This is a genomic window from Pseudovibrio axinellae (assembly GCF_900110875.1).
GTDB classification, from domain to species: domain Bacteria; phylum Pseudomonadota; class Alphaproteobacteria; order Rhizobiales; family Stappiaceae; genus Pseudovibrio; species Pseudovibrio axinellae.
The window spans coordinates 1-45,209 of record NZ_FOFM01000018.1; the positions used below are offsets into that span (position 1 = coordinate 1).

General features: G+C 50.4%; 43 protein-coding genes and 2 pseudogenes. 26 read left to right on the forward strand and 19 right to left on the reverse strand.

Features of this window, described 5'->3' with window-relative positions:
- Nucleotides 1–195 precede the first annotated feature (195 nt).
- Nucleotides 196–864: an alanine:cation symporter family protein gene (locus tag BMZ51_RS21215; protein WP_425287461.1), complete on the forward strand. Its 669-nt coding sequence runs from the start codon at nt 196–198 to the stop codon at nt 862–864.
- A gap of 156 nt (nt 865–1,020) precedes the next feature.
- Here the strand turns inward: BMZ51_RS21215 and BMZ51_RS21220 are convergent, their stop codons facing one another.
- Both BMZ51_RS21220 and BMZ51_RS21225 read right to left on the reverse strand, forming a co-directional pair.
- Nucleotides 1,021–2,217: a Gfo/Idh/MocA family protein gene (locus BMZ51_RS21220; protein ID WP_068006544.1), complete on the reverse strand. Its 1,197-nt coding sequence runs from the start codon at nt 2,215–2,217 to the stop codon at nt 1,021–1,023.
- Nucleotides 2,214–3,050 (reverse strand): annotated as a pseudogene (locus tag BMZ51_RS21225) (sugar phosphate isomerase/epimerase family protein); the annotation flags it as partial. The pseudogene BMZ51_RS21225 and the gene BMZ51_RS21220, both read right to left, overlap by 4 nt.
- Here BMZ51_RS21225 and BMZ51_RS24580 point away from each other — a divergent pair.
- Nucleotides 3,045–3,365 (forward strand): hypothetical protein, encoded by a 321-nt coding sequence (locus BMZ51_RS24580; protein ID WP_244271390.1) that lies wholly within the window; start codon nt 3,045–3,047, stop codon nt 3,363–3,365. The pseudogene BMZ51_RS21225 and the gene BMZ51_RS24580 sit on opposite strands and share 6 nt — an antisense overlap.
- A gap of 99 nt (nt 3,366–3,464) precedes the next feature.
- On the opposite strand, the gene BMZ51_RS21235 is transcribed toward BMZ51_RS24580, so the two are convergent.
- Nucleotides 3,465–3,821 (reverse strand): cupin domain-containing protein, encoded by a 357-nt coding sequence (locus tag BMZ51_RS21235; RefSeq protein WP_068006549.1) that lies wholly within the window; start codon nt 3,819–3,821, stop codon nt 3,465–3,467.
- Nucleotides 3,822–3,922: 101 nt separating this feature from the next.
- On the opposite strand from BMZ51_RS21235, the gene BMZ51_RS21240 reads away from it, so the two are divergent.
- Both BMZ51_RS21240 and BMZ51_RS21245 read left to right on the forward strand, forming a co-directional pair.
- On the forward strand, nt 3,923–4,801 hold the full coding sequence (locus BMZ51_RS21240) for an AraC family transcriptional regulator (protein ID WP_074882315.1): 879 nt from the start codon (nt 3,923–3,925) through the stop codon (nt 4,799–4,801).
- Nucleotides 4,802–4,945: 144 nt separating this feature from the next.
- A pseudogene (locus BMZ51_RS21245) lies at nt 4,946–5,236 on the forward strand (integrase core domain-containing protein); the annotation flags it as partial.
- A gap of 440 nt (nt 5,237–5,676) precedes the next feature.
- Here the strand turns inward: BMZ51_RS21245 and BMZ51_RS21250 are convergent.
- On the reverse strand, nt 5,677–6,384 hold the full coding sequence (locus tag BMZ51_RS21250; RefSeq protein WP_208979617.1) for a GntR family transcriptional regulator: 708 nt from the start codon (nt 6,382–6,384) through the stop codon (nt 5,677–5,679).
- A gap of 836 nt (nt 6,385–7,220) precedes the next feature.
- Here BMZ51_RS21250 and repA point away from each other — a divergent pair.
- The 4 genes from repA (at nt 7,221) to BMZ51_RS21270 (ending at nt 11,884) form a co-directional block, all read left to right on the forward strand.
- Nucleotides 7,221–8,441, forward strand: a complete 1,221-nt coding sequence (repA, locus tag BMZ51_RS21255; protein WP_068006551.1) for a plasmid partitioning protein RepA — start codon at nt 7,221–7,223, stop codon at nt 8,439–8,441.
- Entirely contained in the window at nt 8,438–9,511 is a 1,074-nt protein-coding gene (gene repB, locus BMZ51_RS21260) for a plasmid partitioning protein RepB (protein WP_068006553.1), read from the forward strand. The genes repA and repB overlap by 4 nt, the downstream gene beginning before the upstream one ends.
- 254 nt (nt 9,512–9,765) lie before the next feature.
- Nucleotides 9,766–11,067 carry a plasmid replication protein RepC gene (gene repC, locus BMZ51_RS21265; protein WP_068006555.1) on the forward strand — a complete coding sequence of 434 codons (1,302 nt, stop codon included), beginning with the start codon at nt 9,766–9,768 and terminating at the stop codon, nt 11,065–11,067.
- Nucleotides 11,068–11,323: 256 nt separating this feature from the next.
- On the forward strand, nt 11,324–11,884 hold the full coding sequence (locus BMZ51_RS21270; RefSeq protein WP_068006557.1) for a GrpB family protein: 561 nt from the start codon (nt 11,324–11,326) through the stop codon (nt 11,882–11,884).
- Between the two features lie 90 nt (nt 11,885–11,974).
- Here the strand turns inward: BMZ51_RS21270 and BMZ51_RS21275 are convergent, their stop codons facing one another.
- The 5 genes from BMZ51_RS21275 to BMZ51_RS21295 all read right to left on the reverse strand — a co-directional run bounded on the left by BMZ51_RS21275 (nt 11,975) and on the right by BMZ51_RS21295 (nt 15,407).
- Nucleotides 11,975–12,580 carry a histidine phosphatase family protein gene (locus tag BMZ51_RS21275; protein WP_338061186.1) on the reverse strand — a complete coding sequence of 202 codons (606 nt, stop codon included), beginning with the start codon at nt 12,578–12,580 and terminating at the stop codon, nt 11,975–11,977.
- A 59-nt stretch (nt 12,581–12,639) separates the two neighbouring features.
- Entirely contained in the window at nt 12,640–13,149 is a 510-nt protein-coding gene (locus BMZ51_RS21280; protein WP_068006566.1) for an NUDIX hydrolase, read from the reverse strand.
- Nucleotides 13,150–13,253: 104 nt separating this feature from the next.
- On the reverse strand, nt 13,254–14,303 hold the full coding sequence (gene arsB / locus BMZ51_RS21285) for an ACR3 family arsenite efflux transporter (protein ID WP_068006567.1): 1,050 nt from the start codon (nt 14,301–14,303) through the stop codon (nt 13,254–13,256).
- A gap of 45 nt (nt 14,304–14,348) precedes the next feature.
- The gene (locus BMZ51_RS21290) at nt 14,349–14,675 is read right to left on the reverse strand and encodes an ArsR/SmtB family transcription factor (protein ID WP_068006568.1); all 327 of its coding nucleotides are present in this window, start codon (nt 14,673–14,675) and stop codon (nt 14,349–14,351) included.
- A 129-nt stretch (nt 14,676–14,804) separates the two neighbouring features.
- A complete protein-coding gene (locus BMZ51_RS21295; protein ID WP_068006570.1) occupies nt 14,805–15,407 on the reverse strand; it encodes a peroxidase-related enzyme in 603 nt (200 codons plus the stop codon).
- Between the two features lie 371 nt (nt 15,408–15,778).
- Between BMZ51_RS21295 and BMZ51_RS21300 the strand changes: the two genes are divergently transcribed.
- Nucleotides 15,779–16,144 carry a SpoIIAA family protein gene (locus BMZ51_RS21300; protein WP_068006572.1) on the forward strand — a complete coding sequence of 122 codons (366 nt, stop codon included), beginning with the start codon at nt 15,779–15,781 and terminating at the stop codon, nt 16,142–16,144.
- Between the two features lie 619 nt (nt 16,145–16,763).
- Here the strand turns inward: BMZ51_RS21300 and BMZ51_RS21305 are convergent.
- Complete coding sequence (locus tag BMZ51_RS21305; RefSeq protein WP_068006573.1) at nt 16,764–19,160, reverse strand: plasma-membrane proton-efflux P-type ATPase; 2,397 nt, start codon at nt 19,158–19,160, stop codon at nt 16,764–16,766.
- Between the two features lie 231 nt (nt 19,161–19,391).
- Here BMZ51_RS21305 and BMZ51_RS21310 point away from each other — a divergent pair, with 231 nt between their 5' ends.
- Nucleotides 19,392–20,378, forward strand: a complete 987-nt coding sequence (locus BMZ51_RS21310; RefSeq protein ID WP_068006575.1) for an NADPH:quinone oxidoreductase family protein — start codon at nt 19,392–19,394, stop codon at nt 20,376–20,378.
- Between the two features lie 2 nt (nt 20,379–20,380).
- Nucleotides 20,381–21,172: an SDR family NAD(P)-dependent oxidoreductase gene (locus BMZ51_RS21315; RefSeq protein ID WP_068006577.1), complete on the forward strand. Its 792-nt coding sequence runs from the start codon at nt 20,381–20,383 to the stop codon at nt 21,170–21,172.
- 156 nt (nt 21,173–21,328) lie between these two features.
- On the opposite strand, the gene BMZ51_RS21320 is transcribed toward BMZ51_RS21315, so the two are convergent.
- Genes BMZ51_RS21320 through BMZ51_RS21330 form a run of 3 tightly spaced genes read right to left on the reverse strand, consistent with a single transcriptional unit; the run spans nt 21,329 to nt 24,962 of the window.
- Complete coding sequence (locus BMZ51_RS21320) at nt 21,329–22,444, reverse strand: acyl-CoA dehydrogenase family protein (protein ID WP_068006579.1); 1,116 nt, start codon at nt 22,442–22,444, stop codon at nt 21,329–21,331.
- A 10-nt stretch (nt 22,445–22,454) separates the two neighbouring features.
- Nucleotides 22,455–23,645 carry an acyl-CoA dehydrogenase family protein gene (locus BMZ51_RS21325; RefSeq protein WP_068006582.1) on the reverse strand — a complete coding sequence of 397 codons (1,191 nt, stop codon included), beginning with the start codon at nt 23,643–23,645 and terminating at the stop codon, nt 22,455–22,457.
- Nucleotides 23,646–23,702: 57 nt separating this feature from the next.
- Nucleotides 23,703–24,962: an acyl-CoA dehydrogenase family protein gene (locus BMZ51_RS21330; protein WP_244271388.1), complete on the reverse strand. Its 1,260-nt coding sequence runs from the start codon at nt 24,960–24,962 to the stop codon at nt 23,703–23,705.
- Between the two features lie 290 nt (nt 24,963–25,252).
- On the opposite strand from BMZ51_RS21330, the gene BMZ51_RS21335 reads away from it, so the two are divergent.
- From BMZ51_RS21335 to BMZ51_RS21355, 5 genes are all read left to right on the forward strand, one after another.
- Nucleotides 25,253–26,083: an SDR family oxidoreductase gene (locus tag BMZ51_RS21335; RefSeq protein ID WP_068006584.1), complete on the forward strand. Its 831-nt coding sequence runs from the start codon at nt 25,253–25,255 to the stop codon at nt 26,081–26,083.
- 12 nt (nt 26,084–26,095) lie between these two features.
- On the forward strand, nt 26,096–26,566 hold the full coding sequence (locus BMZ51_RS21340; RefSeq protein ID WP_068006585.1) for a MaoC family dehydratase: 471 nt from the start codon (nt 26,096–26,098) through the stop codon (nt 26,564–26,566).
- Nucleotides 26,563–27,474, forward strand: coding sequence for an SDR family NAD(P)-dependent oxidoreductase (locus tag BMZ51_RS21345; RefSeq protein WP_068006587.1), 912 nt, complete (start codon nt 26,563–26,565; stop codon nt 27,472–27,474). Before BMZ51_RS21340 ends, BMZ51_RS21345 begins: the two co-directional genes overlap by 4 nt.
- A gap of 82 nt (nt 27,475–27,556) precedes the next feature.
- Nucleotides 27,557–28,594 carry a phosphotransferase gene (locus tag BMZ51_RS21350; RefSeq protein WP_068006590.1) on the forward strand — a complete coding sequence of 346 codons (1,038 nt, stop codon included), beginning with the start codon at nt 27,557–27,559 and terminating at the stop codon, nt 28,592–28,594.
- A 73-nt stretch (nt 28,595–28,667) separates the two neighbouring features.
- Entirely contained in the window at nt 28,668–29,306 is a 639-nt protein-coding gene (locus tag BMZ51_RS21355) for a LysE family translocator (RefSeq protein WP_068006592.1), read from the forward strand.
- Here the strand turns inward: BMZ51_RS21355 and BMZ51_RS21360 are convergent.
- Nucleotides 29,301–29,996, reverse strand: a complete 696-nt coding sequence (locus tag BMZ51_RS21360; protein ID WP_068006594.1) for a putative metalloprotease CJM1_0395 family protein — start codon at nt 29,994–29,996, stop codon at nt 29,301–29,303. The genes BMZ51_RS21355 and BMZ51_RS21360 overlap by 6 nt on opposite strands.
- 150 nt (nt 29,997–30,146) lie before the next feature.
- Here BMZ51_RS21360 and BMZ51_RS21365 point away from each other — a divergent pair, with 150 nt between their 5' ends.
- A complete protein-coding gene (locus BMZ51_RS21365; RefSeq protein WP_068006596.1) occupies nt 30,147–30,782 on the forward strand; it encodes a TetR/AcrR family transcriptional regulator in 636 nt (211 codons plus the stop codon).
- A gap of 280 nt (nt 30,783–31,062) precedes the next feature.
- Complete coding sequence (locus BMZ51_RS21370; RefSeq protein WP_068006598.1) at nt 31,063–32,139, forward strand: alpha/beta hydrolase; 1,077 nt, start codon at nt 31,063–31,065, stop codon at nt 32,137–32,139.
- A 33-nt stretch (nt 32,140–32,172) separates the two neighbouring features.
- Here BMZ51_RS21370 and BMZ51_RS21375 read toward each other — a convergent pair whose 3' ends face one another.
- A complete protein-coding gene (locus BMZ51_RS21375) occupies nt 32,173–33,075 on the reverse strand; it encodes a DMT family transporter (RefSeq protein ID WP_068006600.1) in 903 nt (300 codons plus the stop codon).
- Nucleotides 33,076–33,417: 342 nt separating this feature from the next.
- Nucleotides 33,418–34,440 (reverse strand): GSU2403 family nucleotidyltransferase fold protein, encoded by a 1,023-nt coding sequence (locus BMZ51_RS21380; protein WP_068006602.1) that lies wholly within the window; start codon nt 34,438–34,440, stop codon nt 33,418–33,420.
- 149 nt (nt 34,441–34,589) lie between these two features.
- Here BMZ51_RS21380 and BMZ51_RS21385 point away from each other — a divergent pair, with 149 nt between their 5' ends.
- The 6 genes from BMZ51_RS21385 to BMZ51_RS21410 all read left to right on the forward strand — a co-directional run bounded on the left by BMZ51_RS21385 (nt 34,590) and on the right by BMZ51_RS21410 (nt 41,161).
- On the forward strand, nt 34,590–35,363 hold the full coding sequence (locus BMZ51_RS21385; RefSeq protein ID WP_068006619.1) for a crotonase/enoyl-CoA hydratase family protein: 774 nt from the start codon (nt 34,590–34,592) through the stop codon (nt 35,361–35,363).
- Between the two features lie 269 nt (nt 35,364–35,632).
- Nucleotides 35,633–36,307: a Crp/Fnr family transcriptional regulator gene (locus BMZ51_RS21390; RefSeq protein WP_068006604.1), complete on the forward strand. Its 675-nt coding sequence runs from the start codon at nt 35,633–35,635 to the stop codon at nt 36,305–36,307.
- A gap of 112 nt (nt 36,308–36,419) precedes the next feature.
- A complete protein-coding gene (locus tag BMZ51_RS21395) occupies nt 36,420–36,632 on the forward strand; it encodes a YgaP family membrane protein (RefSeq protein ID WP_068006621.1) in 213 nt (70 codons plus the stop codon).
- Between the two features lie 105 nt (nt 36,633–36,737).
- Nucleotides 36,738–37,622, forward strand: coding sequence for an MBL fold metallo-hydrolase (locus BMZ51_RS21400; RefSeq protein ID WP_074882320.1), 885 nt, complete (start codon nt 36,738–36,740; stop codon nt 37,620–37,622).
- A gap of 28 nt (nt 37,623–37,650) precedes the next feature.
- Nucleotides 37,651–39,324 (forward strand): bifunctional protein tyrosine phosphatase family protein/NAD(P)/FAD-dependent oxidoreductase, encoded by a 1,674-nt coding sequence (locus tag BMZ51_RS21405; protein ID WP_068006606.1) that lies wholly within the window; start codon nt 37,651–37,653, stop codon nt 39,322–39,324.
- A gap of 88 nt (nt 39,325–39,412) precedes the next feature.
- Complete coding sequence (locus BMZ51_RS21410; RefSeq protein ID WP_068006608.1) at nt 39,413–41,161, forward strand: SulP family inorganic anion transporter; 1,749 nt, start codon at nt 39,413–39,415, stop codon at nt 41,159–41,161.
- A gap of 125 nt (nt 41,162–41,286) precedes the next feature.
- Here the strand turns inward: BMZ51_RS21410 and BMZ51_RS21415 are convergent, their stop codons facing one another.
- Nucleotides 41,287–41,733: a PaaI family thioesterase gene (locus BMZ51_RS21415; protein ID WP_068006610.1), complete on the reverse strand. Its 447-nt coding sequence runs from the start codon at nt 41,731–41,733 to the stop codon at nt 41,287–41,289.
- A gap of 249 nt (nt 41,734–41,982) precedes the next feature.
- On the opposite strand from BMZ51_RS21415, the gene BMZ51_RS21420 reads away from it, so the two are divergent.
- Both BMZ51_RS21420 and BMZ51_RS21425 read left to right on the forward strand, forming a co-directional pair.
- Nucleotides 41,983–42,333 (forward strand): hypothetical protein, encoded by a 351-nt coding sequence (locus BMZ51_RS21420; protein WP_208979618.1) that lies wholly within the window; start codon nt 41,983–41,985, stop codon nt 42,331–42,333.
- A 52-nt stretch (nt 42,334–42,385) separates the two neighbouring features.
- Nucleotides 42,386–42,859, forward strand: a complete 474-nt coding sequence (locus BMZ51_RS21425; RefSeq protein ID WP_244271389.1) for a DUF411 domain-containing protein — start codon at nt 42,386–42,388, stop codon at nt 42,857–42,859.
- An 84-nt stretch (nt 42,860–42,943) separates the two neighbouring features.
- Here BMZ51_RS21425 and BMZ51_RS21430 read toward each other — a convergent pair whose 3' ends face one another.
- Both BMZ51_RS21430 and BMZ51_RS21435 read right to left on the reverse strand, forming a co-directional pair.
- Complete coding sequence (locus tag BMZ51_RS21430; RefSeq protein WP_068006612.1) at nt 42,944–43,426, reverse strand: MarR family winged helix-turn-helix transcriptional regulator; 483 nt, start codon at nt 43,424–43,426, stop codon at nt 42,944–42,946.
- A 178-nt stretch (nt 43,427–43,604) separates the two neighbouring features.
- Nucleotides 43,605–44,828 carry a hypothetical protein gene (locus tag BMZ51_RS21435; protein ID WP_068006614.1) on the reverse strand — a complete coding sequence of 408 codons (1,224 nt, stop codon included), beginning with the start codon at nt 44,826–44,828 and terminating at the stop codon, nt 43,605–43,607.
- Between the last annotated feature and the right edge of the window lie 381 nt (nt 44,829–45,209).

Here is a 45,209-nt window from a genome sequence, read left to right on the forward strand (position 1 = left end):
CTCTCCGCGAATAGCAGCAAGCGCGACTTTTGCATTAAAGGCCGGACTATGGTTTCGACGAGCACGTCTGGTCATGGTGGTCTCCTGTTCTTGGCTGCATGCCAGTTTCAGAAGCTAAATCCACTTAGACAACCTGTCCGATTTTCCCAAGCCAGCTCTTCTTTGGTAGGTAGCCTCAATCGCAACGGCCTGCTGGTGTTGCTTCTTAATATTGGTTCAATTGGCTCAGCTTTGCAGCTCGTGTTTACTCAGGCATTTACAGCAACAGCGGCTGAAGGTGGTTTTGCCGGCGCTGCTGTTTGGGCTGTAATTCGCTTTGGTGTGGCACGCGGTGTGTTCTCCAATGAAGCAGGTCTTGGTTCTGCGCCAATCGCTCATGCAGTTGCTGCAACCAACAGCCCGGTTGATCAAGGCCTGATCGCGATGCTGGGCACATTCATTGATACAATCATTGTTTGTAGTATCACGGGCCTTGCTATTGTTGCTTCTGGAGCTGCTTTGACATCTTTGGCGTTTGAGTCAGCATTGCCGGGCATCGGTGGACCGCTTATTGCCATTTCTCTTTCGGTTGTCGCATTCACGACCATTCTCGGTTGGAGCTTTTATGGTGAAAAGTGTATCGGTTTCTTCTTGGGAAGCCGTGCGTTAAAGCCTTACCGCGTTCTTTGGGTTGCCGCGATCTACTTTGGCGCAACTGCGGACCTAGGCTTCATTTGGCTGCTTGCTGATACGATGAATGCGATGATGGCTATTCCGAATCTCATAGCCCTATTGCTGCTGAGCCCGGTTGTCTTTCGGTTAACCCGGGAGTTCTTTGCTTCGAAAGGAAGTGGCGAAGAGGTCGAAAACGCTCCGGCTGAGTAAGAGAAAAGATCGTTCTTGGAACTGGGCTGGGTTGGTGTGAAATAACCTTGTGTTCGCACTCAAGACGGCGCGACTAAGAGTGATGAGATAGCTTCGATACAAATGAAGACGATTATGAAAACCCGCCCGCTTAACTGTACAGCGGGCGGGTTTCTGTTAAAGCTTTTGCCACACTCCACCTTGGCTTGAACTGTTAACCGCTGTCTCGATAAAACGAAGGCCGTCCAGTCCGTCTTCTACACCAGGTAATAGTGCGGTAATATCGGGTTCTGGAAGGCCAAGTAGGTGCGCGCTTAGGGCCTCTGCAAAGTCATTGTAAAGAGTTGCAAATGCTTCCAAGTAACCTTCCGGGTGCCCTCCTGGTATGCGTGAAATAGCGTTGGCTAACGAGCTTGCGCCTGCGCCATTTCGCGTAATGAGACGCGTAGTTTGTCCAAATGGGGTGAACTTCATGAAGTTTGGATCTTCCTGTGCCCACTCCAATCCTCCTTTGTCGCCGTAAACGCGCAATCGCAAACCATTCTCATTACCGGGCGCAATCTGAGATGCCCACAATGTGCCTTTTGCCCCGTTTTCGTAACGCAACAAGATTTGTACGTCATCATCCAGAGCTCGGCCCTCAACAAAACTCGTTAGTTCGCCAAGCACTTCGGTCGCCTTTAACCCGGATACAAATGTTGCCAGGTTGTAGGCATGTGTCCCGATGTCGCCGATACACCCTCCAACACCGGCTCGATTTGGGTCGGTTCGCCAGCTGGCTTGTTTTTGACCAGTTGCCTCCAAGCGCTCGGTCAGCCAATCCTGCGGGTATTCTACTTGGATAATCCGGATGTTACCCAAGGTTCCTTGAGCGACCATTTCCCGAGCTTGTCGGACCATGGGATATCCAGTGTAGTTGTGGGTCAGCAGGAATAGCTTGCCTGTGTCCTGCACCACCTGCAAAAGACGTGCGCTGTCTTCCACGCTTGTGGTCATTGGTTTATCGCAGATAACGTGAAAACCAGCCTCTAGCATGGTGCGGGCAACGCGGTAGTGAACATGGTTGGGGGTGACAATTGCCACTACATCAACCGGATCAGAACGTTGTTGCTCCTTCTGCGCCATTTCCTCAAAGGAGGGGTAGACCCGCTCCGGGGCAATATGAAGTTTTGCTCCAGAGGACCTTGCCCGCTCAGGGTCTGAAGACAGTGCACCAGCGACCAGTTCGTAGCGATCGTCGATCCTGGATGCGATGCGGTGGACACCGCCGATGAATGCCCCCTCCCCGCCTCCAACCATTCCGAGGCGAAGGCGGCGGCTAAGTGTTGCTGGTGCTCGAACTTCGATTGTATTTTTTGCAGTTTGAATAGTCATATCGCATGCTCCATCACGAGTAGGCCGAGGATATTGCGGTTGATGGCATCATCGGTGTCCGCGCCAGCGAAGTCATCGAATGCGTGATCTGTTACACGAATAATGCGATCGGCAATGAAACCTGCTCCTTCGGCGGCACCTTGTTCTGGGTGTTTAAGAGCACATTCCCACTCCATAACTGCCCTGCCATCAGAGTTCATCGCGGTAAGTTTAGAGAATATAGCCTCAAAGTCCACTTGTCCGTCTCCAAGGAAGCGGAACCGGCCAGCACGATTAACCCAGCTTTGATAACCAGAATACACGCCCTGCTTTGGAGAGGCATTGAACTCTGCGTCTTTAACATGGAACATTTTTATGCGGTCAGCATAAACATCAAGGAAGCCATGATAGTCCAGCTGCTGCATAAGGAAATGGGTTGGATCGTACAGAATGTTTGCCCGAGGATGGTTGTTAACGCGCTCAAGGAACATTTCAAAAGTGTTTCCGTCATGCAGGTCTTCGCCGGGGTGGATCTTATAGCACACATTCACGCCGGCTTCGTCAAAGGCGCTGAGGATTGGGGTCCAACGCCGGGCGAGCTCGTGAAATGCTTCCTCTACCAATCCGGCAGGTCGTTGCGGCCTTGGGTATATGTAGGGCCATGCAAGAGCGCCGGAAAATCTCACATGGTCGCTTATTCCAAAGTTCTGTGATGCCTGAGCTGCATAGAGCATCTGTTGAACTGCCCATTGTTGGCGCGCTTTTGGTTTGCTGCGTACGTGCTGTGCTGCAAAGCCATCAAACATTTGGTCATACGCAGGATGAACAGCAATCAGCTGAACCTGTAAATGGGTAAAGCAACAGCCACAGACAAAAGTAAGCCTCTGAAATTTAGGGTTACTTTTTGGGTCGAGCGCAATAGCAAGCACGTTCGCGGGAAAAAACGCTCCTATGAAAATATCAAGATGTTGGTGCTCGCCAGTTATGAAATGGTGCGCCATAGCCAAGGTGAGTACACGATCATTGTGTCTTATCGCGATGAGCAGGGTCTTGAAGAGATAATCCAAAACATCATTGGCGAAATCCACGAGCAGGCCGATTGGAACAACTGCTTGGCCGAGGACGTTTGTCTTGCAGTATTGGATGGGTCTGAACGAATGTGGAACTGATTTACACTGCTGTGGTAACAAAGGCGACTGCAAGCTCGCCTCTACAATGAAGGATGCTGCGGCAAAGACCGATGTCTACTTCAGTGCCGCAGCAAACTATTAGATGCTCGGCTTAGAAGCTGGTTTGCGATCTGAATTACCAGAGTTTGGCTCACCTTTCGGCTCGATCAAGAGAACTTTGACTTCTTTCGCGGCCCGTGGGCGATGCACAACGCCTCTGGGAACGATAAATAACTCACCAGCTTTGACAGTCCGGGAGGGCTCCCCTTCAATATCCATCTCCATTTCACCTTCTAAGACATAAAAGAAATCATCCGTCTTATCATGCTTGTGGAATGGGTATTCGCCAGAGAACTTTACAACCATCACATCGTTTTCATTGTAGTCCGCAATCACATGCGGGTCCCAGTGGCTTGAGAATTGGGTCAGTTTTTCATTAACATTAACTGTCTTCATCTCTATAGTCCTGTATTCATTCTTAATTGTCTAACTGTCTTCGAAGGAGAAAACAGATTTCAAGCGGTCCAAATAATGGAGGTGTTAAAACACAAGATCTCATGCCAGGTCTTGAACGATCGTGCACGCACGATTGGGTCCAGACAGCGCCTTGGCAAGCTGGTATCCAACGCATTGAAGCCTTTTTTTCTGGCGAAGCTTACGCACCACATCGTCACGACACGTATTCCATCGGCTACACAATTAAAGGCGTTCAGAGCTTTGACTATCGTGGAGTGCGTGCAGATAGCACCTCAGGGCAGGTGATTGTCCTACACCCCGATGAACTTCATGACGGAGAAGCTGGTACAGATGAGGGCTTTCATTATCGGATGCTATACATAGAACCAGCGATGGTTAGAGAAGCTCTTGGCCAATCTGCAAATGCACTTCCATTTGTAAAAGAAGCTGTTTTTAGCGACCAAAGATTATATTGGGCGATACTCGCAGCCTTTTCCGATATGCATCTTACACTGGACCCGGTTGCACTCGATGAAATCATCACACTTTTGGCAGATGGTTTACTAACAAAAGACTCCTCAGCCAATAAAGCTGTAGGTTCCTTCATTGATGTCAGGGCAACTCGTCTTGCACGGGACTATCTTGATGCAAATATCGATCAGAAGGTTGTCTCAGAGGAGCTTGAGACCGTTACCGGGCAAGATCGCTATTCGCTAGCTCGCCAGTTCCGCAAGGCCTATGGCACAAGCCCTTATCGCTATTTGATGATGCGCCGCCTTGATAAAGTTCGTGCTCAAATCACGACAGGAATGAGTTTGGCAAATGCAGCACTCAACGCTGGGTTCAGCGATCAAGCTCATATGACACGCCGGTTTAAAGCAAACTACGGCATCTCTCCAGGGCACTGGCAGCGTCTCGCTCGAAGAATGAAAACGCCATCTGACATGGATAATATCACTCAATTTCCCCGAAAGTCATAGACGCAATTGCAATGAACGGCAGTCTTGTGCGCCGAGCAATGGTTAAAGTGTCATACACATATAGTGCGCTAGGGGGCAATAGACGCCTGTCAGGTTTGAGGCTTAATGACTTAGCCAAACCCTTGGAATTTTTTACATGTATCCTCAATATACCCCGACAACGGTCCTGAAAACATCAGTGAAACCTTGCTGTTATTTGCCAAAGCATGTGGGATCGAGATCCGACATATCCAACTTGGAAAGCCTGCCCAGAATGCGTATGTGGAACGCTACAACAGAACGGTCAGGCAAGAATGGCTGGATCAAAACTGCTTTGAGAGCGTTGAACAAGCCCAGTGGGAAGCTACAAAATGGCTCTGGACTTACAACAACGAACGTCCCAACATGGCCATCGGCGGCATCACTCCCGCTACAAAACTAAAACGGGCAGCATAGCTCTATTACCAAACTCCTCAATAAATGGGGGATTACCCCCCCAGATCAAGCCCTAGATACATTTCGGCGCTCCCTTCTTAACCGAATAGGCTACCCTTTGTATTTAACGCTATTAATTTTCGGTATCAAAATAAATAATTGTAAAAACTTATACCCTAGCGGCAGTAGAGGCGTCAGTTTGAAGAAATACTGCCGTATTTGGATGTGTTTTATTGTTGTTTATTTGCTGGATATATGCGCTGTTAAAATCCAGGTGAAGGAGCAGATTGTTTGTTACCAAAGTCTCCTGTCAGGAAGGCTCTAGAGCGTCACTTAAGCGGAATAACTACATAATTTATAGCTGAATTGGTGCGATGTCGGCTGGTTTGCCACCTATACGTGAGGAATTGCTGGTGGGAGATTAAGTCTCCCACCAGCAACGGATTATAAGTCACAGTCACTTACGCTCGCATATAAAGCGCAGGCAAGCGGTCTAGATGTGTCCTAATTGTCTGTTCTGCCAAAGCCCCATCCCCAGTGCGTACGGCAGTCATCAGTTGGTTATGGTCTTCCTGCATCCCTTCACAAACAAAACCAACACGGCGCATTGCGGCGCGGTAGCGAGCACACTGATCGTGAAGCATGTGAAGGAAACGCAATGCCCAACTGGACCCTGCGCCTTCAATGAGAGTTATATGGAAGCTGCGATTGGCTTCTTCCCATTCATCCCAAAAATCGCGTTGGGAGGCTTGCCAAGTGCGCTCAATTTGCTGCAGGACATGGTGAGCATCCAACACGCGTTCCCGCCATTGGGTGTCCCCCTTCTCAACTGCAGTGCGCACGGTCGCTCCCTCTATAAGGCGGCGTTGTTCAACAATATCCAGAAACTCAGTTTGAGATAATTCGGGAATATAAAATCCTTTATGGGATTGGGTTGCAACCAGTCCTTGAGAAACCAAGCGAGAAAGTGCTTCTCGTACAGGTGTTGGTCCAATATCAAAAGAGCTACACATTTCACGAATGCGCAATTTGCTACCTGGCTCTAACTGACCAGACAAAATTGCCGTACGAAGGTGCGCGTATGCCCTGTCGATAAGTGAAGCCGATGATGGAGCATTTTGTGCGGTGACCGGTGCGGCGGCTCTTTCTAAGGTATCCTCTATTTTCAAAATAATCTGCCTTACAATTATAATCTATGCAATTTGGCGTTTCTCTTTTTAGATATGGAAACTAGATCTTTAGCTCTGTTGCCTGGCCAATTTAATGTTTGAACGTGCTTTGGCACAAATTGTGCGCACAATTGTAAAACAATATATAACCTATAAAAGCAATGAAATTGCGTAAATTTGACGTAACTTTCCAATAAAACGAGTGTGTTTTATGGAAAAATATTCTACATTATCGATTATTTTAGGGGAAACGGGCAATTTCAATCTCAATCCCCGAACAGTTGAAACTAGTTTACTTAGAGTTAGTTGGTTTCGTGTGTAATTCAATCTATATTTTAATAAAATACTTATAGCCGTACTATTTTAGAGGCAATTTTCTGTGGTTGGGGTCGCTTTACTTCAGTAGTCAAGGTTTGAAGGGACCAAATCATTAAGCAACGATTTGCCATTTATTGAACCACGCTTGTGTGAGCAGAAACGATTGTGCATTGATCCCGGCCCACGCGTGGCGTGTCCCCCTCAGATACGCTGAAAGAATCGATATGCAAATCATTGAGTCGGCTCAATCTGCGTGATGAATACGTTTCTACCGAAATAGACTGGTTGCTTTGAAGTCGTTATGCACGCATCGTTTCAAAAGACCAAAATAGCATTAACTCATTGAAATCATTATATTTAAAATGAGATATTACGTGAATGTTAAGAAGTGTTAACGCGGGTTAACTAAAAAGGGATTGAACTGAACTGCAGGTCCGCTACCCTTTCGACGCAAACACGGGCCATATGGGCGCACTTTCCGTTTGTAGATGACTAGAACCGTTTGAGGGCTAAGCGAAGTGGAATACGGCAACAACACTCTTTTGCGTGAGGAAACTCCGTCTGAGAAGATCTCCCGTTATTCGCAGCTCCTTTCTGGCCAGCTGCACCGGTTAAGACAAGAACTTTATCCGCCTGAAGCGCATAAATTGCTGCGCTCGTTCTCTTCTGTCGATGTTGCCCGTCTTATCGGTGTTTCTGAAAGCACCATTCGCCAGCTGGATCTGGACGGAGAAGGCCCGACGCCAACCCGTCTTGCCAATGGCCGCCGCAGTTACACGCTGCAGCAGATCAACGCGATCCGTGAGGTGCTTGCCGCCCGTAAAAAGGGCGATGAAGCCGTTAACATCCTGCCGCGCCGTCGCGACGGTGAAAAGCTGCAGGTGATTGCCTGCGCCAACTTTAAAGGCGGCTCCGCAAAAACCACCACAAGCACGCATCTTGCCCATTATCTGGCCTTGCGCGGCTACCGTGTGCTCGCGATTGATCTTGATCCGCAAGCCTCGCTTTCCGCGATGTTTGGTGTGCAGCCTGAGTTTGATGTTGAGCCAAACTGCACCTTGTTTGGAGCCCTTCGTTATGATGATGGCCGCCGGACATTGGGTGACGTGATCCGCCCGACCTATTTTGACAATCTGGATCTGGTTCCGGCCAACCTTGAGCTGGCCGAGTTTGAGCACATCGTGCCGACAGCGATCGCTTCTGGTGCGTCTACCGGCGAAAACATCTTCTTCCGCCGCATCCGCAACGTTCTGAACGAAGTTGATGATCGCTACGATGTTGTTGTGATCGATTGTCCGCCACAGCTTGGCTTCCTCACTCTGGGCGCGCTGTTTGCATCCACCGGATTGCTCATCACGCTGCACCCGCAAATGCTGGACCTTGCAAGCTGTAACCAGTTCCTCGGCATGAGTTCTGACCTGATGGCCGTGATTGAGAACAATGGCGGCGAAATGAATCTGGATTGGATGCGGTTCCTCGTGACCCGTCACAATCCAAATGACAGCCCGCAAACCCGTGTGGTTGGTTTGTTGCGTGCCCTTTTTGGCGAGGATGTGCTGACATCGCCAGCTTTGGAATCCACCGCGGTTGCCAATGCGGGCCTTGAAAAGAAATCGCTTTATGAACTGGAACCAGGAGCCATTGGCCGCGAAACGCTTAAGCGTGCGCTTGAATCTATGGATTCGGTAAACCGTGAAATTGAAGATCTTCTCCGCAGCTCTTGGGGTCGAGCACTATGAACAAAGCTAAGGACCGGAAAAACGCATTAGACACGCTGTTTTCAGGCGGCGGTATGGCCGGCATGGTTGCGGATGCAACAGCGCCGCGCCCCCGCTTGTCTTCCGGTGCTATTGGCGCAGCCGAGATCAACCTGATCAAGGACGAACGCGATAAGCTGCGTGAAGAATTGAAAACGCTGAACACGCAAATGGCGACCTCCGATAACGTGGTGGAACTGAACACTGAACAGGTTCAACCGTCCTTTGTTGCGGACCGTATGGAAGTTGCGTTTGATCCGGCCTTTGAGGCGCTTAAAGAGTCTATTGCGGAGACCGGACAGCAAGTGCCAATTCTGGTGCGTCCTGCGCCAGATGAAGACGGCATCTACCAGATTGCTTATGGCCACCGTCGTTGGAAAGCCTGCCGCGCATTGGGCAAGCCTGTCCGCGGTGTAATCAAACCGCTGTCTGATGAAGAATTGCTGGTGGCTCAAGGCCAGGAAAACCATGAGCGGAAAGACCTGAGTTTCATTGAAACCTGTCTCTTCGTCTTCCGCCTTGCTCAAGATTATCCGCAGACACTCATTGTCAAAGCCATTGGCAAAGATAAGTCTCTCGTTTCTAAACTCCGCAAGCTGGCGGCAACCATGCCTGAGGAGTTTTTACGCGTGATTGGGCCTGCCCCCAAAATCGGGCGGCCACGTTGGGAAGAGATGGCCAGTTTCTTCCACGATGGAGCATTGGCCAAGAACCACGCGAAAGCGCTTTCCTCTTTGTTTGCATTGGATTCCTTCAACGAGCTTCACAGCGATGAGCGTTTTGGTGAAGTTTTACAGGTTCTGCAGGAAACTCCCGCCGAATTGGAGACGACATCCGATGCGGATTCAGGTGAGATTGCAGTTTCGGCTCATACTCGCAAAGCGAGATATTCTGAATGGCTTGGCAACAAACACGTGCTTGTGAAGCATACTGGTAAAGCGACGGTCTTCTCCGTTGATAGCAAAACGCAGAGCGAATTTAGTGCGTTTTTGTTAAAGGAGCTGCCAGCGCTCATTAGCAAATTTGAAGACACGAAGGGGGAGGATGCCTGATGGTATGACCCTTTAAGGACGAAAGGCCCTGCTGACGGCAATCAGCAAGGCCCTAAAATCGTCGCCCAAGAGAGTGAAGAGCACTCGTCAAGGACCATCTTACGCGAGACCATCCTACGACGAACGCAGCCTGCGAATCAAGTCAGCATTGCTTTCTTGAATCGCTTTGTGGCGCATTTTTGCTGTTTCGGGCGCTCAATCCCCAATCTTACTTGGATAACACCGTAGGTCTTCCTTCGGTGAATGGGTTAGCTATGCAAAGCACCGGTGTTGCGTCCTTTCGCAAAATGACACCCGGCATGTTGGAAAGCCAGCGACTGGCAATGGCGAATGACATCGTCAAAACAACAAAGGCCGAGGTGGCAATCACATTGAAAAAGGCGGCCCCTGCTCTGGGGATTGATGGTACCGCCTACCATATTCTCGATATTCTGATCGGTCTGACACGGGCTGACGACTGGAGACAGGACCGCCGTCCGCTGGTCGCGATTTCCAATGACAAGTTGGCTGAATACGTGTGCCGCTCCACGCGCACCGTTATCCGTGCACTCAAGCGACTGGTTGAGGTGGGCATACTGGCTTACCGCGACAGCTCAACTGGCCGTCGTTTTATCTACCGCAATGGTGCAAGTGGTGAGATTGACCGTGGATATGGTTTTGACTTTTCGCCGGCGCGCCAGCGGATTGATGAGATCAAACGGATCGGGGAAGAGTTTCAGGCACGGGTGCGGGCAGAGCAGGAGGCAAAGCGGACTGTTAATCGGCTGTCTCGCGCAATCGTTGACGCTTGCCGCACCGGGCAAAGTGAGGGCGTGGATTGTACCGTGTTTCTAGAAGAACTCTCTGCCATTATGGAAACGCCAATGTTGCTTCTTGAGCGGGCAGACATGGTCTCAAAACTCTATGAACTGGTTGTGGAAGAGCTGGCAGAAGACAAAACCGGGGACGAGCAAACCGCTTCAGATTTCAAGGAAGACAACCAAATGTCAGGCGACCATGACATTGGTGTCACCCCATATAATATTACAACCCATCAAACTCCAATAAAGAGTAATAAACGGCAGCCATCTAACGATAGCTACTCTAAGACTAACTCCGCTTCTCACGAAGCTCCGAAGATTGCTCCTGAAAAAGACCAATCAAGCAAATTCTCTGCCAAATCCAACACTCCAGCTCAATTGCAATCTCCGCAATCTGGTCAATTAGATAACGGTTTAAGTGAGCATTTATCTGCTATTTCCATTGGTTTGATTGATAGTGCAACAACAGAAACCCAGGAGATGCTCGGTATGCGGTTCTCAAGTTGGGTTGATCTTTCCCAGTCCGGTGAACAACTTCGCTTGGCGATTGGTCTTTCCGAAGATGGCTGGAAACAAGCGATCATGGCGCTGGGTGAAAAAATGGCGGCGGCGGTTCTGGTCGTGACGGTTGAAAAGACCCTGCGCGATCCTGAGGGAATTTCGCGACCGGCGGGTTACTTCCGCGCCTGTGTTGACCGCGCCAAGGACGGAAAACTCGCCCTGCACAAGTCGCTTTATGGACTGGCTCTTGGGTAAGGGTCTGCAATGCCGGTTCTTTGTGGATGGCGTAGATGGATCCGCAAGTGTGGTGTTGATGAGTTTGTCTTTGATGTTTTCATTCCGCTAGATGGCTTAGGCGTGAGAGAGTGACATATTCTTATACTGATAGGCTTCTCAGGGAGCCCAGTTCAACCGGTTCTGCGCGATTTTCGACGGATTGCGTTCAATACGTTAACCATCAGCTCTATTGCTAGCGCTTCCGCTGATCGAAGGTATTTGCAAGGATATATAGATGCAGATTGAAATTCAGCCCTTTAATCCGGTATGGCTCAATCAGTTCATCGAGATCAAGCGGTCTCTTGAAATGTATTTACCTGAGAGTGCAATCATTCATCACGTTGGCTCAACTGCTGTTCCTGGACTGGTTGCCAAAGACATTATTGATATTCAGATCACACTTCAGTCGCTTGATGATATTTGCGAAGAAACGATGACTTCCGCTGGTTTCTTGCGCGGGAAACCTGTGTGGGACTACAGTCCATCGGGAATGCGCTTACCTCCGGAGGAACTCGCTAAACGTTTCTATCGTCAAAAAACGCCAATCGCTGCTAATATCCATGTGAGGGAAGTGGGACGTTTTAACCAACGATACGCGCTGCTCTGTCGTGACTATTTGCGCACGCATGCCAAAGTGGCGGCTGCATATGGCAAGATCAAATTAGAACTAGCCAAACGATTTCCAGATGATGTGGACGCTTATCACGACATTAAAGACCCGGTTTTTGATCTCATTATGGCTGGCGCAGAAATTTGGGCATCAACCACAAAGTGGCGCATCCCTTCAGGGGATTAGCATGAGTGGCTAGAGCAGACATTAGCAGCTTGGTTTGCACGAAAGTCATTCAGCGCACTGATCTGAAGGTGAACTTAGGGGCAAAGAGCTTCATCCCGCGAGATGGCTGATGTCATTTAGTTTTACAACTCTGGAAGAACCATCATTCTCTCGTTTCAAATACGTGAGACTGCAGGGTCTGATGTCGTACATAATGTTTTTAAGGTGAGTATCGCTTGAAAGGCCAAGCCACCAGTTGATGATACAGATGATGGCGTTTGCGTGACTAATGGTTATGAGCCTCTCTATATTGGTACTCGCCAAGAATTCCATGTAGGTCGCAATTCGAGAATACAACATCCGCCAGCTTTCACCCTGATCGTAAGGAATCCAATCAAGAACGGGTTCGGTTGGAGAGACCCAGATTTTCTGGGCTTCTGCTTTTGAGAGGCCGTTTGACACGCCGTTGTTCAACTCACGCAACTGCTGGGCTTTGGTGAACGCATTTCCGGTTTTCTCAGTTATCCATTCCGCGGTTTGCACTGCGCGCGTCAGGTCACTGGTAAAAATTTGGAAGGCATGAGTTGGAACAGACTTTGCCAAGTATTCAGCAGTTTGCTTTGCTTGAGTGATGCCGAGAGGTGTAAGTGTTGAATTTGTCCAACCGCCCACAACACCTTCCAGCATGTGCCCACTTTCACCATGTCTCAGAAGAATGAATTAATACCACCGGAGTCCTGTTGCTCTACCTACATATGAATAAACGATGTGGAGTGTCAGGAGCTCATAGCGTCGCTGGCTTCTTCATTTTGCTCGGTTGGCAATTCTATCCGAAGATGCGGGCTTGCCTTGCGTGTGACGAACTCGGCATGGAGATATTCAAGAACGCGTCGTTGGCCGGGAAAACTGAACAGCTCCATAGCATCATCAAATGAGAACCATTGATAAGCGTCGTGCTCTTCGTTGATGGTGATTGGCGTATCGCTGGAGACAAAGCTCACGAACACTGGAAGTTTCTGGATGATGTTCTTTTCCGGAACATAGAACTCTTCGCAAAGATCAGCGGACCAGAGTTCGGTGAGAACCAAACCGGTTTCCTCTTTCACCTCTCGTAATGCTGCTTCCCAACCAGTCTCATTTGGTTCAACCTTGCCGGCGACCTGACACCAGGCTCCAAGCAGAGTGTTAGCGCGGCGCATGAGCAAGACCTGCGGCTCCTCTGCATTCAAGTCGAGCAGAAAAACAGAGACAGCATTGCTAAGGACGGGAATATTATTGGGGCGCATGAGTAACTCATAAAATATAGATCCAAGAGACCATGAGCATACTCATAGAAAATTCAAAAACCAAGAGGGACGAAGGGCAGGAGATAACTCCCCTGCCCTCATTATTAAGTTTTGGATTGGGCCGCTGGACCTGGAACCTGGCTGTCGTCATAAAACTGACCTCGCGTGCGGTTGGCATATGAAACCAGGGCCAACATCACAGGCACTTCAACCAAGACACCAACGACTGTTGCTAAGGCTGCACCAGAGGTGACTCCGAACAAACTGATTGCGACAGCAACGGCCAATTCAAAGAAGTTTGAAGCGCCGATCATTGCACCGGGTGCGGCCACATTGTGTGGCTGACGCCATTTCCTCATCCAGAAGTACGTCACGAAGAAAATCAGGATAGTTTGAATGAGCAGCGGGATTGCGATCAGGACAATGTCCCCTGGTGATGAGATGATGTTGTCGGCCTGAAGTCCGAACAACAAGAACACTGTGCCCACCAGACCGGCGATCGAAAACGGTTTCATCCCTGCGCTGAAGGAGGAAAGATGCTCTTCATCTTTAAGTGCCATGCGGGTTAACCACCCTGCCCCCAAAGGCAGCGCGACAAACAGCGCGGTTGAAACCAACAAGACATCCCATGGGACGATGATGTTAGAGACATCCAAAAGAAACGCAGCGATTGGCGCGAAGGCGAAAATCATGATTAAGTCATTGGTTGCAACCTGCGCAACGGTGTAACTTGCATTCCCCTTTGTCAGATAGGACCAGACAAACACCATAGCGGTACATGGGGCAACACCAAGCAAGATCATGCCCGCGACGTATTGGTCAGCTAAATCGGCTGGAATAAACGGCGCGAATAGATGACGCATGAATAGCACCGCGAGCGCAGCCATCGTGAAAGGTTTGACCAGCCAGTTCATGGCAAGCGTTACGATGAGGCCCTTTGGTTTGACGAAGCAGTTTCGAACCTCGGTAAATTCGACCTGTACCATCATAGGGTAAATCATCAACCAGATCAGAACTGCAATAACCAGGTTGATCCCGCCAACCTGTAGGTCTCCGACTAATTGAAAGAGGCCTGGTTGAAGGAAGCCTGTTCCCACTCCCAGTGCCATTGCTAGCCCCACCCATACTGAGAGATAGCGTTCGAAATTGCCCATGACTTCTCCTGCCTATCGTCGATAGACGATTTAATTTGACAAATACTAGAGTTTAAAGCTGCTTTCAAAGAGGAAGCTAAAGCTCTTTAATTCTGATCGATTGACGGAATAACATATGCGCGGACGTTGAACTTCAGCCAGTATGAAGCCTGCATCCTTCAAGATACGGAGGTGTTCGGACACGGTGGATTGAGCCAGGCCGATCGAGTTCACCAGGTCGCCACCGACGCAGCCGGGTTGAGCCGCCATTATTTTGAGAAGGCGAACACGCGCTGGATGTGCCAAGGCTTTCGCCTGGACTGCAAGTTTTTCTTCCTCCTCCTCATTGAGAGAAGCAGGCTCGAATTCTGTTACGCAGGTGTTTTCTGTCATCGGTATTTCCGTATATCGTCGATACACGATATAATCTCATAAGGGGGCATTAGCAAGGCCTTTCAGCGTTGACAGCTGTCAACTTTCTCAAACTTAAGTTGACAGCTATACCGACCTACCCTCTAAAACCTATCGTGCAGCGGAGTGATATTCTGGATTCGGCCGCATGCCTGTTGCTGAAGCCATGCGGTTTGACATGGAAAAGAATGCAGCAACTTCGCAAATGTCCCAAATATCTTCTTCACAAAAGCCAACATTTCGAAGACCTTGCCGGTCACCCTCAACGACCTCAGAGGAGGCTTTAGCAACTTTCCTAGCGAAGTCGAGCATGACCCGCTGTTTCTCAGTCAACTCTGCAAAGCGATAGTTCATGAGCATTGCTTCACCCAGCGCTGGCGTTTTGGAATACCCCCTGACGGCCGCGCCATGCGCGACTTGGCAGTACCAACACGAGTTGATTGATGAGACCACAACGGCGATCATCTCTCGTTCCAACTTTGATATACCGGAGTCTCCCAGCATCAGTTCGTTGTACATTTGAGAAAATGCTCTGAGTTTTGCAGGACGGTGGGCGAATGCGACGAGCACGTTTGGGATTAGGCCCAGCTTACTCTGACATTTTGAAAACAGTTCTTGAATGTCTTCCGGTAAGGGCTCCGGAAGACCAAGTTTGAGGTTGGTTGGATGGTCGAGTTTGGTGAAATCTAACTTTGGAAATGCCTTGGTGTTCACGTGCGTTCTCCTCAAAAGATTGAACTTAGCGCTGTTTGCTTGGGTTGTCTTTTCGACGAAAGGAGACCTGCAATAGGGGCACACTGCTGTCCTCTGGGTGTTGGAATATGCAGGAGCGCAGCAGTGTGCGGTTGATTGCAAGGGTAAGTTTCATACTCAACCGTAACTCCAGATTGGTAGATTGTCTGTGAGAGTGCAACAATTCAAGTGTAACAAAGTGTCGTCGTATTAGCGGGGAAACGTGAGCTTCAAGTGGACAGCTGTCAACTTTTTCCGCTGTTGCGAGAAATCTATTTCGAAATATCTTGATCGTCGCAATGAGTTAGTAGACCAAATTAGGCTAGTCTCGCCGCAGAGAAAGAGGTCTTAAAATGATAAGAAAGTTGCCTGAAAGTACCGAAAATGTTCTCGGGTTTGAAGTCGATGGTAAGGTCACCCTTGAGCAAGAACTGGAATTGATTGCGATGGTCGAAGCTGCTCTTGATACTCATGGGAAGGTTAGCGTCTTGGTTATTTTAGACGAAAAGGCTAGCTGGGGTATCGAGGCGGGATATAAGGACCTTAAGTGGGCAATGAAGCACGTGAAGAGCTTTCATAGGATCGCAGTTGTCTCCGACCGGAAGATCTGGGAATGGTTTGTCGCGATCGATAGCCCATTTGCAAAGATGCTTGGCATCGGTGAAAAACACTTCGATATGGCAAACCTAAACAAGGCATGGGAATGGGTCCGCGAGTAGCTTTCAGCGCTCCGTCTCCGCTCCCTAGCGCGAATTGCATCCATTCTGACAACCAGGAACACCAATCCATAAGCTCAAAGACAACGGTACAATGCTATCAGAACGGGCGTTGAAATTCCTTATTGTATGTCTCGGCTATGCTTGGATCTAACTCAAAATCCAAGCGCCTTGCGACTCTTCAACTGTCCATTTCCATGATGGGATATGTTCGGGATGGACCTTGTTTCGCTCAGTAACACCCGATCAAAATCGGTGTGGATGATGCGACTCAACAAATGATTGATGACCTCCAGGTAATTGTACGCTGCCTCTATCCTCATGAGATGGTAGTGCACACGCGCGCGAAATCAATTCGGCAGGTAGACGCGGCGGGGTGTTAGAGAGGCCGTTAATGTTAATCCTCAGATTATCTAGATCGAGGATTTCTGCACGCTCCACGCGTGCCATGGCCTTCAAAGTTGACAACTGTCCACTTAACCTGCGCGATGGTTTTGGGGTGATAAACGTGCAAGAACGCGCAATGCCGTAAGCTTCCTTGGTTCGTTAGGCCTCCATCTAATGAGATTTGTCCAAGCGTTATCGATCAACGCACCAGTCCAAAGCGCCTTGGGGTTCCCGATTATCGGCTAAGCTTGCGGGCTATGTTGAGTAGGAACATCCAGAGGATAGCCTGTAACCAAACGAACCCAATCATGTCCCAGCTGATGGCGGGCACTAAATAACCACTTCGACAGATGACAACTGCAAAGAGTTGCGTCGCAATAACCGCCATCAGCAATTTGGGTGACGGCAAAGGCGCTTCCCAAAACCAGTGGTCGTGCCTACACACAAATAACAGGAGGTGTCCTGCCAGAACCAACTGGAGGAACATGACGCTTTGTAGCTCGTCCGACGGTACATTTAGCCAATGACGGGCTACTAACATGAGAATAAAGTTCTGTAGTACCGAGATGAGACCGAGCAGTGTGGAGGTGCGTAACATGCTTCCCAATTGCCACTCCATAGGCTTTGGCGCGGCTTCGGTGTTGTCATAGGCGATGGTGATGATTGGGATATCATCAAGCAGTGCCAACATTACAATCATGATTGCGGTTAGAGGGATTTCGTCAAGTATCAATACGCTGAGGGAGACGAACACCATCAGGTTAATTGTCATTGCTACGCGGTAATCTACATAACTGATCATGCGGGCAAATATCTTGCGCGCCTCAATCACGGCATCCGTAATCACCGAAAGACCGGGCAAAGTTAGTATCAAGTCTGCAGCCGAACGTGCTGCGTCCGTTGCTCCGGAAACGGCTATGCCCACATCAGCCTGCTTCAATGCTGGCGCATCATTTACGCCATCTCCTGTCATTGCCACGTCATAGCCAGACTGCTGGAGTGCTTTGACAATCCCATATTTGTGATCGGGAAAGACGCGCGCAAATCCGTCTGCATTGACTATTTCGTTGCGAATGGAAGTTGGCAGATGATCCATGTCGGTGGTCTTAGAGAAGACCTGGGCCGCGCTCTTCAATGATGTGCCAAGACCGAGCTGCCCTGCAATCTCGCTGCCTATCGCGAGGTCGTCGCCGGTAACCATCTTTACGATGATGCCCGCGTCTTGTGTTTCTTTAACCACTGCTTTGGAATCATCTCGTGGCGGATCATATAATGAGAGGATTCCCAATAGCTGCATTTCTTGGCTTTTGCCGCTTTTAGCGATTGCAAGTGCTCGTAATCCTTTGAGCGCAAATTGGTGTACGGCTGTCCTGGCTTTGGTTTTGTCTGCCTCGGAATTATTACAAAGGTCAATCACCACCTGTGGTGCGCCTTTGGTCACTTTGAAGCTGCCCTCTGGCCCGGTGACAGTTGCTTCGGTTCGTTTGCTCACAGGATCAAAAGGCGTGAAAGTGTTCTGCTTATAAAGGTCAAGCATCTGATTATCAGCCTGGCTGACAATTAGATGGTCGATGACATCCTTCTCAATTGCACTTGAGGCAAGGGCTGCCATTACGACAAGCTCCTTTTCACTCGTCGCGCCGAAAAGAAGTGATTTACCAAGTGCCAGTTCGTTCTTTGTTAGTGTCCCTGTTTTGTCAGAGCAAAGTACGGTGACACCTGCTAATTCTTCGATAGCTTCAAGGTTGGAGACTATGGCCTTCTTTTTGGAAAGCATGAGCGCGCCTAAAGCCATAGTCACAGAGAGTACTGCTGGCATCGCGACAGGGATGGAGGCGATCACCAGAACCAGCACCAACTCAATGATGTCCAAAATGCTCTGCTCCAAATACACTTGCTTTATGATAATGAGCGTTGCCAGCAGTGCCGTTCCCATGATGAGAAATTTGCCAATACCCAAGACACTCTTTTGGAAATGCGAAGGGTTGCCAGCTGATTGTACGAGTTTGGCAGTGTTACCGAAAAAAGTTCCGGCCCCGGTTGCGGTCACGAGTGCTTGTACGGTTCCCTGTTTGATGATCGAACCTGAGTAGGCGACGTCGCCCACTTGTTTATCTACGGGCAATGATTCACCGGTGAGGGCAGCCTGATCGACAGAGATATACAGGCCACTTGCTAGAATACAGTCCGCTGGAATGATGTCACCGTTTTCTAGGTTGATGATGTCACCCGGAACGATTTCACTCGCTGGCAGGTCCACCCAAACTCCATTTCGTTTGACACGTGCTTTCAACGCCATTGATGATTTGAGAGCTGCAAGTGCGTCCGCTGCTTTGCTACTTTGAGAAAACTCAATCCCGGCATTCAAGACCAGCATAAAAACGATAATCGTGAAATCTGCCCAGTGCTCTATCAATGCTGAAAGAATAGCTGCGATTTCTATCAACCACGGTATCGGCCCCCAAAATGTTGCAAGGAGTTGCAGAAGCTTATTCGGCTGCTTTTCTTCTAGTGCGTTAGGCCCGTATTTCTTCAGCCGGTTCACTGCTGTGGATTGCGTCAGTCCGAGCTCGGAACTCTTCAGGCGTTTGAACTCCAAGGCAAGGTTGGGTGTCGTCTCCTGTTCAGCCATCAGGTCTTTCCACGGTTTGCACGCACTCCACTAAGCTATCTTCGCGGGACTGCGTAAACGGTTGGTGAGAGGGGATGGAGCTTCCGTCTGCTTTGGTTTGTTAGTTGCTAAACGAGACGCTCAAATTGAATGTGCTTTGTTCGAGACCAAATCTATATCTTGAGTTGTAGTTGCGCCGATTTCATTTCCGTAACATACTCATGGGTATGTTTTAAACTGGGAGGGAAAATCATGCGCGCTGTTGTCTGTTCAGAGTTCGGACCGCCAGAAGCTTTGAGTGTGCAGGAAGTTGAACGCAAAGAGCCGAAAAAGGGTCAAGTACGAATTTCCGTAGAAGCCGCCGGGGTCAATTTTCCGGATACATTGGTGATCGCGGGTAAGTACCAGATCAAACCACCGATGCCTTTTGTTCCGGGCGGTGAGGTCGCCGGTCGAATTGATGCGGTCGGGGAGGGGGTAACACAGTTTGCTCCAGGTGATGCTGTGATGGCGCTTCTCTTGCAGCAGGGCGGGTTTGCAGAAGAGGTTGTGGTTGAGGCTTCAGCAGTTATGAAGCGGCCTGAGACTATGTCTGCGCAGGCTGCTGCTGGTTTCACGATGACCTATGGAACTTCCATGCATGCATTAAAGCAGCGGGCAGATCTAAAAGCAGGTGAAACCTTGCTCGTGCTTGGTGCTGGTGGCGGTGTTGGCCTCACAGCCGTTGAGATTGGTAAAGCGATGGGGGCTAAAGTGATTGCTGCCGCCAGCTCGGCGGAAAAGCTGGAGGCAGCACGAAAAGCCGGCGCAGACGAGCTCATCAACTACTCGACACAAGACCTTAGGGAGCGGCTTAAGGAAATTACCGGTAAAGCAGGTGTTGATGTGGTATACGATCCTGTGGGCGGGGAGCTTTTTGAACAAGCACTACGCTCAACCGCATGGAATGGGCGTGCGTTGGTCATAGGCTTTGCATCAGGTGATATTCCAACTATCCCGGTCAATTTGCCTTTGCTTAAAGGGTGTGCGGTCATCGGTGTGTTTTGGGGAGCTTTCCGCATGAGAGAGCCTCTGGAAGATAAAAAGAACCTTTCAGAGCTGTTTGAATGGATACAGGAAGGCAAAATCAATCCAGTGGTCAGTAAGAGCTATTCACTTGATGAAGCCTCTCAAGCCCTCCGAGATCTGATGGAAAGACGTGTTATTGGCAAGGTTGTCCTGGAAACAGGGAAGGCATAAGCATGGAACCCAGATTTGCAAATATGACTGCCCTCATTACTGGGGCTGGTAGCGGAATTGGCCGGGCGACTGCAATCCGGTTGGCTGACGAAGGCGCGGCTCTCGCGCTCGTGGACCTCAATGAAACTGGGCTGGAAGAAACGGCCTCTATGCTTCCTGAGGGATGCCGCGCACGCATCTATGTTGTTGATGTAGCAGACGAAAAGGCCGTAGAAACCTGTGCGGTAGACGTTGAGAATACGTTTGGCGGTATCAGCGTACTTTGCAACAATGCTGGTATGATCTGCGAAGGGTCTTGGGGCAGAAGCCAGGAAGACTTTGCGGATTGGCGCAAAGTTTACGAGGTTAATGTGCTTGGGGCCATGCTTTTCACTAAGTACACCCGTGAGCAACTCAAGGCGTCTGGTGTAGGCTCCATTGTGAACACAGCTTCTGTTGCAGGAATCAGGGCAGGGGCAGGCGGAAATGCCTACAGCGCTTCAAAGGCTGCGCTCATAAACTTTACGAAGACTTCGGCCTGTGACTTTGGTGAGCATGGGGTACGCGTGAATGCTGTATGTCCTGGCCTTATCGAAACCGGCATGACAAAGCCTGTGTTTGATTATGCTCGTCATGCAGGAAAAGAAGAAAAGCTGGGCTCAAGGGCGGAGCTTCGCCGTCATGGTGATCCTACTGAAGTTGCAGCAACTATCGCGTTTCTCGCCAGTAAGGATGCAAGCTTTATCACCGGTCAGGCGCTCGCAGTGGATGGCGGCAATACATCCTCTCTCAACATGCCTGGAATGAAAGCCTAAGCGCTGAGAGGTCTGTAAGACAATAAAAAAGCCAGTCTGCAACACCGGGCAATGCTGTTGCGGACTGGCTTTTTCTAACCCACAGGGGTGGATCAGATATTTCAGATTATGAAATTATTTTGTAAACAATCTCAAGTAGAAATATCTGAAATATAACTATAACCCCCGCTTTCTTAGCAAAAAGTCTATGTGATGAGCACTGTCACCGAGCATCTCGGTCAATACACGGTCGCGTTTCATAAATAACCCGATGTCAACTTCATCTGTCATGCCGATTCCACCGTGCATTTGCACCGCTTCTTCTGTCGCAACGCGAGTAACTTTTGCGGCCTTAGCTTTTGCTGCACGCGTAAGCTCCTCTGCGTTATCAGCGGTTGCATCAATTGCTTTGAGAGCTGTGGAAATGAGGGAAGCTGTCTCTTCAATACGGCAATAAAGGTCTGCAAGCCGATGTTGAAGTGCCTGAAACATCCCAATTTGAATCCCAAACTGCTTTCTTTCCATCAGGTATTGGGTGGTTCTTTCAGTCACCTCACGTGCAACTCCAAGTTGCTCAGAGGCTGCAATGGCACGACCAGAACGCAGTGTTGCCTCCAACACTTCCGCACCTTTTTCGAGCGGGCAAAGCATGTCTTTGCCATCAAGGTGCAAATTAGTGATCTGAATGTTGGCAGCGTTTCGGCTATCCAGCATTGCATTGCGCTCTATCTCGATTTCAGCAGCATTGGGGTCAACAAAGAACAGACCAGTGTTTTCGCCAGACTTAGCAACGACAATCAGTCTGTCAGCGTTGAAGCCATCAAAGACCGCACGCTTTTTGGCGTTGAGTATAAAGCCGTTTCCTTCAGGCTCAGCAGTTGCCTTGATACGGCTTGGGCTGTGCTTTGCACCTTCATCAATGGCAAACGCGATCACTGCATCACCCGCAGCGATTTTCGGGCCCCATTCAGCAAGTTGATCGCCGCCTGATTGACGCAGAGCGATTGAGCTCAAAACAGCCGTGGAGAGAAAAGGGGAGGCTGTCAGGTTGCGGCCCATTTCTTCGGCGACTAAGCCAGCTGCGCGGTGTCCAAAGTCATACCCGCCTGCCTCTTCGGGCAACAGCATGGCGAACCAGCCCATATCGGCCAGGGTCTTGTGAAGTTCTTTGTTGAAGCCAAGCTCTTGCTTCTGATCCCGAATGTCGCGCAGTGCTTGAACTGGTGCGTTTTCAGACATAAAGCCAGCAGCGGATTCTTTTAGAAGAGTTTCTTCAGAGTTGAGTAGTTCCATGTTTCTCTCCTTAACCCAGTGATGGCAAGCGCAGGACTGCCTTTGAAATGATGGACAGCATGATTTCGGAGGTTCCACCTTCAATGGTGTTACCTTTGGAACGAAGCCACAGAGCGGTCTCGCTTCCGATACCATTCTTTTCTTCTGGGCCGGATAGAGCCTCTAGCCCGCCAGACTGAACAACCAGACTTTGGCGGCGTTTGTTGAGTTCGGTTCCAAGGTATTTGAGTTCGGCAGAACGTGCGCCTAGTTGGTTGCCAGCGCGGCTGTATGTATTTGCAACAGCGAGGTGAGCGGTTAATGCCATTTCATCTACAAGGAAGTCGCCAATGTCAGCGCGCAACAGCGGATCATCCAGACGGCCTGTTTCATCAAGTCCAACAGCATCGGCAGCGGTTTTATATAGCCCATTTGCCCGGCCAAAAATGCCGTCGAGGCTGCTTACTGTTTCACGCTCGTGGGTCAGCAAGTATTTGGCGATTGTCCAACCATTACCGCGCGTATCAACAATGTTCTCCATAGGAACCTTAACTTCATCAAAGAAGGTTTCGCAGAACGGGGAATTACCTGAAATGAGGGGAATTGGCTTGGTTGTGACGCCTTCGCTGTTCATGTCAAATAGCAGGAAGGAGATGCCCTTGTGTTTACTTGCCTCTGGTTCTGTACGCACCAGAGCGAAGATCCAGTCAGACTGATCAGCGTAAGAAGTCCAGATTTTCTGGCCAGAGACAAGGAAGTGGTCGCCCATGTCCACGCCCTTGGTCTGCAATGAGGCAAGATCAGACCCGGAACCAGGCTCTGAGTAGCCCTGACACCAGCGAATCTCTCCGCGTGCAATCTTAGGCAGGTGCTCCAGCTTCTGTTCGTGAGTACCGTACTTGAGAAGCGCTGGCCCGAGCATCCACATGCCTAGGCTTTCGAGAGGAGAAATAGCGTTTATGCGCTTCATTTCTTCTTTAAGAACTTTGGCTTCATCGCCATTAAGGCCAGCGCCGCCGTATTCTTTCGGCCAGCTTGGTACAGTCCAACCGCGCGCAGCCATGCGTTCGAGCCACTGTTTTTGAGCCTCGGATTTGAAGGTCCAATTGCGGCCACCCCAACAGATATCATCTTCTGTTGTAAAGCTCCGTCGCAGCTCTTGCGGACAATTTTCTTCCAACCATGCCCGTGTTTCCATACGGAATTCATCGAGTGATGTCATTGCGTTCTCCCTGTCTTGGGGGCAGAAATAATGGAGAGCCTTGGCTCTCCCTCCCTGCTAGATCTTTGCTTGAGTGTGTTTGCGCAGCTCTGAGCGACCAATAAAGTTACGATGCACAGCGTCCGGGCCATCCGCGAAACGCAATGTACGCAAATTCATCCAATTGGTTGCCAGTGGAGTATCTTGAGAGATGCCCTGACCCCCGAACATTTGCATAGCTTCGTCGGTGATTTTCAGCGACATGCGTGGTGCAACGACTTTGATCTGGCTAATCCAAAACGCAGCTTCACGCCCTGAAGCGTTGTCCATCATCCAAGCGGCCTTGAGGCAGAGCAGGCGGGCTTGTTCAATTTCCATGCGGCACTCGGCAATGATGTCGAAATTTGCGCCAAGTTTGTAAAGTTGCTTGCCGAATGCTTCACGGTTGATTGACCGTTTACACATAAGTTCCAGCGCTTGTTCTGCCAGCCCGATTGCCCGCATGCAGTGGTGAATACGGCCAGGGCCTAAGCGGCCTTGTGCAACTTCAAAACCGCGGCCTTCAGCTAATAGCAGGTTTTCGACAGGCACTCGTACGTCTTCAAAGCGAAGGTGCAAGTGGCCGTGGGGAGCGTGATCATGGCCAAACACTTGCATCGGGCGAAGCTTGGTGATGCCCGGCGTATCAGCAGGTACAACGATCATGGAGTGCTGTTGGTGTTTCGTGCCTTCGGTCGGCGTGTGAACCATGGTGATGTACACTGCACAGCGTGGGTCACCAGCACCTGAAGACCACCACTTTTCTCCATTAAGAACGTAATGATCTCCGTCCCTGACACAGGACATACGAATATTGGTGGCATCTGACGAGCCATGGTCAGGTTCAGTCATCAGATAAGCAGAGCGAACTTTGCCTTCCAGCATCGGTTTCAGCCATGTTTCCTTCATCTTGGCCGAACCGTAACGTTCAAACACTTCCATATTGCCAGTGTCAGGAGCGCTGCAGTTAAACACCTCAGGGGCGAGTGGAGATTTGCCCATCTCCTCAGCGAGGTAAGCATACTCGACGGTGCTAAGGCCATAACCCCGCTCTGAGTCGGTGAGCCAGAAGTTCCAAAGACCCTTCGCACGCGCGCTGGCCTTGAGGCCTTCCAATATCTCGGTTTGTCGTGGGGTATATTCCCAGCGATCTCCCACAGGAACTTCACTATGGAACTCAGCGTCGAGGGGTGCGATCTCGTCGCTGACCATGGCGCGAACCTGCTCAATGAGCGGGGCTACTCGTGCACTCACTCCCAGGTCCATAGCTGGACGTTCGGCTAATATACTGTCGCTCATGAATGACCCTCCCAAGACATATAAGCTCCTTTGTCGCGGCGTATATGTGAAAATAAACACTTAATATCAATTGGATAGGTGAATATGAGACACCGCGCACAATCACATTCCAACGCTGAAGAGACCAAAAGTGTTATGTAAATATTTCTCTTTACAACCGTTGATATACCGAAACATACTACTGAGTATGTTGTCAACTGTGCCCAGAGGGGGACTCGCTGGACCATTGGTTTAGGTTGAGCGAGATCCGGTTTGCAGCTTGGAGAATATTAGTGGAGGTAAAGTTTCTTATGGGATATCTTGAGGGACTTTTTGGGGTTTCTGGTAAAACAGCACTCGTTACGGGTGGTGGAACCGGAATTGGTCGTATGGTCGCGACAGCACTCGCTGAAGGCGGTGCCCGGGTTTTTATTTGCTCTCGTAAGCTGGACGTGGTTGAAAAAACAGCAAATGAGATTAACACAAACCTAATGGCCAACAACCCAAAGGCTGCCGGGTCTGTCGAGGCCTTTGTAGGTGATGTGGGGACCGAGGAAGGTGTTGTTGCGCTTGCAGACGCAATACGTGAGCAGAGCCCAAACCTGGATATTCTGGTTAATAATGCCGGTATCACTTGGGGCGAGCCACTAGGGTCATTCCCGCACTTTGCATGGAAACGTATTCTAGACGTGAACGTGACAGGTTTGTTTCACCTTACACAAACATTGCTACCAGAGTTGAAAGAAAGTGGTCGCTTGGAGGACCCAGCGCGTGTCATTAACCTTGGCTCGGTGATGGGATCAACGCCCATTGGCGACGGTGCGTATTCTTATTCTGCTTCAAAAGCAGCAGTGCACCATTTAACTCGGATTCTCGCGAAGGAACTTGCAAAAGAGCACATCACCTTCAATGGCTTTGCGCCGGGTCCATTCCAGTCCAATATGACGGCTTTTGCGACGGATACAGATGAAAAGGCAGCGTTTGTGGGCAAGGGCGTACCTCTCGGTCGCATCGGTCATCCAGACGATATTGCCGCTGCAACACTCTTTCTATGTGGCAAGGGTGGTTCTTACGTCACAGGCGAAGTGATCCCGTTGGATGGTGGAATCCATGTCGCTACTGGCAGTAATCTATTTGGATAGTGAGGCAAGGTGATGAAAATTACACTCGAGCAGCTGGAAGCCAAAGTTGGGCAAGAAGTTGGATTGTCTGACTGGTTAGTGGTGGACCAAGAGATGATCTCCACCTTTGGCAAACTGACATTCGACGAACAGTTTATCCATATGGACCCTGAACGCGCCAAGACTGAGACTCCTTTCGGAGGCACCATCGCGCACGGCTTTCTAACGCTTTCTCTGGCCAGTAAGTTTGGTCTTGAGACACTTCCAGATCTGGAAGGGCGGACCATGGGCATCAATTACGGTTTCGACAAAATCCGTTTTTTGCACCCTGTCGTCAGCGGGAAGCGTATTCGTGGTCGCTTCACTCTAGAAAGTCTGACCCGTAAGGGGGAGGGGCAGGTTCTTCAAGAGCTTGGTGTTTCGATAGAAATTGAGGGTGTAGAGAGCCCGGCGCTGGTCGCAAAATGGCTTACAATGTCGATTTTTGAGGAGGTAACTGCATGACGCAGGATGCGTTGAACTTTTCTGGACAGGTGGCGATAATCACCGGTGCTGGTGGGGGCCTTGGACGGCTTTATGCCTTGGACCTTGCCAAGCGCGGCGTGTCTGTTGTCGTTAACGACCTAGGCGGTTCCCTGGATGGTTCGGGCTCTTCTGCGACAGCGGCAGAAGCTGTTGTCGAAGAGATTAAGGCAAGTGGTGGCAAAGCAATCGCAAACGCCGCTGATGTCACGGACGAAGCTGCCGTCAACGCGATGGTCGCGCAAACTCTGGATGTCTTTGGTCGTATTGATATTCTTATCAATAATGCAGGGATCCTGCGCGATAAGTCCTTTGCCAAGATGGAAATGGTCAACTGGAATAAGGTCGTGGATGTGCACCTTAATGGTGCTGCCGTTTGTACTCGTGCTGTCTGGAACATCATGAAGGAACAAGGCAATGGGCGTATCATTATGACCACGTCTCCTTCCGGGCTTTATGGCAACTTTGGGCAGGCAAACTACGGTGCTGCAAAAGCAGGGCTGTGGGGCATGATGAATACACTTGGGCTGGAAGGTGCCAAGAGTAATATTCACGTTAACTGTATTGCCCCATCTGCCGGAACCCGGATGACCGAAGAGCTCATGGATGCAGGTACGTTGAAGTTGCTTGCACCGGAGAACATAACACCAGCTGTGGTGTTCCTGTGCTCTGATGCTGCACCAAACCGTAAGGTCCTCGTTGCAGCTGCTGGGACTTACTCCCTTGCAGAGATGGTGGAGACAAAGGGCCTGCACCTGCCGGAATCTGAGCGGACACCTGAGGGAATTGCCGCCCACTGGGGCCAGATCTCGGACCGCGCGGAGGCAGAGCCAATCGCTAACGTCATGGAAGGCGTTGCCAAATTGGTAAAGGCGATGACCAGCGCTTGATACACTAAGTTGAGACCCTGCCTGATGATCTAAGGGATGGATAGATGATCAGGCAGGTGGATGTTCTATGGAGGGGGGACCCATGACAGACGCGTTGCATACATTAGACAAGCCGACGCTTCAGGCCTATTTGCAGCAACACATAGAAGGGTTTGGAGAGATTCTCGAAATTGAGAAGTTTCCTGGCGGACAATCCAACCCAACCTATAAGCTGGTAACCACAGGCAAGACCTACGTATTGCGTGCGAAGCCACCTGGCACTTTGCTGAAGTCTGCACATATGGTGGACCGCGAATACCGGGTCATGGGAGCGCTGGCGGAGAGCGATGTACCGGTTCCGGAGGTCTATCATCTGTCTGAGAACGATTCCCCGATCGGGACGATGTTTTTCATTATGGAGTATGTCGACGGCCGGATCTTTTGGGATCCCGCCTTGCCAAAAAGCACAAATGACGAGCGCATGGCCATCTTCGGTGAGATGAACCGTGTACTGGCCGCTCTGCATTCTGTCTCGCCTAATGCGATTGGGTTGATGGACTATGGCAAGCCGGGCAATTATTTTGCGCGCCAAACAGGGCGTTGGATCAAACAGTATAAAGCATCTGAAACAGCTTCGATTCCATCCATGAATAAGCTCATGGCCTGGCTGGAAGCTAATATGGTAGCGGATGATGGCGATTCTTCTTTGGTCCACGGTGACTTCCGGCTGGATAACCTGATCTTTCATCCCACCGAGCCACGAATTATCGCGGTGTTGGATTGGGAGCTTTCGACGCTTGGTCACCCGTTAGCGGATCTTGCCTATCAATGTATGCAGTGGCGCTTGCCATCATTTAAGGGGCTGCGTGGACTTGCCGGACTAGATCGGGTGGAGCTTGGTATTCCGCTTGAAGAAGAATATGTACGCCAGTATTGTATGCGCAGAGGGCTGCAGGAAATTGAGAACTGGGAGTTTTATCTGGCGTTTTCCATGTTCCGGCTTGCAGCAATTATTCAAGGTGTTGTGGCAAGGGCTGAGGCGGGCAATGCGTCCAATCCGAAAGCTGCGGATTTGATGCGCCAAGCTGTTCCCCTCATCGCGACTATGGCGTGTGATGTGGTTGGCGAGCTCGTGGAATAAGTCCAAGGGGCTACGCTGGTGTGTGGCCCCAATCTCGCTTTTGTGCTTGCCGTTAAGTATAGGTAGTAATTCAATGACATGGGCTGATGTCTTATCGTTTATCTTTGTTGCCTCTCTTCTGGTAATCTCCCCCGGTCCAAACGGCGTGCTGATCGCAAAAACAGTCCCTACATCGGGGCGTGCTGCAGGGTTTGGTAATATTGCTGGCTTCGTTACTGCGTTCTATCTGCATGGCGCATTAGCAATCTTGGGAATTTCGATCGTACTTGTACAATCCGCGACTGCCTTCTCCATTGTTAAGTATGTCGGTGCTGCTTACCTGTGTTGGGTTGGCATCAAAGCACTCCTTGCAGCGGTCTATGGCACAGGAAAAACCGCGAATGTCATGCCTTCGGCGAGACCAAGGACACTGTTAAAGGCCTATAGCGAAGGTTTTTTGACGAACCTTCTTAATCCCAAGGTTTCCATGTTTTATCTCGCCGCGTTTCCGCAGTTCATGGCAGTGGGAGAGAATGCTGTTCTTTCTTCTTTTATGTTGGTGTTCTTGCATTCGGTTATAAATGCCATTTGGTTTGCAGCCATGGTTTTACTCTTCTCCAGATTAGTGGGAGTGGCGCAAAGCGGGCGTTTCCAGCGTTGGCTCAAAGCTGTTACGGGCGGTGTCTTTATCGCGTTTGGGGTGAAGCTTGCAGTGTTGAAAGCAAGTTTATAGCGCAGTCGCTTGATAGGCTTGGGCGGCGTTGAGTAACAGGGCTGAAGGGTCAGAGGCAGTCTCGGGGTATTCCTGAATTTGCAGGAGAGACTGTAACCCACTTGCGTCTTCGGACTCAGAATCTTCATCGCTGGCCAAAGTTTGCTTTTGCAGTTCCGTTTGGGCTTGCGCAAGATTTTGCCGGGCCTGTGCCGCAACAGCCTGATCCTGACCTGAAGGTTCAGCTGGAGCGAGAGCTGCGGTCATGACGGTGTTGAGCTTTGCTATTGTTGCTTCGGGGTCATCTGCAATTGGAGCAGAGTCTATCGGGACTTCCCCGCCGATGGCATAGCCGTGGCCATCTGGGCCGCGGGTCTGTGTGTAACTTGGGGCGCCGGCGAACGCGCCACCAGCCGCCGCGTGCGCTTGTTCGTGTGCACGCACTTCGCTATCGCGTGTTTTTAACTTTTGAACTTGTTGCTGTTCGGCATCTGATAGCTGTCCGTCTTCATTCTTGGACTTTTCAGAGGACGAGGAAGAAGCGACCGGGTTTGCAAACAGGTCACTTTTGATATGGATGGAGTCTTTTGGAACAGCGTGTTCGATAGAGAATGCTTTGGAATCTTGCAGGTCAACGCGAGCTGGTTGAGCAGCGTTATAAGACGCAGGCCTTGTATGACCAGAAATTGAGGACCCAATCCTATCTATCATAGGTAGAACTTATAATGTCTTTTTGTGCGTCTGGTAAAGGCATTTCTGATACACAAGTTTATGCGGTATGCTAAAAATTTACTTTGGGCGCAGGGGCTAAACCTGTGTATCTAAAGGAAAGTTAGCAGTGGACTTCAGGGGAATACGAGAATGATCGAAGACTTGAGCTGTTCTCAACAAGAGATTCTGGATGCTGCTGCAGAGTGCTTTATGCAAATGGGGCCTGATGTGGCCTCCATTGATGATATTGCCAGACTTCTTGGTTCAACCAAAGGCCGCGTCTACCACCATTTCCGTTCAAAGGGCGAGCTGCTTTATGCAGTGCGATTGCGCTCTGTCTCGCTGCTCATGGAAAAGGTGCGCCCCATAGCGATGGAGGACAAGCCTCCGGTGGAAAAGTTGCGCGCCATGTCCATTGCGCATGTTCTGCGTATCTTGAAGTTCTTGAGCTATCACCGTGTTGTAAGTGAAGACACGCGCATGTTCTTCCGTGGCTCTGCTAAACCGCAAGAAATGGAGATGATCGAGAAGGTTATTGAAATGCGCCGCGCCTATGAAAACCTCTACCGCACGGTGCTGCAAGAGGGGATAGAAGCTGGTGTTTTTGCCAGGCAGTCGGTGTCGATTACTCTGCACTCTATCATTATTTTAATGAATGGTCCGTGCTTTTGGTATTCTCCGCGCGCAGAACAGTCTTCCAAGGATCTTGCCGAGATTGCCCAGAGCGTGTCCAACCTTGTTTTACGTGCTGTCCTAACTGACCCTGCTTTGTTGCAGGAGGTATAGCGTTCCTGGATTTGAGAGACTGCGCGTTACGGATTGGTCGAGGCACAAAAACTTTCGCCGACACGTACCGTGACCGCTTTCTTTTAAGGCTGTCTTTCGGCGCGGCAGCTAAGCCTTGACAGAGCAGGCGAGGGTCACTCATCATTCATCAAATTTAAGAAGTTTGACCCCTTTTTTGTTTAGACCTGATCAACCAAGCTGCTTTAAGCGATTGGAAATCTGTGTCTGTATTGGGCTAAACGCCTCCTGGACCGGAACTCCAGCAAAACCTGAGGTGAAGATGATCGAGATTCCAACGCTACTCGAAGCGCATGATATTCGCTCTGCACGATTGAAAACACGAGTACTGTTTTCTGGCCCCGAGGATGGCGTACCAGTGATTTTCATTCACGGGAATCTTTCTGCCGCTACCTGGTTTGAGGAAACCATGCAACGCTTGCCGAAAACATTTCGCGCAATAGCACCGGACCTGCGTGGTTACGGTGGTGCAGATCCTTTTGCCGTCGTTGACGCGACCCGCGGCACTAAAGATTTTTCAGATGACCTTGCCGCACTCATGGATGAGCTAGGCATCGACGCTGCTCATTTGATTGGACATTCGTTAGGTGGGGGCGTCCTTTGGCAATTCCTTGCTGACTATCCGCATAAGGTATTGTCGTTGACGCAGGTTAGCCCGGCTTCTCCGTACGGTTTTGGGTGCTCCATGGCAGATGGTACACCTTGTTATGAAGACGGCGCCGGAAGTGGTGCATCCGCAATCAATACAAAGTTTGCGAACGTACTTAAAGAAAAGGACACGGAGGCTAAGGGGGATTTTGCACCTCGAAATATACTCAGTAACTTTGCGTGGAAGCCGCCGTTTAGTCCTGATCGGATGGACGCAATCCTGAAAACTGTATTTGCGCAGCACACAGGAGATAAAGCCTTCCCCGGTGATGTGCTTGCTTCTGCGAATTGGCCCGGAGCTGCGCCTGGCTGTTACGGTAGTGTAAATGCGCTGGCCCCGAACCGGCAGGTTAATCCACTAGGCTTTTGCGATGTTGAACCTTTGCCCCCCATTCTTTGGGTCCATGGTGCGGATGATGCAATTGTTTCTGATCATTCTATGCTTGATCTGGGCACAGTCGGTAAAATGGGGTTTCTTCCCGGTTGGCCAGGAGAAAACATCTTTCCACCGCAGCCGATGGTGACACAAACCTCAGATGCTTTAGACCTTTATGAAGAGAAGGGGGGGAGTGTTGAGAGAAGTGTAATCAAAAATTGCGGGCATTCTGCTTATCTGGAAAAACCAAGGGAGTTCGACGCTATATTCCATGCTTTCTTGCAAAAGCATGCGATAATGACAGAGGCGAATTGAGGGTCCACTTTAGACAGGGCGGCCACGCGCTTGTCATGCGTTTGCGGCGGGCCGAAGAAAACGCATAAACCCGCTTTGAGAGACGAAAACGCCCAGTAAAATGACCAGGAAAGCAATGCCAGTGTTGGGTGCGGGGCGTTCAAACAGGAACACGACTCCCCAGAATACGCCAAAAAGCGGAATCAGATAGTTGTTCAGTGAAAGGAACGAGGCGTTGCGCAGGTCCAAAACCTTGAGAAGGATTAGCTGCGCCACTGCAGTCGCAAGCAGACCAAGAATACCGATAGAAATGAGGGCTGACGGGTCTGGCTTAAGCGCCCACGGTTGGTCAAGCAACACGCTGGCAGGTACAATAACGGCACTCGCAACAAGCAGGATTGCCGCTGCGCATTGAAGTTTGGGAAGCTTGCTCAACTTGCGGCTAAGAATGCCGGTGACAGAGTAGCATAGCGCGCCACAAGCAACCATCAATTGTGCAAGTGTCTGTTTTCCAAGATCTAATAGAGTCGACGGGCCAATCAGAATTACAATTCCAAGAAAGCCGATTAAGACTCCGAGGGTTTTCTCAGCCGTCATTTTTTCATCGCTTGTCATGAAATGTGCGATCAAGATCGTGAACAGGGGGATCGTTGCCATTAAGACAGCCGCAAGCGAGCTATCGATATGCTGTTCTCCAAAGCTGATCAACGAGAAGGGGAGGACATTACCGAGCATTGCAACCGCGACGATATAGATCCAATGCTTTCCCATCGCGGGTAGAGACAGCCCTTTCCAGCGCAGGATCATATACAATAAGAGCGCTGCAAGCCCGATGCGGCCAGCTGCAATTGTTATTGGCGTTACAGACCCTAAGGCGATTTTGATAAAGAGAAATGAGCCTCCCCAGATAGCCGCCAATGTTGTGAGCAAAAGATAGCTCTGGATTTGATTGCGCATAAAGAAAGTTCCTTCAAAGCCCAGCAGTTTTTGCCACTTGCATCAGAGCTGACGCAAGCAAGAGGAACGCACGCGTTCTGGCCAATGGCCGCTTGAAGGTGCGCTTTGCCCGTTGCTTTGGCATAGAGTTTAAAGTGGTTGGTGTGACCCTTGCGAAACGATCAGTGTCTGATCAACGATTCAATTCGCTTGGAAATGGCAGCGCTGAAAATCTAGCATGACAACATTTTATAGGTAAGAGGAATTTTGTTAAAATTTCCACCGTTGTAAATGGTCATGCCCGATGAGCGGATTGCAGCGAAAAACACTTTGTCCGTGGCACAAAGCGTAGCAGGCTTTTGATTAAAGCGCGTCGACAAACTCCTCAAACTCAGGGCGTGTTTGCCAAGAGCCATCGGGCCAGATTGCTTTCATCGCTTTGACGATTGGGTCGCTCCAGCCTTGTTTGCCCTGTGCCTGTGCGTCCAGCAATTCATCGGCGATCAGGCCGGGGCGTGTTCTTTCAACCACCTCTATAAGTGCTTTGGCCTGGGCAAGGTCCTTGCTGGTTTTGGTGATGGTATGCGCTCGCTTCTGGGAAATGATGAGCTTGTGGACTGCATAGCGCTCAGGACGCGGTACGTAGACGGGAATTCCTGAGCCATAGGGCAACGCAGCCGGGCTGGATAGATCAATCAACCATGCCAGATATTGCAAGCTCATAGCGCCCGCATCTAGCCCTTGCAGTTCAAGTGGCTGTTTTTCTCCGCGTGTGCGCGTTGGCGTCAGTAGGTCAACGACAAACCCAATGCGAGAGCGAAAGCGGGAGGGTTTAGCGCGTCCGTCAAGTTCCGGAATTGGCTCAAAACTGGGGTCGGCGTCCTTAAGGATTGAGAGCATGTCTATGCCATCATCCGCTTTGATTGCCAAAGAAGCGGCGACCAGATCGGCATCGTCAGTGGCCAGCTGTGTGGAGGGTAAGGTGCAGCCGAGTAGGAGCGGGTAGCATTGATAAGCCAGTGTTCCAACCAAAATAGCGCCATTTCGAAACAGGCCGTGATAAGCCATGGCATCCAGCACGCGCCCTGCATAGCTGTGCGTGGACAGAACGCCGACTTTGTTGAGGATGCTCAGGTCTTTGCGCCGCGCTCGTGCCCGTTCGCTCGCGTGTTTTATCGCTTCAACCTTTGCCTGTGTTTCTTTTTGCAGGGCAGGGCCGATGTAAAGGCTTTTGCGCCCAGCCCCTACAGGCATTTTGACGAAGATATTTTCGACATTGCCCTTGGCCTGCTGATAAACTGAGCCTCGTAAGGCCCCGCCATCATCATGGGTCTTTTGAATATAATCTGCAGCAAGGTTCTGATAAGCGAGGGGAAGATCGGTCATGCTATGAGTATAGACAGTTTATTAGAAAAATGTCTATACCGCTGTGTGCCGAAGAAATCTCAGTGCCCTTCTTTATGCTCCACTTATGAATGGCTGACGCAGCCCTGCAACTTCTGCTAGGCTTTTCCTCAACACTCGGGGAGGGGCGTATGACGGTTCATTTTGAAGTTGAAGGTACCACAGCGATTATAACGCTGGACAGGCCAGAGCGCCGCAATGCGGTGGATGCGGTGACGGCGCAATTGCTCGTGGACGCTTTTACGAAGTTTGATCAAGATGACAGCTTGTCTGTCGCTGTTTTTACAGGCTCACAAGGAACGTTCTGTGCCGGGGCTGATTTGAAAGCCGTTGCTGAAGGCAAACCCAATAGTGTGCATCAGGAGGGTGATTTTGCACCTATGGGTCCATCCCGAATGCGCCTTTCTAAGCCGGTAATTGCAGCTATTGAAGGCCATGCGGTTGCAGGCGGTTTGGAGTTGGCACTTTGGGCCGATATGCGTGTTGCGGGAAAGTCAGCAGTGTTTGGCGTTTATTGCCGCCGTTTTGGTGTGCCTCTGATTGATATGGGAACGATCCGCCTGCCACGGTTAATCGGCCAATCGCGTGCGTCTGATATGATTCTGACAGGCCGTAGTGTCAGCGGAGAAGAAGCCGTTATGTTTGGGCTCGTGAATCGCTTGGTAGAAGACGGCGATGCGCTCACCAAAGCGAAGGAGTTGGCTCTGCACATTGCAGAGTATCCGCAAATGTGCATGCGCCATGATCGACTTTCCATGTATGAGCAATGGGACCTGAGCGAAACTGAAGCGATCAAAAATGAGATGCGTCACGGTATTACAGTTATCTCCAGCGGAGAGACTGTTTCGGGAGCGACCGCGTTTAGTCGCGGCAAGGGTCGGCACGGCGTTGGCGTAGAAAGCTGAGAGTTGAGCGCTGGGGACCTCGCTTTCCTCAGCGCCGCTCACACGTCGTACGGCCGTGCTTTAACAGGCCGTATTTAAGGTTAGATAGCTTAAGCCGCAGTCCGTTTGTGAGTGAACAAGAATGAGTTTAATTAAAAATATATTCCTAAGAATGATCGCATATGCAGACTGATTAGATTATTCTTCCGCAAAAGCCCTCAATTGCGCTCAAAGTTTTAATGCAGTATGCCAAAACAATGCGTTTCCTGGGGGATGTCGGGAGGGGAAGCATGACAACTGCGGTTAACAGCTGGATTGATCGCTTTCAGGGTCTTTCGACCTTGGAAAATCATATCAAAGAAATTCTGCTAAATCGGAGCACTATTGTTTCGGTTCCCGCCAATACAGTGATCTTTGGTCCTGGTAAAGCGCCTGAAAACCTTCTTCTTTTGCTCTCTGGGTCTGTTCGAGTACAGCAGCTTTCTGAAGCTGGGCGCGAAATCATTTTGTATCGTGTGCACGCAGGGGAAAGCTGTGTGCTGACCACGGCCTGCCTGCTTGCCTATGAGGACTACTCGGCAGAGGGTATAGCGGAAACCGATGTACAGGCCGCTGCGATCCCCCGCATGGTGTTTGATGATTTGATCGCTCAGTCGGAAAAATTTCGCCGGTTCGTTTTCTCCGCGTATTCAAAACGCATCACAGACCTGTTTCTTGTGATTGAAGAGATTGCTTTCCAACGCATGGATATGCGCCTTGCGCAGAAACTTCTTGAACTGGCGGGTAGTGGTAACCGGGTGGCCACCACGCATCAGCAAATGGCGGCTGAACTGGGGACCGCGCGCGAGGTTATTTCTCGCCAGCTAAGAGAGTTCCAGCGCCGTGAATGGGTGACGCAGTCACGCGGGGCCGTTGAGATCATCAACCGCAAAGGACTTGAAGTCCTAGCTTCGAGCGATGGTTAAACCTTCCATGACACTGACGAAACTTGTCTATCAAAAAAGTTTGGTGACTTCGTCACTGAAGCTACTGGGAAGATTTGTTACCCGTTAAGCCATGGACTTGGAGGAAAAGACTATGACAGCTAACGTTGGAACCATCGACCGCATTCTTCGTTTTGTTATCGGCATTGTGCTTATTGCACTGCCATTGACCACCAATCTGGCTCTGTTCGCACAACCATTTGTTTATTATGGCGCAATCGGTGTCGGCATGGTGATGCTGTTGGTTTCGGCTCTGCGGCTGTGCCCGCTCTATGCAATCTTTGGGATCAAAACCTGCAGGACCTAAGCCTTTGTGCGGGTGGTAGGGCTTCACAATCTACAACAGGCACGGCCTTAATATCGACCGGTTCGTGCGTGCCTTTAGATTTTTGAGGGAAATTTTGAGGGAAAAATGACCGATTATCTAGTGAACATGGAAGTCACGCCAGAGGTAAAAGCCTTTTTCGATCCAGCGACGAATACAATCAGCTACGTGGTGAAGGACCCCGCATCTGATGCCGTTGCAATTATCGACTCCGTCATGGATATCGAATACGCCGCTGGTCGCATTACCTATGAAAATGCGGATGAAATTATTGCCTATGTTCAGGACAATAACTTGAAAGTGGAGTGGTTGATTGAGACGCATGTTCATGCCGACCACCTCTCAGCTGCGCCTTACATTCAGTCAAAACTTGGCGGCAAAATCGGAATTGGCGAAAACATAAAAGTCGTTCAGGACACTTTCGGGAAAGTCTTCAACGAGGGCACCGAATTTCAGCGCGACGGCAGCCAGTTTGATAAACTGTTCAAGGATGGCGACCGCTACCAGATTGGTGAGATGACCGCCTCCGCCATGCACACACCCGGTCATACGCCTGCTTGCATGGTGCATGTTATGGGAAATGTCGCTTTCGTTGGTGACACCTTGTTTATGCCAGATAGCGGTTCAGCGCGTGCGGACTTCCCCGGTGGCGATGCGGGTGTTCTTTATGACAGCATTCAAAGAGTGTTAACGCTACCGGAAGAGATGCGCCTGTTCATGTGTCATGATTACGGTCCAAATGGCCGTGACATAAAGTGGGAAACCACTGTCGGCGCAGAAAAGCAGCACAACATTCACGTTGGCCATGGTCATACGCGTGCGGACTTTATCCGCTTTCGTACTGAACGCGACGCGCAGCTGGCTGTTCCAACCCTTATCATTCCGTCTTTGCAGGTGAATATGCGTGCCGGCGAAGTGCCGAAGGATAAGGACGGCGTTCCAATGCTCAAAGTGCCACTCAACGCGCTTTAAACCAGTTTGTCTTGAGGGGGACACGACCATGGATATTAGAAGTATTTCCGCAACGCTTTCCGTGAGTCCACAAATCACGGTCGCCGATTTGCAACGGATTGCTGACCTTGGTTTTCGCAGTATCGTTTGCAATCGTCCAGATGGGGAGGGTGCAGATCAGCCGGTTTTTGACGAGATCGCGGTTGCTGCCAAAAAGCTGGGATTAGAAGCTCGTTATTTGCCAGTTATCTCCGGCAAGGTGCTGGATGAAGATGCAGCTGCTTTCGGCTCTTTGATGCAGGAAGTCCCTAAACCTGTGTTGGCCTACTGCCGCACTGGAACGCGGTGTGCAACGCTGTGGTCACTGAGCCAGTCAGATGCGATGAGCGTTGCTGATATCCTGGCCGCAAGCAAATCGGCTGGCTATGATATGGCAGGCGTTGTGCGCCGCATTGCCAATGGCGGTAAAACGCCGACAGACCGGGCCGATGCCTCCTTTGATGTTGTTGTTGTTGGCGGTGGTGCAGCTGGCATCGCTGTGGCTGCAAGCTTGAAATCCCGCAAAAGCGATCTCGAGATTGCTGTGATTGATCCAGCTGATATTCATTATTACCAACCGGGTTGGACCATGGTTGGCGGCGGTGTCTTCAAAGCCCCTCAGACAGCCAAAACCATGGGCTCGTTGATACCACGAGGCGTTCATTGGATTAAGTCAGCTGTGGCTGCTTTTGAACCTCAGGACAATGCTGTAATCTTGGATGGATGCCGCGTTGTTAAATACGACCGCCTTGTGGTGTGTCCCGGCTTAAAGCTGGATTGGCACAAGGTAGAGGGCCTGGTGGAAACACTCGGTAAGCATGGTGTTACCTCCAACTATCGCTATGATCTGGCACCTTACACGTGGGAGTTGGTGAATGGTATGAAAGAGGGCCGTGCGCTTTTCACCCAACCTCCGATGCCCATCAAATGTGCCGGTGCCCCTCAAAAAGCACTTTACCTTTCTGGCGATCACTGGCGAAAGCAGGGTGTGCTGAAGAACATCGACATTCAGTTTCACAATGCCGGTGGTGTGCTGTTTGGCGTGAAGGACTATGTCCCCGCGCTGGAAGAGTACATCAACCTGTACAATGCAGACCTCAACTTCTTTAACAACCTTGTTGCAATTGATGGCCCCGCCAAAAAGGCATGGTTTGATGTTGCAAAACCAAACACTCCGGTTGAACGTGTGGAAGTGGACTTCGACATGATCCATGTGTGTCCGCCTCAATGTGCGCCGGACTTTATCCGCGTGTCTCCGCTTGCTGATGCTGCGGGATGGGTGGACGTGGACCAAATTACTCTGCGCCATAAATCCTACGATAATATCTGGTCACTTGGCGATGTTATGAATGCGCCGAATGCGAAAACGGCTGCTGCTGCGCGTATGCAAGCGCCAATCGTCGCCAGCAACCTTGTGGCTGATATAGAGGGGCATTCTCCTAAAGCACAGTACAATGGCTATGGCTCCTGCCCACTGACTGTTGAACGCGGCAAGATCGTGCTGGCAGAGTTTGGGTATGGCGGAACGTTGCTGCCAAGCTTTCCAAGCTGGATGATTGATGGAACCAAACCAACCCGTGCTGCATGGATCTTGAAAGAACAGATTTTGCCGCCGGTCTACTGGTGGGCGATGCTGCGCGGCAAAGAGTGGATGGCAAAGCCGGAGAAAGTGAGTGCGAGCTAAAATCTACGTGCGGCCATAATGAACCAAATACCAAGCATACGGGGGAGGCACTCCCCCGGAGTAATCAAAGTACTTTGAAGGCAGACCCATGTTCTCCTCGGCCTTTCGGCGTTACCTGCCCGTCTTCGATTGGGGCAGAAGCTACAATAAACATAGTTTCTCCAATGATATGATCGCAGCTGTGATCGTGACGATCATGCTGATCCCACAATCTCTTGCCTATGCCCTACTTGCTGGGTTGCCGCCGGAAATGGGGCTCTACGCGTCTATTCTTCCTATTGTTCTTTATGCCATTTTTGGCACCAGCCGCGTGCTAGCCGTTGGTCCGGTTGCTGTTGTCTCGTTAATGACAGCTGCTTCCATAGGTCAGATCGCAGAAGCGGGAACGGCGGGCTACGCGATCGCCGCGCTTACGCTTGCTATGCTGTCTGGCGGTATTTTGCTGTTAATGGGCGTTTTCAAGCTTGGGTTTCTTGCCAACTTTCTGTCCCACCCCGTCATTGCGGGGTTTATTACAGCCTCTGGCGTTTTGATTGCCAGCAGCCAGCTGAAGCATATTTTAGGGGTGAATGCCAACGGGCACACCTTGATTGAGATTGCCGTTTCTATCTGGGAACACTTGGGCGAAACGAATTTGGCTACCTTTGTGATTGGCGTGTCAGCGACACTCTTTTTGTTTTGGGTACGCAAAGGCATGAAACCCATGTTGCAGAATATGGGTGTGAAGGCGCGCCTTGCAGATGTGCTGACGAAAGCAGGTCCCGTTGCGGCTGTTGTTGTGACGACGGCTGCTGTCTGGGTGTTCGGGCTTACCCAGTCAGGTGTAAAGATTGTCGGGGCCGTTCCTCAAAGCTTGCCGCCATTGACGATGCCTAGTTTTTCCGGCGAGCTGGTGAGTGCTCTGTTTGTGCCTGCCTTGCTGATCTCGATCATCGGATTTGTTGAATCTGTCTCCGTTGCACAAACACTGGCGGCGAAGAAGCGCCAACGTATCGACCCGGACCAGGAGCTGATCGGCCTGGGTGCTGCTAACATAGGTGCTGCGTTCACAGGTGGGTATCCGGTGACAGGTGGTTTTGCGCGTTCCGTCGTTAATTTTGATGCAGGCGCTGAAACACCGGCAGCTGGCGCTTATACTGCTGTCGGCCTTGCAATCGCTGCGCTGTTTCTCACGCCTCTGATCTTCTTCCTCCCGAAGGCTACACTTGCAGCAACGATTATCGTAGCAGTTCTGTCGCTCGTGGATTTCAGTATTCTTAAGGACAGCTGGCGCTACTCCAAAGCGGATTTTTCTGCCGTCGCGGCGACCATTTTGCTTACTCTGGGTCTGGGTGTTGAGACGGGGGTTTCTGCCGGTGTGGCAATGTCCATTGCGCTCTATCTGTTCAAAACCTCGCGCCCGCATATCGCGGAGGTCGGCTTGGTGTCGGGAACAGAGCATTTCCGCAATATCCATCGTCACGAGGTTCTAACAAGTCCTGAATTACTCACGATCCGTGTTGATGAGAGCCTCTACTTTGCAAATGCCCGTTTTCTGGAAGACTACGTTTACGACCGTGCGGTTGATGATGCAGCGCTGAAGCATGTGGTGTTGCAATGTGCTGCTGTGAATGAAGTGGACCTAAGTGCGTTGGAGTCGCTTGAGGCGATTAATCTGCGTTTACACGATGCTGGCATTAAACTTCACCTTTCAGAAGTAAAGGGCCCGGTGATGGACCGCTTGCAGCGCTCGCATTTTCTCGATGAACTGACGGGAAAGGTCTATCTGTCTCAGTATCAGGCACAGGAAGAGCTGGCACCGGTTTGTACAAGTCAAAAAGCTCAGGCTTCTGCTTGAAGAATCCCCCGATCAAGCAGAATTCAGAGAACCCCGTGGCGTCCTCCACGGGGTTTTTTCATAGCAAAACGCTTGCCTTTGTACGTGATGAGACACTTTCAAAAGGCAGCAAGGCGTTCCTTCGCTTAAACATGCTCGAGACGCACAGTGCGTTGCGGAGCACGTTTAAACGGACCACTCGCGGTTGCAATTAACCTGTTATCTTCATCAAACAGATCAGCCTGCGCGAAGAGTGTGGACTTGCCCCCGCCCACAACAGCACCTTTTGCAACGAGCCGTTTGCAGATGGCTGGAGCAATGAAGTTGATGTTAAGGGCCAATGTTACAAAGGGCTGCTTGCCGGTTGGGTCAACAGTTGCGCTGCAGGCCCCACCGCATGCATTGTCCAGCAACATGGTGATGATTGCCCCGTGCACGACTCCACTGCGGTTTGTATAGCGGGTACTGATGTCCAAAGCGCACTCTGCGGTGCCGCGCTGCGTATTAAGCTCCAATTCATACCCGATAAACCGCTGAAATTCAGTTTCGCCGCAGAGAGAAATGACGTCTGTTCTGTCGGGTGTGATGGTCACGGCGCTCAATTCCCTGTTGCTTCATTGCCTCATGATTACCGGAGTGCTCCTCATAAATCCATTTGGCCAAAAGCCAAAGGCGATGTTCAACACAGGGCTCTGGCTTGCCTGCATTGGCGGAAAGCTTGAGATTTGCGGATCTGAGCTGGGGCAGTAAAGCAAATAAACAGTGCAAGAGCGATCACACAGGAGCGATAGATTACAGTAGTTTAACTTGATCTTGCCGCATTGTCTGCCTAGTGTGCGCGCATGTTTCGTGTGTTGACTATATTGCTGCTTGTCTTCGTGACAGCACCCCATGCCAATAGCATGCAGGTTGCTCGCTCAGCGCAGCAAACCGCTGTTGCTTTGCAAGCGACGGGTCTCCACGCTGACGAAAACTCACAAATGGGCATGGAAATGCAGTGCTGCTGCTGCGAGCAAGGCGACAATGCGGCTGGTGCCGCGGCTGGCTGCTTTGCTGCTATGGTTTTAGCACCTGACAGTGTTTCCTCAGAACCTGCCGTACGCGCTGCCCGTTTAAATGTACCCCTGCAGACAAGCCTTCTTGCTGCGCGCCAATCTTCTATCGACCGACCTCCAATTCAACGGGCTGCCTGAGCAACGAACTCTTGTAACTCGATAAAATCAATAAAGAATTTGGATTGGATAGATGATGATTTCCAAGAAAAACCTGCTGACTGGCGTTTTCGCAGCGGCCCTTGCAACTGGCGTGTTCTCTCTTTCTGCTCATGCGGAAGGTGATAAAGAGCTGACTGTCTACAAGTCTGAGTTTTGTGGGTGCTGTACGCAGTGGTCTGATGCCCTGAAAGAGGCTGGCTTTAGCGTAACGGTGCATAACACTGAGGACTTGGAGCGGGTAAAGCGTCAAGCTGCAATACCCGAGAATATGCAGAGTTGTCACACCGCCATGGTGGACGGTTATGTGTTTGAAGGCCATGTACCGCTTGAAGCTGTCACGCGGATGCTTGAAGAACGGCCAGACATTAAGGGTCTGAGCGTACCGGGGATGCCGATGGGGTCTTTGGGTATGGGAACACCCGATCAGGATACGAGCTACGCCGTGTATGCGCTGCCTAAGGTGATGGGCGGTGAACCGACCCTCTACCAAAAGGTCGGCAACTGAATTTAAAAGCTCAGGCGGGAGTGCAAATACTCCTGCCTGTTTGTCTCTATTGCACGGCACGAATGTTCCTTGAGCAGTGATAAATTACGTGTCAGCTGCGATGTATTTTCTCAGCAGCGAGTTGAGTTGATCGCGCTCTTGTTCTGAGAAGGGTGATACCAACCTTTTTTGAGTGAGTACGTGTTCCGTCACTGCATTGTTGATCTTATCATTTCCTGCCTTCGTCAACGTCACTGTAACGCTTCTCTTGTCTTCCTTGCTTGCGACGCGTTCAATGTATCCTGCTTTTTCTAGCTGATTGATCCGGTTGGTCATTGTGCCTGACGTGATCATCATGGATTCAAGAAGCTGGTTTGGTGTCAGCGCGTGGGGCGGCCCAGACCTTAGCAGTGTCGCCAAAACGTCGAAATCAGCTGATGATAAACCATGCTTTGCAAAGGTCTTGTCCATCTCCTGAGTTAAGCTGCGTGCGACCCTTTTAAGCCGCCCTATCAGCGCCATTGGGTCAGTATCCAGATCAGGCCTTTGTCGGAACCACTGGTCTTTGATTTTATCAATGTCATCCATGACTATATCAAAACGGATTTATATCTCTACGTCAAGATAAATTGCAACGGAACGAACAAGGCTCGCTGCTCCCTATCAGGTATTACAGGGTTTTTTCGACCTATTACCTTGCAGGAAAGGCGGGTCGCCCCCGTTGAGTAACCCGCCTTTTGAGAAATTATTCGTGGCTCATGGTTTGTTATTCTGCATCTTGCAGTGTTTTACCTGCGTATGCCCATGCCTTCGCAACGCTGGCGTAGTTAAGCTTAGGGGCTTGTTGTTCAACAGGGTAAGACGCACTCTTCCCCCACCACCAGCCGTTGTTGTCCCAGACAGGAAACTTGGTGTTGGCCATGCTATTGGTGGCAGGTCTCCCCCAGCTCGTATCTGGGTTGAAGCGCATAACACCGTATGTTCTTTCCGGTCCGTCCTCCCAGGGGCGCTCTTCATTTAAAAAGACACAAGCGCCCAACATGTTGCCGCCAGAACTACCAGGTTTGGAGGCTGCAATCTGCTCGCTCATCCACTTGGCTTGGTTCGCCTCACCTCCGGTCTGTGTCATGTTGGAGCCCAGCTCGGTAAACATAACTGGCGGTGCAGGAATGTTATGTTTCGCCCAATAAGCAGGAAGCCGCTCTTCAAGGTAGTTTTTAATATCAGCGGCTAAGTTTTGCGGATTGGTCGCAAAAACCATTCGTTCTCGCCAGAAATCCTGTGGAGTCCAGGGTCCCAAATTTTTCCTGCGCATCATCTCGTCATAAACATCCCGCATATAGCCGGCACCTTCAATACCGTCCTTCATTCCAAAGGATGTGCAGACCATTATTGGCAGGTGGCACTCATCATTCGGGTTGTGAGGATCCCAGCCAGCTATGTATTCTAGGACTTCAACAACGTGTTTTGGACTTCGGTCATAGCAGAGCTCATACTCATTGAAGACTTTAATCATGCCTACGGCAGGGTTGGGGTAATGCCCGACTTCATTTAAAATGTTCAGAACCATATCCGCAGCTGAAATATCCTCTCCCTTCGATAACAACTCCATCACATAGTTACTGATCGGCAGGGTTACCTTCATTCCTAGCTCGCTGCACAATTTGAAAAACGTATCGTGCTCGAGCAGTTTGATCTCGTTGCCGTGCTCGTCTTTCTGAGTGACTGGCTCTGACCAGTCATAACAATGGATAAAGTTGACGCCAAGCTGCTGCTTGAATCTTAGTAGATCTCCGCGTCCCTGTACGCCTGTTTCATTCGGCAGCGTTGACCAGAGCTGGGTAAAGATGTTGTTGTAAAAATCAGAGCGCTCGTAAAGTGTGCCGGGCGCAACGCTTTTGCTATAGTTGCTTGGGCCGGGATGGTAGGCCATGCCTTGAATGTTGGCGACGCCAAAATACTTACAGCGCTCTAAGGCTGTCATTGCCATAACAATACCTCACTAGAATAATTGAGAAAATGGTGCGCTCTGCACGAATATATTGACTGATCCTTATTGGTTCAGAGCGTGCCAAGAAGAAGTCGTCGTGGGGCAAGCGTATTGCGTCAGGGACAATGTAGGAACTATTTAGATTGCATTAGTCAGCAATCTCATTGGCATTGACCACGGCCTCTCTAGCATCTGGAAAATCAATTGCGTGTCGTCATTGGGCAGGAAGCGGAGCTCCAGCAAAGCGACATACGGTCGTTTTGTATTCTCAACACTTCTAACCTTCTGACCTGAGACCCAAGTTTCCTCCAGTTTTTGTGAGGATCCATTGTTTGTATTCAAGCCTTATGCGGCTATCATTTCCAGCCCTATCTGCCCGGC

What these genes read in the sequence shown, in the direction of transcription:
- BMZ51_RS21390 (WP_068006604.1), top strand. Translation starts at nt 35,633, where the DNA reads ATGACAACTGCGGTTAACAGCTGGATTGATCGCTTTCAGGGTCTTTCG.
- BMZ51_RS21375 (WP_068006600.1), bottom strand. Translation starts at nt 33,075, where the DNA reads ATGCGCAATCAAATCCAGAGCTATCTTTTGCTCACAACATTGGCGGCT.
- BMZ51_RS21315 (WP_068006577.1), top strand. Translation starts at nt 20,381, where the DNA reads ATGGAACCCAGATTTGCAAATATGACTGCCCTCATTACTGGGGCTGGT.
- BMZ51_RS21400 (WP_074882320.1), top strand. Translation starts at nt 36,738, where the DNA reads ATGACCGATTATCTAGTGAACATGGAAGTCACGCCAGAGGTAAAAGCC.
- BMZ51_RS21350 (WP_068006590.1), top strand. Translation starts at nt 27,557, where the DNA reads ATGACAGACGCGTTGCATACATTAGACAAGCCGACGCTTCAGGCCTAT.
- BMZ51_RS21370 (WP_068006598.1), top strand. Translation starts at nt 31,063, where the DNA reads ATGATCGAGATTCCAACGCTACTCGAAGCGCATGATATTCGCTCTGCA.
- arsB (WP_068006567.1), bottom strand. Translation starts at nt 14,303, where the DNA reads ATGGGCAATTTCGAACGCTATCTCTCAGTATGGGTGGGGCTAGCAATG.
- BMZ51_RS21380 (WP_068006602.1), bottom strand. Translation starts at nt 34,440, where the DNA reads ATGACCGATCTTCCCCTCGCTTATCAGAACCTTGCTGCAGATTATATT.
- BMZ51_RS21280 (WP_068006566.1), bottom strand. Translation starts at nt 13,149, where the DNA reads ATGCGCCCCAATAATATTCCCGTCCTTAGCAATGCTGTCTCTGTTTTT.
- BMZ51_RS21355 (WP_068006592.1), top strand. Translation starts at nt 28,668, where the DNA reads ATGACATGGGCTGATGTCTTATCGTTTATCTTTGTTGCCTCTCTTCTG.
- BMZ51_RS21330 (WP_244271388.1), bottom strand. Translation starts at nt 24,962, where the DNA reads ATGAGCGACAGTATATTAGCCGAACGTCCAGCTATGGACCTGGGAGTG.
- BMZ51_RS21300 (WP_068006572.1), top strand. Translation starts at nt 15,779, where the DNA reads ATGATAAGAAAGTTGCCTGAAAGTACCGAAAATGTTCTCGGGTTTGAA.
- BMZ51_RS21435 (WP_068006614.1), bottom strand. Translation starts at nt 44,828, where the DNA reads ATGGCAATGACAGCCTTAGAGCGCTGTAAGTATTTTGGCGTCGCCAAC.
- BMZ51_RS21335 (WP_068006584.1), top strand. Translation starts at nt 25,253, where the DNA reads ATGGGATATCTTGAGGGACTTTTTGGGGTTTCTGGTAAAACAGCACTC.
- BMZ51_RS21305 (WP_068006573.1), bottom strand. Translation starts at nt 19,160, where the DNA reads ATGGCTGAACAGGAGACGACACCCAACCTTGCCTTGGAGTTCAAACGC.
- BMZ51_RS21270 (WP_068006557.1), top strand. Translation starts at nt 11,324, where the DNA reads ATGCAGATTGAAATTCAGCCCTTTAATCCGGTATGGCTCAATCAGTTC.
- BMZ51_RS21420 (WP_208979618.1), top strand. Translation starts at nt 41,983, where the DNA reads ATGTTTCGTGTGTTGACTATATTGCTGCTTGTCTTCGTGACAGCACCC.
- BMZ51_RS21235 (WP_068006549.1), bottom strand. Translation starts at nt 3,821, where the DNA reads ATGAAGACAGTTAATGTTAATGAAAAACTGACCCAATTCTCAAGCCAC.
- BMZ51_RS21430 (WP_068006612.1), bottom strand. Translation starts at nt 43,426, where the DNA reads ATGGATGACATTGATAAAATCAAAGACCAGTGGTTCCGACAAAGGCCT.
- BMZ51_RS21425 (WP_244271389.1), top strand. Translation starts at nt 42,386, where the DNA reads ATGATGATTTCCAAGAAAAACCTGCTGACTGGCGTTTTCGCAGCGGCC.
- BMZ51_RS21325 (WP_068006582.1), bottom strand. Translation starts at nt 23,645, where the DNA reads ATGACATCACTCGATGAATTCCGTATGGAAACACGGGCATGGTTGGAA.
- BMZ51_RS21385 (WP_068006619.1), top strand. Translation starts at nt 34,590, where the DNA reads ATGACGGTTCATTTTGAAGTTGAAGGTACCACAGCGATTATAACGCTG.
- BMZ51_RS24580 (WP_244271390.1), top strand. Translation starts at nt 3,045, where the DNA reads ATGGGTAAAGCAACAGCCACAGACAAAAGTAAGCCTCTGAAATTTAGG.
- BMZ51_RS21405 (WP_068006606.1), top strand. Translation starts at nt 37,651, where the DNA reads ATGGATATTAGAAGTATTTCCGCAACGCTTTCCGTGAGTCCACAAATC.
- BMZ51_RS21410 (WP_068006608.1), top strand. Translation starts at nt 39,413, where the DNA reads ATGTTCTCCTCGGCCTTTCGGCGTTACCTGCCCGTCTTCGATTGGGGC.
- BMZ51_RS21345 (WP_068006587.1), top strand. Translation starts at nt 26,563, where the DNA reads ATGACGCAGGATGCGTTGAACTTTTCTGGACAGGTGGCGATAATCACC.
- BMZ51_RS21360 (WP_068006594.1), bottom strand. Translation starts at nt 29,996, where the DNA reads ATGATAGATAGGATTGGGTCCTCAATTTCTGGTCATACAAGGCCTGCG.
- BMZ51_RS21220 (WP_068006544.1), bottom strand. Translation starts at nt 2,217, where the DNA reads ATGACTATTCAAACTGCAAAAAATACAATCGAAGTTCGAGCACCAGCA.
- repC (WP_068006555.1), top strand. Translation starts at nt 9,766, where the DNA reads ATGCAAAGCACCGGTGTTGCGTCCTTTCGCAAAATGACACCCGGCATG.
- BMZ51_RS21340 (WP_068006585.1), top strand. Translation starts at nt 26,096, where the DNA reads ATGAAAATTACACTCGAGCAGCTGGAAGCCAAAGTTGGGCAAGAAGTT.
- BMZ51_RS21240 (WP_074882315.1), top strand. Translation starts at nt 3,923, where the DNA reads ATGCCAGGTCTTGAACGATCGTGCACGCACGATTGGGTCCAGACAGCG.
- repB (WP_068006553.1), top strand. Translation starts at nt 8,438, where the DNA reads ATGAACAAAGCTAAGGACCGGAAAAACGCATTAGACACGCTGTTTTCA.
- BMZ51_RS21310 (WP_068006575.1), top strand. Translation starts at nt 19,392, where the DNA reads ATGCGCGCTGTTGTCTGTTCAGAGTTCGGACCGCCAGAAGCTTTGAGT.
- BMZ51_RS21290 (WP_068006568.1), bottom strand. Translation starts at nt 14,675, where the DNA reads ATGACAGAAAACACCTGCGTAACAGAATTCGAGCCTGCTTCTCTCAAT.
- BMZ51_RS21395 (WP_068006621.1), top strand. Translation starts at nt 36,420, where the DNA reads ATGACAGCTAACGTTGGAACCATCGACCGCATTCTTCGTTTTGTTATC.
- BMZ51_RS21320 (WP_068006579.1), bottom strand. Translation starts at nt 22,444, where the DNA reads ATGGAACTACTCAACTCTGAAGAAACTCTTCTAAAAGAATCCGCTGCT.
- BMZ51_RS21365 (WP_068006596.1), top strand. Translation starts at nt 30,147, where the DNA reads ATGATCGAAGACTTGAGCTGTTCTCAACAAGAGATTCTGGATGCTGCT.